Annotated in this window: 54 protein-coding genes, 1 tRNA gene and 1 rRNA gene (1 of these 56 running past the window's edge); 25 read left to right on the top strand and 31 right to left on the bottom strand. The window is 63.9% G+C overall.

The window, feature by feature from the left end; all coding sequences use genetic code 11:
* From BM341_RS07985 to BM341_RS08005, 5 genes are all read right to left on the bottom strand, one after another.
* Positions 1-636, bottom strand: partial view of an MFS transporter gene (locus BM341_RS07985; protein WP_089794675.1) — the 5' end (the start) only. 789 nt of this gene lie to the left of the window's left edge; the window shows 636 of its 1,425 coding nt (coding positions 1-636); it begins with the start codon at positions 634-636; its stop codon lies off the left edge, out of view.
* Positions 637-705: 69 nt separating this feature from the next.
* Positions 706-1,092 carry a hypothetical protein gene (locus tag BM341_RS07990; protein ID WP_089794677.1) on the bottom strand — a complete coding sequence of 129 codons (387 nt, stop codon included), beginning with the start codon at positions 1,090-1,092 and terminating at the stop codon, positions 706-708.
* Positions 1,093-1,162: 70 nt separating this feature from the next.
* Positions 1,163-2,707: a lysine--tRNA ligase gene (lysS, locus tag BM341_RS07995; protein WP_089794679.1), complete on the bottom strand. Its 1,545-nt coding sequence runs from the start codon at positions 2,705-2,707 to the stop codon at positions 1,163-1,165.
* A gap of 41 nt (positions 2,708-2,748) precedes the next feature.
* Positions 2,749-3,847, bottom strand: a protein-coding gene (gene prfB / locus BM341_RS08000) for a peptide chain release factor 2 (protein ID WP_139232986.1) whose coding sequence is annotated in 2 segments (ribosomal slippage) — positions 2,749-3,771 and positions 3,773-3,847 — 1,098 coding nt in all. Because the reading frame shifts where the segments join, the coding sequence is not laid out codon by codon here.
* A gap of 186 nt (positions 3,848-4,033) precedes the next feature.
* On the bottom strand, positions 4,034-5,374 hold the full coding sequence (locus BM341_RS08005; RefSeq protein WP_089794807.1) for an OmpP1/FadL family transporter: 1,341 nt from the start codon (positions 5,372-5,374) through the stop codon (positions 4,034-4,036).
* Between the two features lie 274 nt (positions 5,375-5,648).
* Here BM341_RS08005 and BM341_RS08010 point away from each other — a divergent pair, with 274 nt between their 5' ends.
* The 3 genes from BM341_RS08010 (at position 5,649) to BM341_RS08020 (ending at position 9,203) form a co-directional block, all read left to right on the top strand.
* Complete coding sequence (locus BM341_RS08010) at positions 5,649-6,086, top strand: MerR family transcriptional regulator (RefSeq protein WP_089794680.1); 438 nt, start codon at positions 5,649-5,651, stop codon at positions 6,084-6,086.
* Positions 6,083-8,653, top strand: coding sequence for a heavy metal translocating P-type ATPase (locus BM341_RS08015; RefSeq protein WP_089794682.1), 2,571 nt, complete (start codon positions 6,083-6,085; stop codon positions 8,651-8,653). Before BM341_RS08010 ends, BM341_RS08015 begins: the two co-directional genes overlap by 4 nt.
* A 118-nt stretch (positions 8,654-8,771) precedes the next feature.
* On the top strand, positions 8,772-9,203 hold the full coding sequence (locus BM341_RS08020) for a VOC family protein (RefSeq protein ID WP_089794684.1): 432 nt from the start codon (positions 8,772-8,774) through the stop codon (positions 9,201-9,203).
* Here the strand turns inward: BM341_RS08020 and BM341_RS08025 are convergent.
* From BM341_RS08025 to ffh, 11 genes are all read right to left on the bottom strand, one after another.
* On the bottom strand, positions 9,200-9,817 hold the full coding sequence (locus BM341_RS08025) for a YitT family protein (protein WP_089794686.1): 618 nt from the start codon (positions 9,815-9,817) through the stop codon (positions 9,200-9,202). The two genes, BM341_RS08020 and BM341_RS08025, sit on opposite strands and share 4 nt — an antisense overlap.
* Positions 9,818-9,839: 22 nt before the next feature.
* Positions 9,840-11,654, bottom strand: coding sequence for a single-stranded-DNA-specific exonuclease RecJ (locus tag BM341_RS08030; protein ID WP_089794688.1), 1,815 nt, complete (start codon positions 11,652-11,654; stop codon positions 9,840-9,842).
* A 4-nt stretch (positions 11,655-11,658) separates the two neighbouring features.
* On the bottom strand, positions 11,659-13,047 hold the full coding sequence (gene thrC / locus BM341_RS08035; RefSeq protein WP_089794690.1) for a threonine synthase: 1,389 nt from the start codon (positions 13,045-13,047) through the stop codon (positions 11,659-11,661).
* 3 nt (positions 13,048-13,050) lie between these two features.
* The gene (locus BM341_RS08040) at positions 13,051-14,367 is read right to left on the bottom strand and encodes a homoserine dehydrogenase (RefSeq protein ID WP_089794692.1); all 1,317 of its coding nucleotides are present in this window, start codon (positions 14,365-14,367) and stop codon (positions 13,051-13,053) included.
* A gap of 111 nt (positions 14,368-14,478) precedes the next feature.
* The gene (locus BM341_RS08045; RefSeq protein WP_089794694.1) at positions 14,479-15,210 is read right to left on the bottom strand and encodes a DsbC family protein; all 732 of its coding nucleotides are present in this window, start codon (positions 15,208-15,210) and stop codon (positions 14,479-14,481) included.
* A gap of 3 nt (positions 15,211-15,213) precedes the next feature.
* Positions 15,214-16,116: a site-specific tyrosine recombinase XerD gene (gene xerD, locus BM341_RS08050; RefSeq protein ID WP_089794696.1), complete on the bottom strand. Its 903-nt coding sequence runs from the start codon at positions 16,114-16,116 to the stop codon at positions 15,214-15,216.
* Between the two features lie 120 nt (positions 16,117-16,236).
* On the bottom strand, positions 16,237-16,593 hold the full coding sequence (rplS, locus tag BM341_RS08055) for a 50S ribosomal protein L19 (protein WP_089794698.1): 357 nt from the start codon (positions 16,591-16,593) through the stop codon (positions 16,237-16,239).
* A gap of 183 nt (positions 16,594-16,776) precedes the next feature.
* Complete coding sequence (gene trmD / locus BM341_RS08060) at positions 16,777-17,538, bottom strand: tRNA (guanosine(37)-N1)-methyltransferase TrmD (RefSeq protein ID WP_089794809.1); 762 nt, start codon at positions 17,536-17,538, stop codon at positions 16,777-16,779.
* A 47-nt stretch (positions 17,539-17,585) separates the two neighbouring features.
* Entirely contained in the window at positions 17,586-18,134 is a 549-nt protein-coding gene (gene rimM, locus BM341_RS08065; RefSeq protein WP_089794699.1) for a ribosome maturation factor RimM, read from the bottom strand.
* A 42-nt stretch (positions 18,135-18,176) separates the two neighbouring features.
* Positions 18,177-18,425, bottom strand: coding sequence for a 30S ribosomal protein S16 (gene rpsP / locus BM341_RS08070; RefSeq protein ID WP_089794701.1), 249 nt, complete (start codon positions 18,423-18,425; stop codon positions 18,177-18,179).
* A 253-nt stretch (positions 18,426-18,678) separates the two neighbouring features.
* Positions 18,679-20,097 carry a signal recognition particle protein gene (gene ffh, locus BM341_RS08075; RefSeq protein WP_089794703.1) on the bottom strand — a complete coding sequence of 473 codons (1,419 nt, stop codon included), beginning with the start codon at positions 20,095-20,097 and terminating at the stop codon, positions 18,679-18,681.
* Between the two features lie 180 nt (positions 20,098-20,277).
* Between ffh and BM341_RS08080 the strand changes: the two genes are divergently transcribed.
* Both BM341_RS08080 and BM341_RS08085 read left to right on the top strand, forming a co-directional pair.
* A complete protein-coding gene (locus BM341_RS08080; protein WP_089794706.1) occupies positions 20,278-21,078 on the top strand; it encodes a cytochrome C assembly family protein in 801 nt (266 codons plus the stop codon).
* A gap of 85 nt (positions 21,079-21,163) precedes the next feature.
* Positions 21,164-22,447, top strand: a complete 1,284-nt coding sequence (locus tag BM341_RS08085; protein ID WP_089794708.1) for an HlyC/CorC family transporter — start codon at positions 21,164-21,166, stop codon at positions 22,445-22,447.
* On the opposite strand, the gene BM341_RS08090 is transcribed toward BM341_RS08085, so the two are convergent.
* Both BM341_RS08090 and BM341_RS08095 read right to left on the bottom strand, forming a co-directional pair.
* Positions 22,444-23,169, bottom strand: coding sequence for a 1-acyl-sn-glycerol-3-phosphate acyltransferase (locus BM341_RS08090; RefSeq protein ID WP_089794710.1), 726 nt, complete (start codon positions 23,167-23,169; stop codon positions 22,444-22,446). The two genes, BM341_RS08085 and BM341_RS08090, sit on opposite strands and share 4 nt — an antisense overlap.
* On the bottom strand, positions 23,169-23,786 hold the full coding sequence (locus BM341_RS08095) for a TetR/AcrR family transcriptional regulator (protein ID WP_089794712.1): 618 nt from the start codon (positions 23,784-23,786) through the stop codon (positions 23,169-23,171). Before BM341_RS08095 ends, BM341_RS08090 begins: the two co-directional genes overlap by 1 nt.
* Before the next feature lie 201 nt (positions 23,787-23,987).
* On the opposite strand from BM341_RS08095, the gene BM341_RS08100 reads away from it, so the two are divergent.
* Positions 23,988-24,662, top strand: a complete 675-nt coding sequence (locus BM341_RS08100; RefSeq protein ID WP_089794714.1) for an SOS response-associated peptidase — start codon at positions 23,988-23,990, stop codon at positions 24,660-24,662.
* 32 nt (positions 24,663-24,694) lie between these two features.
* Positions 24,695-27,550, top strand: coding sequence for an insulinase family protein (locus BM341_RS08105; RefSeq protein WP_089794716.1), 2,856 nt, complete (start codon positions 24,695-24,697; stop codon positions 27,548-27,550).
* A gap of 93 nt (positions 27,551-27,643) precedes the next feature.
* Here the strand turns inward: BM341_RS08105 and sbcB are convergent, their stop codons facing one another.
* From sbcB to minC, 4 genes are all read right to left on the bottom strand, one after another.
* The gene (sbcB, locus tag BM341_RS08110) at positions 27,644-29,131 is read right to left on the bottom strand and encodes an exodeoxyribonuclease I (protein WP_089794718.1); all 1,488 of its coding nucleotides are present in this window, start codon (positions 29,129-29,131) and stop codon (positions 27,644-27,646) included.
* A 70-nt stretch (positions 29,132-29,201) separates the two neighbouring features.
* Positions 29,202-29,453 (bottom strand): cell division topological specificity factor MinE, encoded by a 252-nt coding sequence (gene minE, locus BM341_RS08115; RefSeq protein ID WP_089794720.1) that lies wholly within the window; start codon positions 29,451-29,453, stop codon positions 29,202-29,204.
* Positions 29,450-30,268 carry a septum site-determining protein MinD gene (gene minD / locus BM341_RS08120; protein WP_089794722.1) on the bottom strand — a complete coding sequence of 273 codons (819 nt, stop codon included), beginning with the start codon at positions 30,266-30,268 and terminating at the stop codon, positions 29,450-29,452. The genes minE and minD overlap by 4 nt, the downstream gene beginning before the upstream one ends.
* Positions 30,269-30,329: 61 nt before the next feature.
* Positions 30,330-31,088: a septum site-determining protein MinC gene (minC, locus tag BM341_RS08125; RefSeq protein WP_089794724.1), complete on the bottom strand. Its 759-nt coding sequence runs from the start codon at positions 31,086-31,088 to the stop codon at positions 30,330-30,332.
* A 293-nt stretch (positions 31,089-31,381) separates the two neighbouring features.
* On the opposite strand from minC, the gene BM341_RS08130 reads away from it, so the two are divergent.
* Positions 31,382-34,213 carry a DUF349 domain-containing protein gene (locus BM341_RS08130; protein WP_089794726.1) on the top strand — a complete coding sequence of 944 codons (2,832 nt, stop codon included), beginning with the start codon at positions 31,382-31,384 and terminating at the stop codon, positions 34,211-34,213.
* A gap of 106 nt (positions 34,214-34,319) precedes the next feature.
* On the opposite strand, the gene phbB is transcribed toward BM341_RS08130, so the two are convergent.
* Positions 34,320-35,066 (bottom strand): acetoacetyl-CoA reductase, encoded by a 747-nt coding sequence (phbB, locus tag BM341_RS08135; RefSeq protein WP_089794728.1) that lies wholly within the window; start codon positions 35,064-35,066, stop codon positions 34,320-34,322.
* 188 nt (positions 35,067-35,254) lie between these two features.
* Here phbB and BM341_RS08140 point away from each other — a divergent pair.
* Both BM341_RS08140 and BM341_RS19785 read left to right on the top strand, forming a co-directional pair.
* Positions 35,255-35,331, top strand: a tRNA-Met gene (locus tag BM341_RS08140).
* A gap of 140 nt (positions 35,332-35,471) precedes the next feature.
* Positions 35,472-35,669 carry a transposase gene (locus BM341_RS19785; RefSeq protein WP_139232987.1) on the top strand — a complete coding sequence of 66 codons (198 nt, stop codon included), beginning with the start codon at positions 35,472-35,474 and terminating at the stop codon, positions 35,667-35,669.
* Between the two features lie 456 nt (positions 35,670-36,125).
* Here the strand turns inward: BM341_RS19785 and BM341_RS08150 are convergent, their stop codons facing one another.
* Entirely contained in the window at positions 36,126-36,308 is a 183-nt protein-coding gene (locus tag BM341_RS08150; RefSeq protein WP_175507827.1) for an SOS response-associated peptidase family protein, read from the bottom strand.
* Positions 36,309-36,591: 283 nt separating this feature from the next.
* On the opposite strand from BM341_RS08150, the gene BM341_RS19235 reads away from it, so the two are divergent.
* From BM341_RS19235 to BM341_RS08170, 5 genes are all read left to right on the top strand, one after another.
* On the top strand, positions 36,592-36,747 hold the full coding sequence (locus tag BM341_RS19235; RefSeq protein ID WP_175507828.1) for a hypothetical protein: 156 nt from the start codon (positions 36,592-36,594) through the stop codon (positions 36,745-36,747).
* A gap of 415 nt (positions 36,748-37,162) precedes the next feature.
* Entirely contained in the window at positions 37,163-38,305 is a 1,143-nt protein-coding gene (locus BM341_RS08155; protein WP_245784214.1) for a histone deacetylase family protein, read from the top strand.
* A gap of 75 nt (positions 38,306-38,380) precedes the next feature.
* A complete protein-coding gene (locus BM341_RS08160) occupies positions 38,381-38,830 on the top strand; it encodes a GNAT family N-acetyltransferase (RefSeq protein WP_089794732.1) in 450 nt (149 codons plus the stop codon).
* A gap of 542 nt (positions 38,831-39,372) precedes the next feature.
* Positions 39,373-39,861 (top strand): pyridoxamine 5'-phosphate oxidase family protein, encoded by a 489-nt coding sequence (locus tag BM341_RS08165; protein WP_089794734.1) that lies wholly within the window; start codon positions 39,373-39,375, stop codon positions 39,859-39,861.
* Positions 39,854-40,417, top strand: a complete 564-nt coding sequence (locus BM341_RS08170; protein WP_245784215.1) for a CAP domain-containing protein — start codon at positions 39,854-39,856, stop codon at positions 40,415-40,417. The genes BM341_RS08165 and BM341_RS08170 overlap by 8 nt, the downstream gene beginning before the upstream one ends.
* Positions 40,418-40,498: 81 nt before the next feature.
* Here BM341_RS08170 and BM341_RS08175 read toward each other — a convergent pair whose 3' ends face one another.
* Positions 40,499-41,272 (bottom strand): DUF3750 domain-containing protein, encoded by a 774-nt coding sequence (locus BM341_RS08175; RefSeq protein WP_089794813.1) that lies wholly within the window; start codon positions 41,270-41,272, stop codon positions 40,499-40,501.
* 81 nt (positions 41,273-41,353) lie between these two features.
* Between BM341_RS08175 and BM341_RS08180 the strand changes: the two genes are divergently transcribed.
* A complete protein-coding gene (locus BM341_RS08180; RefSeq protein WP_089794738.1) occupies positions 41,354-42,319 on the top strand; it encodes a tetratricopeptide repeat protein in 966 nt (321 codons plus the stop codon).
* Positions 42,320-42,376: 57 nt separating this feature from the next.
* On the opposite strand, the gene BM341_RS08185 is transcribed toward BM341_RS08180, so the two are convergent.
* Positions 42,377-43,552 carry a MalY/PatB family protein gene (locus tag BM341_RS08185; protein ID WP_089794740.1) on the bottom strand — a complete coding sequence of 392 codons (1,176 nt, stop codon included), beginning with the start codon at positions 43,550-43,552 and terminating at the stop codon, positions 42,377-42,379.
* Positions 43,553-43,594: 42 nt separating this feature from the next.
* On the opposite strand from BM341_RS08185, the gene BM341_RS08190 reads away from it, so the two are divergent.
* The 6 genes from BM341_RS08190 to BM341_RS08215 all read left to right on the top strand — a co-directional run bounded on the left by BM341_RS08190 (position 43,595) and on the right by BM341_RS08215 (position 46,475).
* Positions 43,595-44,029: a hypothetical protein gene (locus tag BM341_RS08190; RefSeq protein ID WP_089794815.1), complete on the top strand. Its 435-nt coding sequence runs from the start codon at positions 43,595-43,597 to the stop codon at positions 44,027-44,029.
* 67 nt (positions 44,030-44,096) lie between these two features.
* Positions 44,097-44,504 carry an acyl-CoA thioesterase gene (locus tag BM341_RS08195; protein WP_089794742.1) on the top strand — a complete coding sequence of 136 codons (408 nt, stop codon included), beginning with the start codon at positions 44,097-44,099 and terminating at the stop codon, positions 44,502-44,504.
* Complete coding sequence (ybaK, locus tag BM341_RS08200) at positions 44,501-44,971, top strand: Cys-tRNA(Pro) deacylase (protein ID WP_089794744.1); 471 nt, start codon at positions 44,501-44,503, stop codon at positions 44,969-44,971. Before BM341_RS08195 ends, ybaK begins: the two co-directional genes overlap by 4 nt.
* 72 nt (positions 44,972-45,043) lie before the next feature.
* Positions 45,044-45,370 carry a hypothetical protein gene (locus BM341_RS08205; RefSeq protein WP_089794817.1) on the top strand — a complete coding sequence of 109 codons (327 nt, stop codon included), beginning with the start codon at positions 45,044-45,046 and terminating at the stop codon, positions 45,368-45,370.
* Positions 45,342-45,863 (top strand): DUF501 domain-containing protein, encoded by a 522-nt coding sequence (locus BM341_RS08210; RefSeq protein ID WP_089794746.1) that lies wholly within the window; start codon positions 45,342-45,344, stop codon positions 45,861-45,863. The genes BM341_RS08205 and BM341_RS08210 overlap by 29 nt, the downstream gene beginning before the upstream one ends.
* 57 nt (positions 45,864-45,920) lie before the next feature.
* Positions 45,921-46,475: an LOG family protein gene (locus BM341_RS08215; RefSeq protein ID WP_089794747.1), complete on the top strand. Its 555-nt coding sequence runs from the start codon at positions 45,921-45,923 to the stop codon at positions 46,473-46,475.
* Positions 46,476-46,497: 22 nt separating this feature from the next.
* On the opposite strand, the gene BM341_RS08220 is transcribed toward BM341_RS08215, so the two are convergent.
* On the bottom strand, positions 46,498-46,998 hold the full coding sequence (locus BM341_RS08220) for a hypothetical protein (RefSeq protein WP_089794749.1): 501 nt from the start codon (positions 46,996-46,998) through the stop codon (positions 46,498-46,500).
* 76 nt (positions 46,999-47,074) lie between these two features.
* Positions 47,075-47,590, bottom strand: a complete 516-nt coding sequence (locus tag BM341_RS08225; RefSeq protein WP_089794750.1) for a tetratricopeptide repeat protein — start codon at positions 47,588-47,590, stop codon at positions 47,075-47,077.
* Between the two features lie 224 nt (positions 47,591-47,814).
* Here BM341_RS08225 and BM341_RS08230 point away from each other — a divergent pair, with 224 nt between their 5' ends.
* Together BM341_RS08230 and yaaA are read left to right on the top strand one after the other, a co-directional pair.
* Positions 47,815-48,846 carry an NADP(H)-dependent aldo-keto reductase gene (locus tag BM341_RS08230; protein ID WP_089794752.1) on the top strand — a complete coding sequence of 344 codons (1,032 nt, stop codon included), beginning with the start codon at positions 47,815-47,817 and terminating at the stop codon, positions 48,844-48,846.
* A 94-nt stretch (positions 48,847-48,940) separates the two neighbouring features.
* Positions 48,941-49,720 carry a peroxide stress protein YaaA gene (gene yaaA / locus BM341_RS08235; protein WP_089794754.1) on the top strand — a complete coding sequence of 260 codons (780 nt, stop codon included), beginning with the start codon at positions 48,941-48,943 and terminating at the stop codon, positions 49,718-49,720.
* A gap of 21 nt (positions 49,721-49,741) precedes the next feature.
* Here the strand turns inward: yaaA and BM341_RS08240 are convergent, their stop codons facing one another.
* Entirely contained in the window at positions 49,742-50,314 is a 573-nt protein-coding gene (locus BM341_RS08240) for an isochorismatase family protein (protein ID WP_089794756.1), read from the bottom strand.
* Between the two features lie 101 nt (positions 50,315-50,415).
* Between BM341_RS08240 and BM341_RS08245 the strand changes: the two genes are divergently transcribed.
* Positions 50,416-51,213, top strand: a complete 798-nt coding sequence (locus BM341_RS08245) for a Tim44 domain-containing protein (protein WP_089794757.1) — start codon at positions 50,416-50,418, stop codon at positions 51,211-51,213.
* A gap of 109 nt (positions 51,214-51,322) precedes the next feature.
* On the opposite strand, the gene BM341_RS08250 is transcribed toward BM341_RS08245, so the two are convergent.
* On the bottom strand, positions 51,323-51,511 hold the full coding sequence (locus tag BM341_RS08250) for a hypothetical protein (RefSeq protein ID WP_089794759.1): 189 nt from the start codon (positions 51,509-51,511) through the stop codon (positions 51,323-51,325).
* Positions 51,512-51,674: 163 nt separating this feature from the next.
* Positions 51,675-51,790 (bottom strand): 5S ribosomal RNA (gene rrf, locus BM341_RS08255).
* Positions 51,791-51,929: the final 139 nt, after the last annotated feature.

Consider the following 51,929-nt stretch of genomic DNA (forward strand, 5'->3'; position numbering starts at 1 on the left):
CAGCGCCCCCCAGCCATCGAAGCCACCTTGCCGCCCGGGCTCTCTCGGCAAGGCGCGCCACGCCAGCATCAGCGCGAAGACCCCCAGCGGCAGATGCAGGACGAACAGCCACGGCCAGCTGGCCACGGAAAGTACCAGGCCACCGATCGTCGGCCCCGCCGCATAGCCTCCGGCGACAACCAGGGCGCTCAGACCCAGGGCCGAGCCCAGCAATCTCGAGGGGAAGATCGAACGATAGAGCGAGGGCCCGATCGACAGCGTGGCCGCCGCGCCGAGCCCTTGAAGGGCTCGGAATGCCAGCAGCATATTCAACTCACGCGACAACGCAGCGCCCAAGGATGCCAGCACGAACAGCGCCAGACCCGCCACGTAGAGACGCCGACGGCTGATCAGCTCGCTGACCGCGGCGAACACCAGCAGGAAGGCGGCGCAGACGATCTGGAAGAGGTTGGTCACCCACACCGAACGCGCCGAGGAGATCGCCAGGTCATCGGCGATCGACGGCAGTGCCAGGTTGATCATGGTGGTGTCCACCACCGCCATCAGGGTGCCGAGAATCAGCGCCAGTACCGCCAGGCGGCGCTGGGGCGCCGGCAGGCCGTCATCGCCAGGGCGTGTCTCGAAGAGTCGGCTCATGTGTCAGGCGTCCATCGTGAAGAAACCGGCCGAAGCCGGTTTCTTAAAGCGGGGCGTTACCGGCGACGGTCAACCCCGGTCGGCTTCCAGCAGCAGCGCATCGTCCACTTCGGATATCTCGAGGGGCGCTTCGTCATCCAGGTCGATGGCCAGGTAGCTGTGCTCGATCTGCAGGAAACGCTGGAAGAGCGACCAGTCCAGGCGCTCTGGCCATTGGCGCTCGTCTTCTTCCCAGGCGCGCAGTTCGGTCTCGAGGATCGCGGCATAGCGCTCGTGGACGAAGGCTTCAAGCGCCTCGGGCGTGTCCATCTCGGGGATCAGGTAGACGGTGCTTTCGCGTTCGACATCGTCCAGGGTCAGATCGTCGTCCCCCATCGTGGGCTCGAGCTGATTGATCCAGTCCACAAAATGCCGGGTCGGTCTGACGCTCAGGGCGGAGCGGTTGAGCAGTTTCATCACGGTCTCCTCGACATCGAAACGCCGATCAGTATGGTCGCTTGGCAGGCCGCTTACCAATTTATTCCGGTTATTCCGGCCGCATGGCGGGGAACAGCAGCACGTCGCGGATCGAGGCGCTATCGGTGAACAGCATCACCAGCCGGTCGATGCCGATCCCTTCGCCAGCCGTGGGCGGCAGGCCGACCTCCAGGGCGCGGATATAATCGGCATCGTAGTACATCGCCTCCAGGTCGCCGGCTTCCTTGTCCGCCGCCTGCGCTCGGAATCGCTCGGCCTGATCCTCGGCATCGTTGAGCTCCGAGAAGCCATTGGCGATCTCGCGGCCGCCGACGAAGAACTCGAACCGCTCGGTGACGAAGGGGTCGCTATCCTGGCGCCGCGCCAGCGGGCTGACCTCGGTAGGGTAGTCGGTGATGAAGGTCGGGGCCTGCAGGCGATGCTCGACGGTCTTCTCGAAGATCTCGATCTGGATCTTGCCGAGCCCCCAGCCGTCCTTGACGTCGATGTCCAGGCGCTCGGCGATCTGGCGCGCGGCGGACGCATCGGCCAGCGCCTCGGCGTGGATGTCCGGATTGTATTTCAGGATGGCGTCGAACACGCTGATCCGCTCGAGCGGCTGACCGAAATCGTAGGCATAGGTTTCCAGCACCTCCCCTTCGGCGTTGCGCACGGTATTGACCACGGTGGTGGTACCGAGCACCTTCTGGGCCACGCTGCGCAGCATCTGCTCGGTGAGGTCCATCAGGTCATGATGGTTGGCATGGGCCTGATAGAACTCGATCATGGTGAACTCGGGGTTGTGCCGAGTGGAGAGGCCTTCGTTGCGGAAGTTACGGTTGATCTCGAAGACCCGCTCGAAGCCGCCCACCACCAGGCGCTTGAGATACAGCTCCGGCGCGATGCGCAGGTACATGTCGATGTCCAGCGCATTGTGGTGGGTGACGAAGGGACGCGCCGTGGCGCCGCCGGGAATCGGCTGCAGCATGGGCGTTTCTACTTCCATGAAGCCGCGATCCTCGAAGAAGCGGCGCATGGCGCTGATCACTCCGGCGCGGGTCTCGAAGACCTTGCGCGAGTCCGGGTTCATGATCAGGTCGACGTAGCGCTGGCGATAGCGGGCCTCCATGTCGGTGAGGCCGTGGAACTTGTCGGGCAGCGGGCGCAGGCTCTTGGTGAGCAGCGTCGCCTCCGCCATCTTCACGTAGAGATCGCCCTTGCCGGACTTATGCACCGGCCCGCGCGCCGCAACGATATCGCCGATATCCCAGCTCTTGATGTCCTCAAGCACCTCGGCCGGCAGGCCCTGCTTGTCGACGTAGAGCTGGATCGTCCCCGACGGATCCTGGATGACGATGAAGGGCCCACGCTTGCGCATGATGCGCCCGGACACGGCGGCCTGGCGGTCACGCGCTTCCAGCTCGGCCTTGTCCATCTCGCCGAGCTCGTCGATCAGCTCGGCGGCCAGGCTGTCGCGGCGAAAGTCGTTGGGAAACGCGCTCTTGCCGGTGGCGACTGCACGCTCGCGGCGCGCCGCGAGCTTTTCGCGACGCTCGGCGATCAGGCGATTCTCGTCGGCCTGGGGGCCGGTCTGGGAAGAGCGTTGGTCGGCCATTGCGCTACCTGTAGCTACCTAAAAAAAGTGATTGATGAGCCCTACAGGCCCTGCTTGAGACTCGCTTCGATGAACTGATCCAGATCGCCATCGAGCACCTTCTCACAGTTGCTCGACTGCACGCCGGTACGCAGATCCTTGATGCGCTGATCGTCCAGCACGTAGGAGCGGATCTGGCTGCCCCAGCCGATATCGGACTTGGAATCCTCGGCCTCCTGCTTGGCGGCGTTGCGCTTCTGCATTTCCAGTTCCCACAGCTTCGCCTTGAGCTGCTTCATGGCGAAGTCGCGGTTGGCGTGCTGGCTGCGCTGGCCCTGGCAGGCGACCACGATGCCGGTCGGCTCGTGGGTGATGCGCACGGCGGAGTCGGTGGTGTTGACGTGCTGGCCGCCGGCACCGCTCGAACGGTAGGTGTCGGTGCGCAGGTCGGACGGGTTGATCTCGACCTCGAAGCTGTCATCGATCTCCGGCGACAGGAACACCGAGGCAAACGACGTGTGCCGACGACCGCCCGAGTCGAAGGGACTCTTGCGTACCAGGCGGTGGACGCCGGTCTCGGTACGCAGCCAACCGAAGGCGTAGTCGCCCTGCACGTGGATGGTGGCCGACTTGATGCCCGCTACATCGCCCGCCGACACCTCGGTGATCTCGGCCTTGAAGCCGTGATGCTCGGCCCAACGCAGGTACATGCGCAGCAGCATGTTGGCCCAGTCCTGGGCCTCGGTACCGCCGGAGCCCGCCTGGATGTCGAGATAGGCGTTGTTCTCGTCCATCTCGCCGGAGAACATGCGTCGGAACTCGAGCGTCTCGAGGCTGGTCTGCAGGCCGTCCAGCTCCTTCTGTACCTCGGCGACGGTGGCCTCGTCGTCCTCCATCTCGGCCAGCTCCAGCAGGTCGGCGCTGTCCGCCAGGCCCTGGCTCAGCCGGTCGAGCGTCTCGACCACGGTCTCCAGTGCCGCCCGCTCCTTGCCGAGCTTCTGCGCATGGTCCGGATCGTTCCAGACATCGGGCGCTTCCAGTTCGCGGGTGACTTCCTCTAGCCGGTCCTTCTTTTCGGCATAGTCAAAGATACCCCCTCAGGACGTCTGTCCGCTCGGCCAGGTCCTTGATGAGGCTATGAATCGGGTTGGTTTCCAACATGGGCTCGCTCGCCTGAAGAGACAGTGGCAAAACGGCCGCCGCGGCGCTGACATCACGGCAGAACCATCGGCGGCACGAAAAAGGCGTCCAGTGTAGCGAATGTGCCGACTCATCGCATCCATCAAGGCGGAGCCAAACGACGAAACCCGGCCGCAGCCGGGTTTCAGCAAGCCCTTGCCGCCGAACTCAGAAGCGGTAATCCACCGAGAGTGCGACGACATCGGCCGAGACCTCATAGGTGCCCGCCAGGTTGCCGCGCGAGGCATTGTCGTTGGTGGGCGTCGCCTGCTGCTCTATGTCGCCGTCATCGCCGAAGACATGCATGTAACCAGCGGTGATTCCCAACTCGGGCGTCGGCATCCAAGTCGCGCCGAGCGTCGCCCACTGACGGTCGGCATCCGGCACCCGTGGCGTCCGGTATTCGGCGCTGGGCACCGGGCTCTCATCGACGCCCAGGCCGGCACGCAGCAGCCACTGCGGGGTCAGGGCGTAGTTAGCGCCCACCGAGAAGGCCCAGGTATTGTCCCAGTTCTCCTCGGTGCGACTCGAAGAGCGCCCATCCTCGAACTCGACCACCAGCTCGTCGAAGCTGCTCCACTCGGTCCACTCGGCATTCGCCATCAGCGCCAGACGATCGGACAGCTGATGGTAGACGCCCAGGTTCAGGTTAGCCGGGGTCGTCAGCTCGGCCTTTCCACCGGTTCCCCCGACAAGACCTGCGTCGATAGCGCCTTCCGAGACGGGATCGGTTCCCCTGACATCGAGCTCGCCATCAAGCGTCAGGTCAATTTTCGAGCGATAACTTATCCCCAGGCGGGTCTGATCGGTAACCTGAAAAAGAGCGCCCAGGGTATAGCCATATCCCCAGTCATCGCCGGTCACCTCACCAATGACATCGTTCTGTCCCGGCGTTGCCAAGGGATTACCTTGAGCTGCCGCTAACGACCCAAAATCTGATGCGTTGGACAGCGTGGCATCGGCATATTGCGCGCGCAAACCCACCGCCAGATTGAGACGATCGCTGGCTCGATAGTTCAGGGTCGGCTGAAAGTCGATAGTCGTCAGCTCGGTCTCGACGGCATGGTAGCGACCGATCCAGTCCTCGTCGTACTTGGTAGAAAGCCCGTAGGGCGCATAGATGGCCAGACCTAGGTCGAACTGCTCGTTCAGTTGAGTCTTGGCGGCAAAGGACGGCACCCAGGCACTTTCTCCCCCTTGGCTGGAGGCATCAGAACCATAGGGCATCCCAAAGACACTGGAAGCACTTCCATCCTGCAACTCGAAATTGGCATCGATATAGGCCAGGCCACCGACAACCTGATTCCCATCGATATTGCCGATGGCCGCCGGGTTGTGCGCCATGAAGCTGGCATCCTCGGCGCCCGCGGCGGCGTTGGAGAAGGCGTTGGCCAGGGTCTTGGCGCTTTGCTCGCGAACCTGGAACCCCGAGGCAGCCGCTTGGGAGGCGACTAGAGCCGTTGAGGCGATAGCGACGGCGATGGAGACTTTATTGAACTTGTTATACATGGCGGCACCCTCTGAGATGACATGCAGCAAGGCGCACCTGGGTGCGCTGTGTATGATCTTGTTTTCGCCCATGGAGGCCCACCAATCAAGGCCAAACGTTCGTTTTAAATCAAATAATATCTAATACTTTTGTCTTGTAACGTCCATAAACCTTATTAATTCAATAGGTTATTAAAATTCCCACGCTCTGGAAGAAATGAGCATGGCGGCGCTTGACCTATGGGTAACCCAAAGGTTTTAGACTACTGTCATCGATTTCATCCAGGATACAACGATGAAGGTCAGCGAACTGGCACGTCTGGCCGGCGTTACCGCCGAAACCGTGCGTCACTACACCCGAGAAGGACTCCTGCACCCCGAACGCGACCCGGAGAACGGCTACCAGCTGTTCGGGCAGGTCGACCTGGAGCGGCTGCGCTTCATCCAGCGCGCCCGCACCCTGGGCTTCGGCGTCGCCGAGATCCGCGACATCCTGGCCCACGCCGACCATGGCGACTCGCCCTGCCCCTTGGTGCGCGACCTGCTGGCCAGCCGACTCCCCGAGATCCGCGCGCGTATCCAGGAACTCGAAGCGCTGGCCTCGCGCATGGAACAGGCCCTCGATGCCTGGGCCGAGATGCCGGACGGCACCCCGGACGGCCACAGCCTGTGCCGATTGATCGAAAGCTTCCCCGAACCATTGGCCGCCGACATCGGCAAGGAGACCTCATGACCATCCGCCACTCGCTCGAGCGCCAGGTCCCGGGCATGAACTGCCAAGGCTGTGTCGCCAATATGCGCAAGGCCATCCAGGCCCGGGACGCGCAGGCCGACGTCACTGGCACCCCCGCCGAGAAGCGCCTGGACGTCGCCACCACCTTGGATGGTGATGCCCTGGACGCGGCATTGCGCGAGGCAGGCTATCCGCCCGGCGCTCCCGGAGAAGACACCGCCCCGACACCGTCCGAGACCACCGAGGCCACCGCCGCTCAGGCCCCACCCGCGACCGCGGTCAGCGACACGCGCGCCACGACGCAGCGATTGTCGATCAGCGGGATGACCTGCGCCAGCTGCGTGAAGAGCGTGCGCGAGGCCCTGGCGCGTACGCCCGGCGTGGTCGGCGCGGAGGTCAACTTCGGCACCCACACCGCCCAGGTGAGCGGCACTGCCGACCCCGATGCCTTGATCCGCGCCGTGCGCGACGTGGGTTACGATGCCAAACCCATCGTCGACATGCGCGAGGCCGAACAGGCTCGTGCCGAGAAGGATGCGAAGGCCTATCGCCAGCGCATCCGGGGCAGCATCCTCTCGCTGACGCTTGCCGTACCGCTGATGGCCAGCATGTTTTTCTTTCATCCTCACCCGATGGGTAGCGGGCGCCTCTACTGGTTGGTGGTCGGCGTGTTGACCCTGGCCGTGATGGCAGGCCCAGGGCGGCATTTCTTCGTCAACGCCTGGAAGAACCTCAAGCACCACCAGGCCAACATGGACACCCTGATCGCCATGGGTACCGGCACTGCCTGGCTCTACTCGATGGCGGTGGTGGCCTTCGCGCCCTGGCTGCCCGAGGTGGCCCGGGGCATTTACTTCGAGGCCTCGGCGATGATCATCGGCCTGGTACTACTCGGCAATGCCTTGGAGCTACGCGCCCGGGGTCGAACCAGCCAGGCCCTCAAGCGTCTGCTCGACCTGCAGAGCCGCACCGCCCGGGTGATCCGCGACGGCGAGGAGCGCGAGGTCGAGGTCGACGAGGTCCGCCAGGAGGACCATATCCGCGTGCGCCCAGGCGAGCGCCTGCCGGTGGACGGCATGGTCACCGAGGGCAGCAGCTATATCGACGAATCGATGCTCACCGGTGAGCCGCTGCCAGTCGCCAAGGGCGAAGGCGACGAGGTCAGCGCCGGCACCGTCAACGGCAAGGGCGGCCTGGTTTATCGTGCCACCCGCGTAGGGGCTGACACCCGCCTGGGACAGATCACCGAACAGGTAGCCAGCGCTCAGAACTCCCGCCCGCCCATCGGTGAACTGGCCGACAAGGTATCGAGCATCTTTGTACCCACGGTGATGATCATCGCCGTGATTACTGCGCTGGCCTGGTTTAACTTTGGTGCCGAGCCGAGGGTGATCCACATGTTGGTCACCGCCACCACGGTGCTGATCATTGCCTGCCCCTGCGCTCTCGGCCTGGCCACGCCGATCTCGACCATGATCGGTGTGGGCAAGGCGGCCGAGCACGGCGTACTGGTGAGAAGCGGCGAGGCCCTGCAGACCGCCAGCAAGCTCACCACCCTGGTGGTGGACAAGACCGGCACCCTGACCGAAGGCAAGCCACGGGTTACCGAGGCCGAGGTCATCGAGGGCGACGAGCAAACGCTACTGGGCCTGGTCACCGCCCTGGAACGTGGCTCCGAGCACCCACTGGCCGCGGCCCTGATGAGCCATGCCGCCGCGCGTGACGCCAAGACCGTCGAGATCACCGATTTCGATACGGTCACCGGCGGCGGGGTCAAGGCAAAAAGCGCCGATGGCCAGTCGCTGCTGCTGGGCAATGCCCGCCTGTTGGAGGAAGCCGGCATCGACCTGGCCACCGGCCGCCGGGTCGCCGCTGAGCTGGAAGAAAAGGCGCGCACCGTGGTGTATCTCGCCGTGGATGGCCGGCTGGCCGCCGTTTTCGGTATCAGCGACCCGCTGCGCCACGACACCATCGAGGCGGTGAAACGCCTGCAGGCCGATGGCCTCAAGGTGGTGATGCTCACTGGCGACAATGCCCACACCGCCGCAGCCATTGCCCGGGAAGTCGGCATCGACGACTTCCGCGCCGGCCTGTTGCCCGAGGACAAGCACGCCGAGATCGAACGCCTGCAACAGGCCGGCGAGGTCGTCGGCATGGTCGGTGATGGCATCAATGATGCGCCGGCCCTGGCCCGGGCTAATGTCGGCTTCGCGATCGGCCAGGGCACCGACGTGGCCATCGAGAGCGCCGGCATCACGCTGGTGCGCGGCTCGCTGCACGGGGTCGCCTCGGCCATCGAGATCAGCCGGGCGACACTTGCCAATATCAAGCAGAACCTGGTGGGGGCCTTCGGCTACAACGCCCTGGGCATCCCCATTGCGGCCGGGGTGCTCTATCCCTTCACCGGCACCCTGCTCTCGCCGATGATCGCCGGGGCCGCCATGTCGCTGTCGTCGATCACCGTGGTGAGCAACGCCAATCGGTTGCGCCTGTTCAAGACGCGCCGCGAAACCGCGCGCGAGCATGACGACATCGCGCCTGAATACGAGAAGGAGGCTGCCGCATGAGCTGGATCGTCAATCTCGCCGGCCTGGCGTTGATCGCCCTGATCGTCTGGTGGTTCTGGGGGCCGACACAGCGCTAGCTTGACTATGCTGAAGGCAACCCCCGGATCGCGAGGCACCCATGACCCACCCCTCTCCGAAACTAAACGGTGTGCTGGAAACCGCGCTCTACGTGGAAGACATGGACCGAGCGCGGCGCTTCTTCGAGGACGCGATGGGCCTGGAACCCTTCACGGCCGACCACCGCTTCACGGCCTATGACACCGGCGCCGGCACGGTGCTGCTGCTGTTCCTGTGCGGCGAAACGCTGGAGACCGTGGTGCTGCCCGACGACATGGGCACCATCCCGCCCCATGACGGCGAAGGCCGAGTGCATCTGGCCTTCGCCATCGCTGCCCGAGACCTCGCGGCCTGGGAAGGACAACTCGCGGATCATGATATCGCCATCGAGGGGCGCACCCACTGGCCGCGAGGCGGGGAAAGCGTGTATTTCCGCGACCCCGACGGACACCTGCTGGAGTTGGCGACACCCGGCGTCTGGCCGAACTATTAAGAGACTCCCATGTATCTCCCCGGCTTATGATTCAACGCAATGATCAAGTTCAGCGCCACCGCGCCCAGCACCGACAGCCCCACTCGCTCCATGGGCAGCACCAGGAGCGCGGCGAGCATGATCAAGCCGTCGATGCCCAGTTGCACATAGCCGGCGCGCAGGCCGTAACGGTCCTGCAGGAAGAGCGCGAGGATATTGATTCCGCCGAGGCTGGTACGGTGACGAAACAGGATCAGCATGCCGATGCCGATCAGGCTGCCGCCCATCAGCGACGCGTAGAGCGGGTGGAGGGAGTCGATAACGATCCAGCGCCCGGTCAGCTCCGAGAACACCGACACCAGGGCGATGGCGGCGAAGGTACGCAGCGTGAACGACCAGCCCATGCGCTTGATGGCCAGGTAATAGAATGGCAGGTTGATGGCGAAGAACCAGACGCCAAACCGCCAGCCGGTGGCATATTGCAGCAGGAAGGCCAGCCCGGCGGTACTGCCGGTCAGCAGCAGGGCCTTGGTATAGAGCGTCACGCCGAGCGCCACGAACAGCGTGCCTACCAGCATGGCCATGACATCCTCATGCGGGCGATGAGGGTCCTTGGGCAGGTCCTGGGGATCCATCGGTGTTCCTTAAATAGGGTGCCTAACAGGCTTCCGCATGCTCGATCATCAATTGCAGGCTCTCCCGCCCCCGCCAGCGATTGCGATTGAGCTTGTAGGCGCAGCGCAGGCGGTCGCCGACACCAAAGGCCGGCAGCTCGCCCGGAGTCAGGGCGCGGAACCAGATCCCGCGTTGGGTCACTGCGCCGGCCGACAGCTCCAGCATCAGATGGGTGCCATCGGCTCCCACCGGGCGTAGCCGTTCGACCAGAAACTCGCCCTCGAACAGCGGCGCATCGAATTCGCGACCGTAAGGGCCGAGCGTGGCGAGTTCCTCGAGGGTCGCGAGACTCAACTGCGCGGGCGTCAATTCGCCATCGGTAAAGACCCGCGGGCAGAGCTCGGTATCGCCGAGCTGCTCGCTCACTGCCTGAAGAAACGCCGCACGAAACCCTTCCAGAAGCTCGACCGGCACCCCCACGCCGGCGGCACCACGGTGACCGCCGAAGCGCGGCAGGGACTCGGGCGCAAGCTCGAAGGTGCGCTGCAGGGCATCGCGCAGATGCAGTCCTTCGATGGAGCGACCCGAACCGGTCAGCATGCCCGGGGCGGCCGCCGGGGTCAGCACCAGTGCCGGTCGGCCGAAGGCCTGGACCAGCCGCGAGGCGACGATGCCCTGCACGCCGGGGTGGCCGCTCTCGAGATAGAGCACGATGGCCGGCTCATCGGCCATCAACGAGGGAATGGCCAGCTGGCGGGCCTCCTCGCTCATGTCTGCCTCGATCGCCTTGCGTGACTGGTTGTCCTGGTCCAGCGTTTCCAGATGCCGATGCGCCACCGCATCGTCTTCGGCGAGCATGAAGTACAGCGCCGCGTAGGGATCGTCGAGGCGCGAGCGGGCATTGATCCGCGGCCCCATCTGGAAGGCCAGGGTCTCGGCGTCGAAGGGCAAGCTATCGGCTCCGAGCCTTGCCGCCATGGCCCGCCAGCAGGCGGCGTCCATGCGGTTGATCAGGCTCAAGCCGTAAGTGACCACCGCTCGGTTGGCGGCGCTGCCGCCGAGCGACACACAGTCGGCCACCGTCCCCAGCGCCACGTAGGAGAGCCAGGGCGAAAGCTTGGGCGTGGCCGCCGCCAGCACGCCCCATTCGATCAACACGCTGCGCGAGAGCGACATGACCAGCCAGGCGACCATGCAGCCGGCGATCGTGGCGTCGGGATAGTCGCAGTCCTTGCGGGTGGGGTTGACGGTAGCATAAGCGGACATCGGCGGCCCCTCCAACGGCAGGGCGTGATGGTCGCTGACCACCACGTCGATGCCTGCGGCCTTGAGATGCGCGATACGTGGCTCGTCCGAGCTGCCACAATCCGCCGTGATCACTAGGCTTGGTCGCGGTGAGAGCGCGAGTGTGCGCTCCACCAACGGCAGGCTGATGCCGTAGCCGTCATGGATGCGGTGGCCGATCAGGCTGTGCAGCCGCGATTCCGGCACGCCGAAAAGCTCGACCAGGGTGCGCCGTATCACCACGTGGGAGGTGATGCCGTCGACGTCGTAGTCGGTCAGGATGCCGATATGCTCGCCGTCGACCACCGCCTGGGCGATGCGCTCTGCCGCGCGGCGCGCGTCACGCAGTCGCTCGGGATGGGTCAGGTGGCGCAGGCTCGGGGTCACCAGCGGCGCGAGCTCCCCTTGATAGCCGGCGAGCCGGCCGGCCAGCACGCGCGCCTGCAGTTCGGAGAGCCCCTCGCTCAGGGCACGCGTGTAGAGCGCCTCATCGCGAGGGCGCGCCTGAAGGCGGGGCTTGAGCCGCTCATGCAGGTCGCTGGGATCGGTCGCTACCTCGTCCAGACCAGACATCACCTTACCGCCGATTTTCGGCCACGAACCGCTGCACGGCAGCGAGTTCCGCCGGCAGCACCGTATAGCGCTCTTCGCGCTCCAGCAGATCCTCCATGTGCGCCGGGAGTGGTACACCGGAGAACCCGGCCTTGACCACCGCCTCGGCGAACTTGGCGGGATGCGCCGTGGCCAGCGTGATCATCGGCGTCCGGGCATCGCTGCGGGCCCGCTCGGCGGCACGGTAGCCGGTGGCCGTATGGGGATCGAGGAGCTCCTTGGTGCGATGGTGCGCCTCGCGGATCACCTCGAGCAGCGTGGCGTCATCCACGCGGTGGCTGGCGAAGCGCTCGCGCAGCTTGGCCAGCGGGGCATCGGCCAGGGCCGCGGGCTCGTTCTGGAAACGCTCGAGCAGGGCGCGCACGGCATCGCCATCACGGTCATAAGCTTCAAAGAGCAGGCGCTCGAAGTTGGACGACACCACGATATCCATCGACGGCGCCAGCGTCGCAACGAGTTCCCGCTTGGAGAAGTCGTTGTCGGCCAGCGTGCGGTGCAGGATGTCGTTGGCGTTGGTGGCAATGATGAACTGCGTTACCGGCAGGCCCATGCGGTGCGCCATGTAACCGGCAAAGAGGTTGCCGAAATTGGCCGAGGGCACGCAGAAGCTGACCGGGCGGTGCGGCGCACCGAGCGCCACGGCGGAGGCCACGTAGTAGACAATCTGGGCCATGATCCGCGCCCAGTTGATGGAATTTACCGCCACCAGGCGGGCGCCGTTCAGGAACGCCTGGTCGGCGAAGCTCGCCTTGACCATCGCCTGGGCGTCGTCGAAGTTGCCCTCGATCGCCACGTTGAAGACGTTGTCGGCAAGCACCGTGGTCATCTGGCGGCGCTGGACTTCGGAAACCCGCTGATAGGGGTGGAGAATGAAGATGTCGAGGTTGTCGCAGTGACGGCAACCCTCGATGGCCGCCGAGCCTGTATCGCCGGACGTGGCGCCCATGATCACCGCACGCTCGCCGCGCTTCCCGAGGAAGTGGTCAAGCAGCCGGCCGAGCAGCTGCAGGGCCACGTCCTTGAAGGCCAGGGTCGGACCGTGGAACAGCTCGAGCAGGAAGTGGTTGGCATCCAACTGGTTGAGCGGCACCACGGCGTCGTGGCTGAAAGTGGCGTAGGCCTCCTCGACGATGCCCCGGAAGGTCGCGTCGTCGATCTCGCCATTGACGTAGGGCTTCATGACCCGGAAGGCGATCTCGGCATAGGACAGGCCAGCCATGGCGGCCAGGTCCTCATGGGAGAGCTGGGGAATCGTCTCCGGGACATAGAGGCCGCCGTCGCTTGCCATGCCAGTGAGCACGACCTCCTCGAAGGACAGCACGGGCGCCTGCCCGCGAGTGCTGATGTAGCGCATGGCCTACTCCTGCTCGTCCAGCGACTCGACGCGGATGCGGGTCACTGGGCCGGCGATGTCGGCCATCGACTCGATCAGGCGAATGGCCTCGTTCATCTGCTTCTCACGCGTACGGTGGGTCAACAGGATGATCGGCACTAACTCGCCCTCGGTCGCCTCCTTCTGGATCAGCGCCTCGATGGAGATGCCCTGCTCGGCGAGGATGGTCGCGACACGCGCCAGCACGCCCGGGCGGTCCACCGCCAGCAGGCGCAGGTAGTAGGCGGTGACGATATCCTCCATGGGCATGATCGGCAGCCTGTTGATCTCGTCGCCGATCCCGCTGAACGCCAGGTAGGGAACCCGATAGTGATGATCGGTGCTGATGTCGCGTGCGACGTCCAGCAGATCCGCCACCACGGCGGAGGCGGTGGGCTCCGCGCCGGCCCCGGCGCCGTAGTAGAGCGTCGGCCCCACGGCATCGCCCATGATGGCAATGGCGTTCTTCACGCCATACACACTGGCCAGCAAGCGCTGCTTGGGGATCAGCGTCGGGTGCACGCGCAGCTCGAGCCCGGCCTCGGTGCGCTTGGAGATACCCAGGTGCTTGATGACATAGCCCAGGTTGTCGGCCTGCTCGATATCCTCTGCCGTGATGCGCGAGATGCCCTCGGTGAAGGCCTTGTTGAACTGCAGCGGCACGCCGTAGGCGATGGATGCCAGGATGGTAAGTTTGTGGGCGGCATCGATACCCTCGACATCGAAGGTCGGGTCGGCCTCGGCATACCCCAGTGCCTGCGCCTCGGCGAGCACGTCCTCAAAGGCGCGCTTGTCCTCGCGCATGTGGGTAAGGATGTAGTTGCCGGTGCCATTGATGATGCCGGCGACCCACTCGATGCGGTTGGCGCCCAGGCCTTCGCGCAGCGACTTGATGACCGGGATGCCACCGGCAACCGCCGCCTCGAAGGCGACAATGACCCCCTGCTCGTGAGCCGCCTTGAAGATCTCGTTGCCGTGTACAGCGATCATCGCCTTGTTGGCGGTGACCACGTGCTTGCCGTTGGCAATGGCGGTCAGGACCAGTTCGCGGGACAGGTCATAGCCACCGATCAGCTCGACCAGCACATCGACATCAGGATTGGTGGCTACCTCGAAGACATCCGTAGTGGCCTTGATACCAGTGAGGTCACACTCGGGATTGAGACTGCGGTAGGCGACCTGTTCGATGACGATCGGTCGCCCCGCCCGCCGGGCGATGTCGTCGGCGTTGCGTGTCAGCACGTTGAAGGTGCCGCCGCCGACGGTCCCCAGGCCACAGATTCCCACTCTCACCGGTTTCAATGTCATTCCCCTTGTTTTCTAACATGTTTGCTGACGTGTGTTCTGGCGCGTGTCATCGCATGATGGTCCCCTGGCCGGAGCCCCGCTGCCGACGCTCGTTGGCGGCGGCAATTACTCGTTCAGGCCGAGCATTTCGACCAGGCGCTCCGCCGGCACGTAGCCAGGCACCAGACGCCCGTCGGGCAGAACGATCGCCGGCGTGCCCTGGACGCCAAGCGCCAAACCTAGATGATACTGTTCCTCGACCGGATTGTCGCAGCTTCCGCCACTCTCGAGACGCTCCTCGCGCTTGGCGGCACTCATCGCCTCGCTCGGATTGTCAGAGCACCAGACCTGTTGCATTACCCGAGCCCCCTCGCCCTTCATGCCCGTTCGCGGGAAGGCCAGATAATGCACCTCGACCCCCATTTCGTTGAGCTTGGGGACTTCTTCATGCAACTGGCGGCAATAGGGGCAGGTAGTGTCGGTGAAGACCGTCACCGTGGCGCGGCTCTCGCCGTCACCCCGAAAGACCACTCGGTCCTGCTCCGCCACTTGAGCCAGGCGGGCGGCGCGTTCGCCGTTGCGGCCCTGCTCGGTGAGGTTGACCAGGCCGTCCCCGCCATTCTCGTAGAGATCGCCGACCAGGAAATGATCACCCGCGGCGTCACTGTAGAAGGTTTCGCCATTTTCCAGACGCACCTCGAAGATACCCGCCATGGGCGTCTCGCGAACGCTTACCACCGGCATGGGCTGACCGCTGACCTCGAGAGTGTCGGCCAGGTGCTCGGCGGGGTCGGCCTGCGCGATCATCGGCAGGGTCAGGGAAGCGGCCAGCAGGCCCGCGAAGAAACGTGGTGTCATGATTCAACCTCGAGGATGATGATCGGCGTGCAGGGCTTCCAGTCGTACCTGCGCGACATGGGTGTAGATCTGGGTGGTCGAGAGATCGCTGTGACCGAGCAGCAGCTGTACGACACGCAAGTTGGCCCCATGATTCAATAAGTGGGTGGCGAAGGCGTGTCGCAGCGTGTGCGGCGACAGTGGCCTGTCGATGCCGGCGGTACGGGCATGCGCCTTGATACGGTGCCAGAAGGTCTGGCGCGTCATGGCCCGGTCGGCGCGCCCGGGAAACAGCGCCGGATGGGTAATGTCCTGCATCAGGGCCCCGCGAGCGCTGCGCAGATAGCGCTGCAGCCAGACGACCGCCTCCTCGCCCAGCGGCACCAGGCGGTCCTTGTCGCCCTTGCCGCGCACTCGCACCACGCCCTGGCGCAGGTTCACGGCATCGGTCGTCAGCCCGACCAGCTCCGAGACCCGCAAGCCCGCGCCGTAGAGCACCTCGAGCATGGCGCGATCGCGCATGCCCAGCGCCGATGACACGTCCGGCGCCTCGAGAAGACATTCTACCTCGGCCTCCTCGAGCGTATCGGGCAGCGATGGGCGTACCCGCGGCAGGCAAACGTCGACGAGCGGGTCATGACCAATCATCTCTTCGCCCAGCGCCCAACGATAGAAGCGTCGCAGGCTCGACAGCAAGCGGGCATTGCTGCGCAGCTGGTAGCCGGCCTCGCGGCGTTCGTCGAACCAGTCGGGCAAGGTGTTGCCGCCCGGCGTGCGCCAGTCGCGGCCGAGGCTCTCCAGCCGGGCCATCCAGGTCTGCAGGTCGTGCCGGTACGCGCTGAGGGTATTGTCGCTCACTCCCTGCTCGAGCCAAAGGCCGTCGAGAAAGGCATCGATCACCTCTCCCGTTGTCTCGCCTGTCGCCATTGTTACTCTCCTGAGGGCCCGCCTGACGACAAAACCCCGCCCCGCAGAGCGGTGACGGGGTTTCTGGGGCGGCACTCAGGTCTCAGCCATGAGCGCCGCTGACCGACGAAGGCTCTCGCCTCAGGCCAGCTTTTCCTTGATGCGTGCGGAACGACCGCTGCGCTCGCGGAGGTAGTACAGCTTGGCCTGGCGCACGTCACCGCGGCGCTTGACCGCGATGGAATCGACCAGCGGGCTGTAGGTCTGGAAGGTCCGCTCGACGCCAACCCCGTGGGAAATCTTGCGCACGGTAAAGGCGGAGTTCAACCCGCGGTTGCGCTTGCCGATCACCACGCCTTCGAAGGCCTGCAGGCGCTCGCGGTTGCCTTCCTTGACCTTGACCTGCACGACCACGGTGTCACCCGGGGCGAAGGCTGGCACTTCCTTGTTCATCTGCTCGGCTTCGAGCGCCTGGATCACCTTGTTCTTGCTACTCATGACATTACTCCTCGATAACATGACTGGCCGGCTGTCGCGTGTTGCCGGCCAATCGTGACCCCGGCGCCCGAGTCGCGACTCGAGAGCGCGGGAGCTGATGGGTGACACAGGTCCACGCCTCTTCAGTGGCTCGACGTGTCCTGCACCTCCGCCCTGACCTTTCTGGTGGACAGAGCGTATTACTTACCTGGTGGACAGAGCGTGCTCTTCGATGAACTCCTCGAGCAGCTGTTGCTGCTCGCGATCCAATGACCGCGTGTCGAGCAGATCCGGCCGTCGTTGCCAGGTACGCCCGAGCGACTGCTTCAGTCGCCAGCGCCGGATGGCGCCATGATGGCCGCTGAGCAGCACATCCGGCACACGCCGCCCGTCGATTTCCTCCGGACGGGTGTAATGCGGACAATCCAGCAGCCCGTCATTGAAGGAGTCCTCGACGGCGGAATCCCGATGCCCGAGCACGCCGGGCACCCGCCTTGCCGCCGCATCGATCAGCACCATGGCCGGCAGCTCACCGCCGCTGAGCACATAGTCGCCGATCGACCACTCCTCATCGATGTCGGCTTCTACCACGCGTTCATCGATGCCTTCGTAGCGCCCCGCCACCACGACCAGCGGGGGGCCGGACACCAAATGCTGCACGCCCGCCTGGTCGAGCCGACGCCCCTGGGGCGACAGGTAGATCACCTTCGGCCGCTGACCGGTGACCTGCTCGGCCCGCTCGCGGGCAGCGTGGATCGCCGAGCGCAAGGTATCGACCTTCATCAACATGCCGGGGCCGCCTCCGTAGGGACGGTCATCCACGCTGCGATGACGGTCAGTGGCGTAGTCGCGCGGGTTCCAGAATTCCAGCGCGATACGCCCCGTCTCAACCGCCCTCCCCGTGACGCCATGGCGAGTGATAGCCTCGAACATCTCGGGAAACAGCGACACGATGCCGATCCACAGGTCCTGCTCGCCCCGTCCCGACGGCACGTCCGCGGCCGAACCAAGGCTCAAAATTCAGGGTCCCAGTCGACGGTCATCACGCCAGCGTCGAGATCCACGCTCAGGATCACGTCATCCGGCAGGAAGGGCAGCAAGCGCTCACGGTCATCGACAGTCGTATCCGCGTTGCCCTTCACGACCATGACATCGTTGGCGCCGGTCTCGAAGAGATGATCGATACGCCCCAACACCACTCCTTCGCGGGTGGTCACGGTCAGGCCTTCCAGCTGATACCAGTAATAATCGTTGCCGGAGAGCTCGGGCAGTCGGGCCTTGGGCAGCAGGATTTCGGCGCCCGCCAGGGTTTCTGCCGCCTCGCGGCTGTCGACGCCCTTGAGCTGCGCCACCAGGCCCTTGCCCTGCCGACGGCCTTGTACCAGCGGATGGCAAACCAGACGCCCGCCCAGTCTCAGGACCCAGTCGTCATACTCGAGAATGCCGTCCATGGGGCTGGTGTACGAATACACCTTCAGCCAGCCTTTCACCCCGTAGGGGCTAGTCAGCTTACCCAGCACCACATGATCGTCGCGCGGCTGTGCTTGCGCATGTTCGCTCATCGACGACACCCTGATGGCTCTTCAGTCGCACAAGTCAGGCGCTCAGGCCTGCTTGCGGGCTTCCTTGACCAGTTCGTTGACGCGGTCAGAAAGCTGCGCGCCCTGGCCCTGCCAATGAGTAACGCGCTCCAGATCGACGCGCAGACGCTCTTCCTGGCCGCGCGCGACCGGATTGAAGAAGCCCAGACGCTCGATGAAACGACCATCACGGGAGTTGCGGGAATCAGTCACGGTCAAGTGATAGAAGGGACGCTTCTTGGCGCCAGCACGTGCCAGACGAATGGTAACCATGCGTAGTCTGTCCTTCGGTTGAGATTGCGGTTGACTCTGCTGGGCCGCGGCGGCTCGCCGCTGGCCTCCAGCAATGCTATTCCTGGCTGCTCGGGAAGCGGGCCGTTAGACCCGGCTTCGGGCATTGGGTCACGACGGCAGCCGCAAGCACTCGCGGTCCTGCCAGTGAAGACGCGATAGTCTACGGAAAACCAGCCCGCTTGGAAAGCGTTTCCCATGATATGGCCAGGACAACGCCTTCCCATCACCCGGCTCAGCGCCTGGGGAAGCCGCCCGGCCCGCCCATGCCGCCGGGACCGCCCATGCCTCCCGGACCACCGGGACCACCGCCGCCCATCATGCCCGACATGCCGCGCATCATCTTCTGCATGCCGCCCTTCTTGCCGGCCTTCTTCATCATCTTCTGCATCTGCTTGTGTTGCTTGAGCAGACGATTGAGGTCGGGGACCTGCAGACCGGCGCCGGCGGCGATGCGTCGCTTGCGCGAGCCGTTGATGATCTCGGGACGGCGGCGCTCCTTGGGCGTCATGGAGTTGATCAAGGCTTCAAGCTTGCCCATTTCCTTCTCGGGGCCGGGACCCTGGGCCATTTCCGCCATCTGGCCCATCCCCGGCAGCTTGCCGAGCAGACCACCCATGCCCCCCATCTTTTTCAATTGCTGCAGCTGGTCGCGAAAGTCTTCGAGGTCGAACCCGTCACCCTTCTTGACCTTCTTGGCCAGTTGCTCGGCCTTCTTCTTGTCGACGGTGCGCTCTGCTTCCTCGATCAGCGACAGCACATCGCCCATGCCGAGGATGCGTGAAGCGACGCGGTCCGGATGGAAGGGCTCGAGGGCATCGACCTTCTCGCCGACGCCCATGAAGCGGATCGGCTTGCCGGTGATGTAGCGCACCGACAGCGCCGCGCCGCCGCGGGCATCGCCATCCGCCTTGGTGAGGATGACACCGGTCAGCGGCAGCGCGTCGGCGAAGGCCTTGGCGGTATTGGCGGCGTCCTGGCCGGTCATGGCGTCGACGACGAACAGCGTCTCCTGCGGCGCGGCGGCCTTATGCAGCGCCTGGATCTCGGCCATCATCGCCTCGTCAATGGCCAGGCGACCGGCAGTATCCACGATCACCACGTCATGGAACTGGATCCGAGCGTGCTTGATCGCCGCCTCGGCGATGGCGACCGGTTGCTGATCGCTGCGCGACGGAAAGAAATCGACGCCCACTTCCTCGGCCAAGGTCTCGAGCTGGTCGATGGCCGCCGGACGATAGACGTCGGCAGACACCACCAGCACCTTCTTCTTCTCGCGCTCACGCAGGTAGCGCGCCAGCTTGGCCACCGAGGTGGTCTTGCCCGCGCCCTGCAGGCCGGCCATCAGCACCACGGCAGGCGTGCCCTTGAGGCTTAGCCCCTCGTTGGCCTCGCCCATGATCGCCTCGAGTTCCTGCTGGACGATCTTGACGAACTGCTGCCCCGGGGAAAGGCTTTGCGACACCTCCTGCCCCACGGCGCGCTCACGCACGCGGTCGACGAACGCCTTGACCACCGGCAGGGCGACATCCGCCTCGAGCAAGGCCCGGCGGACCTCGCGCAGCGTGTCCTTGACATTGTCCTCGGTCAGACGCGCCTGACCCTTGATCGACTTGAGCGTCTGCGATAAACGCTCACTGAGATTCTGAAACATTGGCCTCTCCAGAGACGACGGCCCGAATATGACGGACGATTATACGCGCTGCAGCCGCGAGTCTCCATGTATCCGGCGGGTTGATGGCTGCGGCCTGTGCGCGACCCGACCGATTGGGTATAGTGGCGACACCCTTTTCCTTATCCTCTGGCGCGCACAAAGGCGCATGGACAGCAATCGATGCAGGCGCTTCTCCTGGCCCTTATGGCCTCCTTGCTCTATCTCGCCGCCGCCGCCTGGCAAGCCCTGACCCTGGCGCGCCGGGTCGCGCCTCGTCCGCTGCTGGTGCGCGGCCTGGGCGTGCTGGGGCTGCTGTGCCATCTTCCGCTGGCCGCCGGCCTGTTTCACGACGGGCAGGCCGTGCTGCCGGGGCTCTCCACCAGCGCGATCCTGATTGGCGCCGTGGTGGTCGTGCTGCTGCTTGCGGCCAGCCTGTTCAAGCCGGTGCTCAATGCTGCTGCCGGGATCTTTCCGCTGGCCGGTGCGGCGCTGCTGCTCGCGGTGGGACTGCCCAGCCCCGAGCGCACCACGGACATGACGCCGGGGATCGCCCTGCATGCGCTCAGCTCGGCGCTGGCTTTCGCCGTGCTCGCCATCGCCGCCGTCCAGGCAGTGTTGCTGGGCGTACAGAACCACGCCTTGCGCCATCATCATATTCGCGGCGTGGTCCAGTCACTGCCGCCGTTGACGACCATGGAACGGTTGCTGTTCGAATTTATCTGGGCCGGCATGGCACTTTTGACCCTGTCGATCGCCAGCGGCTTTCTGTTTCTGGACAGCATGTTCGCCCAGCACCTGGCCCACAAGACGATTCTGTCGCTTGCCGCCTGGGTGATCTTCGCCGTTCTGCTCTTCAGTCATCATCGCCTGGGCTGGCGCGGCATGCGCGCGGTGCACTGGACCTTGGGCGGCTGCGCCGTGCTGCTGCTCGCCTACTTCGGCAGCAAGTTCGTGCTCGAGATCGTGCTGAACCGGGCATGAGCCGCGCCCCTCGCCGGGCCCGCTTGACACTGCCCGACCGACCCCCTACAAATCGAGCCTGACCCGCCATTGAGGACCCTTCGACTTGAGCGACGACTTCCCCCTGGGATTGCTGTTCGGCCTGCTGCTCCTGCTCATCTGCCTATCCGCTTTCTTCTCCAGTTCCGAAACCGGCATGATGTCGATCAACCGCTATCGTCTGAGTCATCAAGCCAATAGCGGAGAGTCACGCGCCCAGCGAGTGGTCCGGTTATTGGCACGCCCCGACCGCCTGATCGGTGTGATCCTGATCGGCAACAACTTCGTCAACAACCTAGCGGCCTCGATTGCCACGATCATCGCCATTCATTATTTCGGCGAAGTCACCGGCCCGGCGGTTGCCACGATCCTCCTGACGATCACCATCCTGATCTTCTCCGAAGTCACGCCCAAGACCTATGCCGCGATCAGGCCCGAGCGAATCGCCTACCCGGCTTCGCTGGCGCTCGAGCCCCTGCTAAAGCTGCTGTACCCGCTGGTATGGCTGGTCAACATTATCTCCAACGGCCTGCTGCGATTGGTCGGCGTCAAGAACATCGACGGCGGTGCCGACAACCTGACCCGCGACGAACTGCGCACCGTGGTCCACGAGGCCGGCACGCTGATTCCCCGCCGTCACCAGGCGATGCTGCTGTCGATCCTCGATCTGGAGAATGTCACCGTCAATGACATCATGGTGCCGCGGCATGAGGTGGCGGGCATCGACCTGGACCACGATCTGGAGGACATCCTGGCGCAGATACGCACCAGCCAACATACCCGGGTGCCGGTCTTCAAGGGCGACATCAACAACATCATCGGCATGCTGCATCTGCGTAACGCGGCGCGCTTCCTGTCCCGCGGCGAAGTGACCAAGGCCGCCATCGTGCAGGAGGCCCGCGAGCCCTATTTCATCCCCGAGTCGACGCCACTGCACACGCAGCTGCTCAACTTCCAGAAGCAGAAGCGCCGCATCGGCATCGTGGTCGATGAATACGGCGACGTCGAAGGTCTGGTGACCCTGGAGGACATCCTCGAGGAGATTGTCGGTGAGTTCACCACCGACGTGGCCGGGCAGGATCAGGAAATCCACATCCAGGACGATGGCAGTCATGTCATCGACGGCACCGCCAATATCCGCGAGATCAACAAGGCGCTGGGATGGCTGTTGCCCACCGACGGCCCCAAGACCCTCAACGGCTTGATACTCGAACATCTGGAATCCTTCCCGGATGGCGCCGCCTGCCTGCAGGTGAGCAACGTGCGCATGGAAATTCTCGAAGTGCGCGACAATCTGATCACTGCCGCGCGCTGCTGGCAGGCACCTCGCCGGACGAGCCGAACACGCTAACGTCGGCGCGCCTTGCCAAGCGGCTCACGGCTCGCGATCCAGTCGTCGGACTCTGCCTTGAGGGCGCGTACCCTGGCCTCGACGCGGGTTCGGCTGACTTCGTGGGGGGCCATGGGCTCGCCGAAGGTGAGGGCCACCTTGGCGCGAAAGCGACTCGGCGGCTTGCTTAGCGCCTTGCCCTGACAGTGTGAGGTCCAGGACCCCCAGAGTCCCGAGAGGCCGGCCGGAATCACCGGCACCGGGTCTTTCGCCAGGATCAGCTCCAGTCCCCGGCGAAACGGCTGAACCTCGCCATCCGGTGTCAGTCGACCCTCGGGGAAGAGCATCACCACCTCCCCCTCCGCCAACGCCCGACTGACTTCTTGAAGTGCCCGGCGCACGTTGCCGGGGTCGCGTCGCTCCGATTCCACGGGAATCGCCCCCACCAACCGGAACATCCAGTTCAACCAGGGCGAGTCGAAGATTGGCTTGTCCATCAGGAAGCGCAACGGCCGGCGGCTGGCACCCCCGACCACCAGGGCGTCCATGAAGCTGACGTGGTTGCAGACCACGATCGCCGCTCCATGATCGGGAATATGCCGGCGGCCACGCAAGCGCAGACGGTACATCACGTGGATCAGCGCGAAGACCAGGCGTCGCATAGCGTCGCGCGGATGCCGCCTGAACCACCAGACCGCCACCAGCAGCAGCAGGGCGGTCGCCGCCAGAATAGACAACAGCATCACGTGGGGTCTTGGCGAGTCTTCAGCCCAGCCAGAAGGGTCGCCAGCAGTTGATCGAGAAGCTCGCCGACCTCCAGCTGCTGGCCCTGCCAGTACCCCAGGCGCTCGTTGAGGCCCAATTGTACCAGGCCGTGAACGCTCCCCCAGAGGGTGCGGCCCAGGCGCCTGGCTTCGAGATCATCCAGCGCGGGTTGGTATTCCTTAAGCGTGGCTTCGACGCGCAGGAACAACGCTTCGATCATGTCGTTCTGACGCTGGTCGAGCTCGCCTTCCTGCGCCAGGGGAAAGTCGAACAGCAACTGCCAGCGGTAAGGCGCCTGGTGCGCGAACTCCCAATAAGCATGCGCCAGCGAGGTAAGCCGCTGCTCCGGGGTCGCCTTGCTGGTAAGCGGTTCAACGACGCTGCGCAGGCGCGCCAGGGTCTCGATATTGACGTGCTGCAACAGGTTGCTGAAGCTGCCATAGAGCTTGAGCAAGGTGCTGGGCGCACAACCGACCTCTCGTGCCAAGGCACGCAACGACAGCGAATGCACGGGATTGTTCTGCAGCCAGGCATCACAGGTGACCATGACCTGGGCATGTAACGCCTCGGGCGCATGCTGTCTAGGACGGGCCATCGAATTCCTCGCAAGGTGGTAAAAGCAAGCCATCGGCTCGCGCCGCGGCATGCCCTCTAGGATAGCGCACATCGAACACTGTTTTCGACAGATTATCGTGTGACTTTTACCGACGTTCGCGCCGCAAGACCGCGGCCATTGCCGGCTTTCCTCACGCCGGGGACTTGGATACCCTGTCGCTCCACCACTCGAGGAGGGCCCATGGCCGGCCGACTCTATATCCCACCCCTCGACCTGTCTCGACTGCTGCCCGAGCTCGCTCGCGATACGACGCCTGTCACCAGTCCCAACCTGGCGCCGCGTCGCTTTCTCTCGGCGATTCGCCTGGAGGCTGGCCGGCTCACACTATCGCCACTCTTCTGGGGCCTGACCCCGCCCTGGCTGGAGGTGCTCGACCACGCCCCGCATTGCGCACGGGCGGAATCGCTGGACACTCGGCCGATGTTTCGCGAGGCCTTCCGGGGCCGACGCTGCCTGGTGCCGGTCGGGGGCATTTATGCCTGGAAGACGCTGCCGCGCGCCAAGCAGCCCTTTCTCGTCACCCGCGTCGACCGTGGCCCCTTGCTGCTGGCCGCCCTGTGGTGCCGCTTTCATACCAGCCTGGCCGAACACACCGACTCGCTGGCGCTGATCACGGTGCCGACCACTACCCTGCTCCACTCGCTCACCGACCGCCTCCCTGCCATTGTCGAGCCTCACGACGCGCGACAATGGCTGAGCCCCGAGACTGACCCGGCGGCAGCGAAAACCTTGTTGACGCGCGCCCCCAGGGAACTGTTGGGCGCTTTTCCGGTATCAAGACATGTCAATGATCCCGCGCACCAGGACGCAAGCTGTGCCCGCCCCATCGGCCCCATGCTTCGCGCCGACTCATGAACCGCTGCGGCCCCCTCGACTCAGGAGAGACGATGCCTATCGCCCCCCACTACGCTATTGCTCGACGGACCCGAGCGTTGCTCGGCCTGTTGGCCCTGTCTGCCATTCTGCTCGGCCCGGTCGCCGCGGATGACGCCCCCGAGGCCGTCGATGAGGTTGTCACGCCCAAGGTCAGCCCTCATGACAGCCGCGATTACCGTGTCCTGACGCTGGAAAACGGTCTTGAAGTGCTACTGGTCAGCGACCCTGACGCCGACAAGGCTGCCGCCTCGATGAACGTCGACGTAGGCAGTGCTCAGGATCCCGAGGATCTGGCCGGCCTGGCACATTTTCTCGAGCACATGCTGTTTCTAGGCACCGAAGCCTATCCCGAGCCGGACGCCTACCAGGGCTATATCTCGCGCCACGCGGGCAGCCATAACGCCTTCACCGCGCCCCAGGACACCAACTACTTTTTCGACATCGAACCCGACGCCCTGCCGGGTGCCCTGGATCGCTTCAGTCGCTTTTTCATCGACCCGCTGTTCAACGCGGATCGCCTGGAAAGCGAGCGCAACGTCGTCCATTCGGAGTACCTGGCGCGCATCCGCGACGACGGGCGCCGCGAGAACGACGTGCTCGACCAGCTGCTCAATCCCCGACACCCGATGACCGGCTTCTCGGTGGGCAGCCGCGAGACCCTGGCCGACCGCCCCGCCGGCGAACCACCCCTGCGTGAGCGTGTGATCGATTTCTACGAGCAGTACTACGATGCCAACGTCATGCATCTGGCAGTGATCGCGCCCCAGCCGCTGGATGAGCTCGAGGCCATGGTCGTCGAGGACTTCGCCCCGGTTGACGACAACGACCTCGAACGGCCGGTGATCGAGACGCCGCTGGTGACCGCCGACAGCCTGCCGACGGCCGTGGAGATACAGTCGATTCGCGATAGTCGCCAGCTGCGCTTCATGTTCCCGGTTCCCGACCCGATCCAGCAGTATCGCCACAAGCCCGCCGACCTGCTGGCTCACCTGCTGGGCCATGAGGGCGAGGGCAGCCTGCTGGCCGTGCTGCGTGACGCCGGCCTGGCCGACGGCCTGTCCGCCGGGATCTCTCGCAACGACGGCCGCCATGCACTTTTTACCGTGAGCATCAGCCTTACCCCCGATGGCGCCGAGCGCCTCGACGAGATCGAGGCCACCCTGTTCGCCGCCATCGAGAAAATCCGCGACACTGGCCTGGAAGAATGGCGCTACAAGGAGCAGGCCCGGCTCGCCGAGCAGGATTTCCGCTTCCAGCAGCACGGCTCGCCGCTGGACGGTGCGATGCGCCTGGCCATGAATCTGTCACGCTTCCCGGTGCAGGACGTTCAGTATGCCCCCTACCGGATGGACGGCTTCGACCGGCAGGCAACCGAGCGTTATCTCGATGCCCTGCGACCGGAAAACCGGCTGCGACTCTACAGCGGCCCCGATGTCGAAGGGGAGGAGATATCCCCCTGGTTCGACACGCCCTGGCGCAAGGTCAGCGTTTCCACGAGTCTAGACACCGAGCCATTGGCTGGCCTTGCCTTGCCAGAACCCAACCCCTACATCGCCGAGGATCTCGAACTGCTCGACGAACAGGACGAGCGACCCAAGCGCCTGCTCGACGAGCCAGGCTTCGACCTTTGGCACATGGCCGAGGCGAGCTTCGATACGCCCAAGGTGGAATGGCGGTTCAGCCTGCAACACCCCGACGTCTCGGCGACCGCGCGCGACGCGGTGCTCGCCCGGCTGTTGGCCGGCTGGCTGACCGACAGTCTCAATGAGACCCTCTACCCGGCGCGCCTCGCCGGTCACCATTTCGATGCTTATGCCCATGCCCGCGGGGTCACGCTGTCATTCTCGGGCTGGCGCGACCGCCAGGACCAGCTGATGAAGCGGGTGCTGGAGCAATTGCAACAGGGCGACATCGATCCGGCCACCTTCGAGCGGGTGAAGTATCGCCTCCAACGCGAATGGCGCAATGCACCTCAGGCCGCGCTGCATCAACAGGCCCAGCGCACCCTGGCCGAAGCACTGGTGCGCCCGCAATGGCCCACCAATGCCCTGCTGGAGGCGAGCCGCGAGCTCGACCTCGACGCCTTGCGCGACTTCCGCGATGACTTCCTGGCCGAGCTGCGCCTTGAAGCCATGGCGGTCGGCAATCTGGATGCCGAACTGGCGACCCGCGAAGGCCAACTGGTCGCCGACGCACTTTCGCCCAGCCTCGCGGAGGCGCAGATTCCCGACCTGGTCCCGCTGCGCGCCGAGTCTGACCTTCCCGAGCTGGTCCCCGACACGACGCGCAACGAGTCGGTGGTACTGCGCTACCTGCAGGGCCCGGATCGTTCACTGGAAAGCCGGGCACGCCTGGCGGTGCTCGGTCAATTGATCGACACCCCCTTCTATCAGCAATTGCGCACCGAGGAGCAGCTCGGCTATGTGGTCAACGCCGGATATTCGCCGCTGCTCGACGCTCCCGGCATTGGCCTGCTGGTGCAGTCACCGGAGACGCAGAGCGAGGCCATCCAGGCGCGCATCGACGCCTTCCTGGCCGATTTCGCCAGCCGTCTGGTAACGCTCGACGATGAGAGCCTTGCGCCCTATCGCCAGGCGGTACACGACAGCCTGGTGCGTCGCGACACCAGTCTCTCGGGCAAGGCCAATCGCCTATGGCGGGCCATGTCGTTCGGCGACACCGACTTTGACGAGCGCGAGAGACTGGCTGAAGAGGCGCTGGCCGTGGCCGCGGATGACCTCCGGGCGCTATGGCCTGAACTACGCGAAGAGGCTGTGGCCAGCGTCACCTTTGACCCGGGCGATGAGCCCAGCGACGTGGTCGAGCTGACCCGCCATCTCGACCCGCTGCCCGAACCCGACGCCTGAAAAACTCGAAAAGAGCAGACACATCGCTCGCAACGACGGAGCCCGGCCAATTGGCCGGGCTCCGTCATGTTACCCCCTGACTATCGGCAGCGCTCAGTCGAAGGCCTGGGCCGGCATGATCGCCTCCACATGCATCACCAGCTCCTCGAGGATCTGCCGCTCCTGGTCATCAAGCGTCACTTGATTGAGCCTTTCGATCTCGCGGGCGAAGGCCTTGAGGGTCAGGCTCGAGAGGGCGGGATCGTTCATCCGCGCCCAGCGGAAACTCTCCCACCGGGCCAACTCATCGCCTTCCAGGGTGTAGGGGTAGCTGCGCGCCCGATAGCGAAACAGCATCTCCTCGAGTCGCGGGTCCTGGAAGGCGAAGCTGGCACCGACCAGATCCCAGGGCGCGGTCTCGCGCACGCGCTGCATCTGCTGGCGGTCCGCCGGTGAGAAGAAGCCGCCTGCATAGAGCATCAGGTCCGGATCGCTCGGCCCCTCCAGCGGCGGCGCGGCGAACACCTCGGCGACGCGGGCGGCGACCTCGGGACGCGCGGCGAGCTGTTTCCAGTGCTCGCGACAGGCCACGACGTCTAGCCCCAGTCGCGCCACGATCTCGCCATACTCGCCCTGATGTGGGCCTTCCACGTCCTTGAGGGCACCGGCCGGAAACAGCACCGGACACTTGTTGATGTGAATCACCTTGAGCGGGATGCGCTCGGCGCCCTCGGCTAGATCGTCGTTGCTGACGAAAACTCGCTGGCGGATCTGCTCGGCATCCAGATCGAACAGCGGGGCGGGGTCCATCGAGAGATCGTAGACGATCACCCCGTTTGGGTTAGTGGGATGCTCGGCCAGAGGCACCACCAGGGCGCTACAGCCGCGACTGGCCGGGTAACGGCGTGAGATGTGCAGCACCGGCTTTCGCCCCTGCACGTCGAGCAGCTTCGCCACCTGCCGCTTTGAACGCAGCCCCAGCAGATGATCGAAGAGCCGCGCATTGCGGCTCTTCAGCAGGCGCGCCAGGGCAATGGTCGCCCGCACATCGGCGAGTGCATCGTGAGCGCCTTCATGGGCAATGCCGTTAGCGGCGGTCAGCGCTTCCAGCTTGAAGCTAGGCGAGCCGTCATCACGGGTCGGCCATTCGATCCCCTCCGGGCGCAGGGCATGGAAGGCGCGCACCACGTCGATCAGGTCCCAGCGTGAGTTGCCGTTCTGCCACTCGCGAGCATAGGGGTCGAGCAGGTTACGATAGAAAAGATGCCGCGTCACTTCGTCATCGAAGCGCAGGCTGTTATAGCCCAGGGCGCAGGTCCCGGGTTCGTTCATCAGCGCCTCGACACGACCGGCGAACTCTGCCTCGGGCAGGCCGCGACGGCGTGCCTGTTGCGGCGTGATACCGGTGATCAAGCAGGCCTGGGGGTGGGGCAGGAAATCATCGGCCGGCTGGCAGAACCACTCCACCGAATCGCCGATCTCATTGAAATCAGCGTCGGTGCGAATGGCAGCGAACTGGGAAGGACGATCGCGACGCGGATCGGCACCGAAGGTCTCGTAATCGTGCCAAAGGAAGGTCGTCGGGACGGCAGGCGGCGCCATGGGCGAGTCTCTCCGGTACTGTCATGGGCGAGAGCCACAGCCTAGCACAGCACTGCCTGCCGCTCAGCCGTCAGGCACGGGGCAGCGTGACGTTGAGCTCCAGCACCGAACAGTTGTCCTCGCTGTCGAGGCTGATATTGATGGCATCGTCATCGACCTGAACATACCGGCGAATCACCTCCAGCAGCTCCTTCTCCAGCATCGGCATGTAGTCGGGCTGGCCACGCTGGGTGCGCTGGTGAGCGACGATGATCTGGAGCCGCTCCTTGGCAACCGACGCCGACTTCTTGCGCTCTCTCTTGAGGAACTCGAGCAACTTCACCGGCGACCTCCTCCGAACATTCGGCTCAACAGGCTTCTCTTCTCGTACAGGTGGAAACGTAGAGGCACTTCCTCACCGATCAGACGCGCCACGGTATCGGTATAGGCTTGCCCGGCGTCGCTGTCGGCATCGTGGGTCACCGGCACCCCTTGGTTCGAGGCCCGCAATACCGCCTCGGACTCGGGTATCAAACCAATCAAATTGATCGCCAGGATCTCGCGAATGTCATCGAGGTTGAGCATGTCGCCCGAGTCGACCCGCGCCGGGTTGTAGCGAGTGACCAGCAGGTGCTCCTTGATCGCCTCCTCACCGCGCTCGGCGCGCCGCGTCTTGGAGGCCAGCAGGCCGAGGATGCGGTCGGAGTCGCGCACCGAAGAGACTTCGGGATTGGTGACCACGATTGCCTCGTCGGCAAAGTACATGGCGAGCTGAGCGCCCCGCTCGATACCCGCCGGCGAGTCGCAGAGGATGTAGTCGAAATCCTTGCTCAGAGTATCGAGGACCTTCTCCACACCTTCCAGGTTCAGCGCGTCCTTGTCCCGGGTCTGAGAGGCCGGGAGGATATGCAGGTTGTCGACCCGCTTGTCACGAATCAGCGCCTGATTGAGACCCGCTTCGCCCTGGATGACATTGACGAGGTCATAGACCACACGCCGCTCGCACCCCATAATCAGGTCGAGGTTGCGCAGCCCCACGTCGAAGTCAATGACCACGGTCTTGTTGCCACGCAGCGCCAGTCCGGTCGCGATGGCTGCTGCGCTGGTCGTCTTGCCGACCCCGCCCTTGCCGGAGGTCACCACAATGATCTTGGCCAAGTTGTGCTTCCTGTCAGTCAATAAAAAATGTTGGGCTAGCCGGATCAGGCACCCGTCTTGCTCAGGTTAGCGGCACGATGCCCAGCTGGTCATCCTGCAGGCGTACCTGTACGGCGGTCCCCAACAGGCGAGGATCGACATCCTCGAGCCGCTTGTAGTTGCCGGCCACGGAAAGCAACTCGGCATTCAGTTCACGACAGAAGATAACGGCCAGGGGATCACCGTGAATCCCCGCCAAGGCTCGCCCACGCAGAGCGCCGTAGACATGGACACTACCGGCGGCCAGCACCTCGGCCCCGGCATTGACGGCGCCGATCACGATCAAGTCTCCCGACGGAGCCGTGACCTGTTGGCCGGAGCGCACCGTACCTCGGTAGATACGCCCACCACCCACCGCACCTGCCGTCGGCTCGGGTGCTGCCACCTCAACCTCTGCTGCCTCGGGCTCGACGGGCGCGACGGGCGCGACGCTTTCCAGCGGCCGGGCACGGGCCGCTTCCTGCGGAGGAAACCAGCCAAGCCCCAGCGCCCAGGCCGACTGCTTGACCGGGTCGGGCCCCCCGCGCACTGCCACCGGCAGGAGCTTGTGCGCGCGACACACCGCGCAGATACGCTCCAGCGCCAGATGCGGCTCGTCGAGTTTCTCGACATTAAGCACGACCGGGGTATGCTGAAAAAAGGCGGGCGATTGGCTAATCTTGCCGGCGAGCTGATCACGGATACGCTCGGGGTCGGCGCTGGTCAGCTCCATAACCGTCATCGGCAGCATGCCGCCCTTGAAGGTGAACGCCATGCCGCCCCTTTCCATGTTGAGACTCATTGCCGAACTCCACGTCGGATAATATTCGGGATATTAGCTCAAAGCTAAGCGAGTGAATCGCTCCCTGCAACCGATCATATTCTCTCGGGGGAGGGCTTGTCAGTGTCTCCAATCAGCCACACTCGCGTCGCAGTTGGCCTTTTCCCCAGGCGCGACGCGTGCTTAGATAGCCTATGGTACCCGAGGCTTGCCTCTTTGCCGATCATCGCACCCAATAGCATTGTCTAAAACAGTTATCGACAACAATAGTCTCGCACATCCCGTTGCGGGATCAGCCCATGTCAGGATGGCCAATGTCTGGACTTTTTCGCCGCCTCTTTGCCCCACGCTGGCAGCACCCCGATCCAGCGGTTCGTCGCCAGGCCGTCGAACGGCTCGACGTCGCTCATCCTGAACAGCATCAGGCGCTCGAGCACCTCGCCCGGGACGATGACGCCAGCGTGCGCACTACTGCCCTTGCCCGCCTCAACGACCCGGCGGCACTCTTGCAGCTGCTCGAAGACGGGGCGGTATCACATGAACTGACGCAGCGACTGGTGACACTCGTGTCCGGCCGTGAGGGTCCGCACGACCTGGACAGCCGTATCGCCATCGTGGAACGCCTCGACGAACAAATGCTGCTCGCCGAGATCGCCATGAAGGGCGACAACCAGCAGCTACGCCTGGCTGCCCTGGCAAGGATAGAGGGCGAAGACGCCCTGATCCATCAGGCCTGCGACAATGGCATCGCCGCCGTTCGCCATGCCGCCGCCGCCCGGGTAGAGAGCGAGGCCGGCCTGGCCCGGCTCGCCCAGTCCGCGCGCCGCGACCGTCAAGTGATGCGCCAGGCGCGCGAGCGGCTCAATCGCCTACGCGCCGACGCCGCCTCCCTGGCCGCCGCCAGGGCCAGACGCGATGCGCTGATCGAGACGCTGGAGCGACACGCCAAGGCCCCCTGGGAGCCGCTCTATGCGGGGCGCTTTCGCCATCTGATGCGCGAATGGGAGGCCTTGGGCGATGTGCCGGATGCCGAACTCGAAAGGCGCTACCAGGATGCCTGTCTGCGCTGTCGCAAGGTCATCGGCGATCATGAGGCCCAACAACGCTCGCGTGACGCCGACCATCTGAGGCGGGAAGGAGCCAATCAATCTCGTGAAGCGCTGATCGATGCGTTCGAGGAGAGCCTGGACGCGCTGCATCGCAGCGATTACATCACCGATCAGGACATCGCCAGCCTGCGCGCGCAGAAGCACCTTCTGGCCAACCGCTGGCAGCAACTCTCCGATCAGCATCTAGCCAACGAGGCGCTGGGCCAGCGCTATGATGCGGCCCGCCAGGCCTTCGATCGCATTGCCCAGGCCCGGATTCGTCTCGACGAACGCGCCGACGCCATTGAGCAGGCGCTGCAGGATGGCGATGACGACCGCCTCAAGGCCCTTATCGAGGCCTGCTGCTGGCCTAAGGATTTACCCCCCACGCCCTTGCTGGCAAATGCCTGCAAGCGACTCGCGGCCAGCACGAAGGACACAGCCGACGAACAAGCCAGCGCCCTGGCACGTTTCTCTGAAGACCTGTTACAACTCGAGCGCCTGCTCGAGAGTGGCTCGTTCAAGGGCGCCAGCCGCCTGCATCAGGGGCTACGCCATCAGGCCGAGGCTCTTCAACAAGTCCGCGGTCTGCCCAGGTCACGCCTTGCCGCCGAGTTGGCCACGCTCAAACGCCTGGGGGCCCGACTGGCCGAGTTGCGAGACTGGCGCGGTTTCGTCGCCGGACCCAAACGTGACCAGCTGTGCTTGGCTATTACCGAGCTTGCGGAAGATCCCACGCTTGGTGATGCCGAGCTTGACCGTCGGCATCGTCAACTCGTCAAGGAATGGAAGTCATTGGGCGACGCCGCCGCCAACCGTGAGCAGGCGGCTCGCTTCCGTGCCGCCTCGGAGAAGATCCATGAGCGTCTGGGCCCTTGGCGTGAACGTATCGAGAACGAACGACAAAAGCACCTCGCGGATCGAGAAGCCCTTTGCGAGAAACTCGAGACGCTGCTTGCCCAGCCCGCCGAAGAAGCCGATCCAGACGCCCTTCGCCAGATTCGCGATCGCGCCAGGGAACAATGGCGGCGTAGTGCCCCCGTCCCCCGCGAGCATGCCGAGGCCATCGGCCGGCGTTTCGCGCGCATTCGCCATGAGTTGCAGACGCTAATTGACCGCCGAGCGCGCGAGATCGCCGATGTGAAGCGCGGGCTGATCGAACAGACCCGCCAGCTGGCCGAGCACCCCATGCCAGCCGCACGCCGCGCCGAACAGGCCAAGGCGCTTCAACAGCGTTGGCGGGCGCTTGGCCGTGCACCCCGCGGAGAGGAGCAAGCCCTATGGCGCGAATTCCGCGGCATCTGCGATACGATTTTTGCTAATCGCGAGGCCGAACGGGGCGATCAGTTGCGCCGCGACCAGGAACGTCTCGACGCCATGCAGGCACTGATCGATCGCCTCGACAACTGGCAGCCCACCGAGAGCCGGGAAGCGACAGTTCTCGAACAGGCGATCCGGGAGGCCGCCGCGCTGGAGCCATTGCCTAGCGGACGTCGCACTGAAGGTATGCGCCGCCGTTGGTCGGGAATCGTCAGGGCCCGGCGCGAGCGGCTGGCCCGCCTGGGTGTGGTCGATGAAGTCAACCGCTGGCGCCTTGTTCAGCCATTGCTGGCGGCCCATCTGGAGGCAGACGCCGCCTGCCTGGCGGGAGACAGCGTTGCCGATATCCAACCGCCGGAAACGCTGGCGCTGGGCGATGACATGTTCAGCGCCCATGCGCGTCGCAACGCTGCGCGCCACGAGCTGATCGACCAGACGCAGGTCGAGGAACGCCTCGCTCGCTTGCGGGTGCACCTCTCATTACTCGCTGTCGGCCGCGTCAGTCAGCGCGACGATCCATTGCGTCTGGCAATTCAGGTCGAGCGTCTCAACGACAATCTTGGCCGCGAATCTTCACGCGCCGAAGAATTGCATGGCGTATTGCTGGAGCTCCTTGCTACCGGGCCGGTTCCCCCCTCGCTCTGGGCGCGAGAAGTCGGTGAGCTCGATCATATGTTGGAAAACCTGGCTCGCCTGCCGCCTCCCTGGCCCGGCGCTCCCCTGCCCAAAAGCTTGTGACAAGTACGCAGAGCCTCGATGATGTTTATCGTGGCCCCGCAATGTAGTGTGGCGCCTCGAGCGCTGCCGGGATCGCCGGCAGCGCTCGAGACTGTCAGGCGAACGATCAGCCCATGAACTGACCGCCGTTGATATCGACGTTGGCGCCAGTAATGAACCCCGACTGCTTGTCGGCCAGGAACGTGACCAGGCGAGCGATCTCTTCTGGCGTGCCATAACGCTTGACCGGAATGGTCTCGCGAATCGCTTCCCTTACTTTCTCGGGAATGTTGTTGATCATGTCGGTGGCGATATAGCCGGGCGATACCGTGTTCACGGTAATCCCCTTGGTGGCCGTCTCCTGCGCCAGCGACATGGTCAGGCCATGCATGCCCGCCTTGGCGGCGGCATAGTTGACCTGCCCAAACTGGCCTTTACGGCCATTGATAGAGGAGATGTTGATGATGCGGCCGTAGCCGTTCTCGAGCATGCCCTCGATCACGCTTCGGCAGGTGTTGAACACGCTGTTGAGGTTGGTGTCGATGACCTCGTGCCACTGTTCAGGGGTCATCTTCTTCATGGTGCCGTCGCGGGTGATGCCGGCACAGTTCACCAGCACGCTGACGGGGCCGTGAGCCTCGCTGATCTCCTTCACCCCAGCGACGCAGGCATCGTAATCGGTGAGGTCAATACCGGATAGCACGATATTGTCGTAGCCATCGGCTTTCTGGGCTTCCAGCCATTTCTTGGCTTTTTCGGGGTTGTGATACCCCGCGACCACCTGGTAGCCATCGGCAGCCAGCGAGCGGCAGATTGCGGATCCGATACCTCCGGTACCTCCGGTGACCCATGCGACGGGTGCTTGGTTGGTCATTGACTACCTCCCTGATTCGAATGACACATGTTCGCCCGAATGACATCGGGACAAACCAGTGTTGTTGTATAGATTGTCGAATTCGCGACAACCGTCTCCAGTATGGACCACGAAATGCGTTACGGACGAGCGTTTGAACTCTCCTCTTGACCCAAAACGCGGAGCCTGTACAATATGTCTCACGTTGATGCGGGGTGGAGCAGTCTGGTAGCTCGTCGGGCTCATAACCCGAAGGTCATCGGTTCAAATCCGGTCCCCGCTACCAATATTTTGAGAGGTAGATCAGTATTTTACTGGTCTGCCTCTTTTTCGTTGCCTGCTCGAAAATCCGGATGTGACACCGCTGTGATACTGCCCTTATCCGCCAACGTAGTTGTCACCTAAACGGATTAAGAGGTGATCAACGTGCGTTACCCCGCAGAGCGTAAGGAAGCCATCCTCAAGAAGATGGCACCGCCCATGAGCATGACCATCCCGGAACTGGCCGAGCAGGAAGGCATCACAGCGACAACCCTCTACCATTGGCGGAAACAGGCCAGATCGGCAGAGACCTGGCGGGATGCCTGCATGAACGCCAAGGCTGATGCAGTACAGCAAGGATAAGCAGCTTCGTCAGGCGCACAAGGAGGAACAGAAGCGGCTCCGCAAGCTAGAGTGAGAACTGCGCCGCAAGGACAAGGCATTGGCCGAAACGGCGGCACTGCTGACTCTGTCAAAAAACCGGTTAGGCTTGGCACCTGCGCTCGCCGAGGTGGGCCACGCGGTGAAGTGAACTAGCTAACGCCAAGGCGCGATAGGAACAAGAGAGCCAGGAAAAAGAAAGCCCAGCCTTCACAGGCTGGGCTTTTACCTTTTCTTCCGTGTTTGCTCATCACAGACATCCTGTCCGTGCATCCCTGTGAACATCGAGCGATCCGTGCTCGGTCTTCCCTGTATGAGCCCTCCGTGGCTCTATGTGTTCAACCTAGCAGCTTTCAAAAAATTCACAATTAATGCACATTAATTACTCGTGTAGGAAATTGCCGATATAAAGCATGAGACATTAGCCATACCAAAAACTCACGTCGGATTGATCAGCGCCGCATTTTCATCATTTCCGGGACGGTTCACCCGCGTGCTCACCGACCAGTGAGTGATCCGTTTCGCATCGAGGTGACGCACCATCTGACGGATCGTCTCGCGGTCGGCCAGGTGCGGGTCGAGCCATGGCTCAAGGCTATCGGCATCCAGGACCAACGGCATCCAGGACCAACGGCATGCGCGAGTGGAACTCCCTTTGGACTGCCGCCAATGCCTGAGCGGCCGGGCGCAAGTTCCGACCTGTGTCATCAGGTCCAGCCTCCTTGCAGGTTGCCTGTGTCAGGGTAGCAAGGCCTGACCTCAAGAAGTCATTGGACTGTTGCCTTACCAACACACCCCAGCGAAGGCGCAGAGCGTCCCTCACACTCTGGTCCTTGCGAGGTTGCACTGCAGCAGAACGGGGATCTCCCGCTCCACCGCATTCAGGACCCCGGAGGTTCTCACCATGACCAACGCATTTGACAGCAAGCAGATCACCGATCAACTCGAATCCATGTTCTTCGCGCCGGCTCGCGCCTACGCTGAGCTGTCCGTGGACTACACCGAGACGCTGGCAAGGATTACTTCGACACCAGCCTGGCGCAGCTGCGCAACCTCATGAACGTCAAGGATGCCGCGAGCAAGACCAAGCAGGCGACTGACACCACCGATACCAGCGCCAAGGCTGCCAAGCCTGCCTGGTTCAGGCGCCGGCCAGGCCGGTGCACTGGCAGGGTAAACCCAAGGGCCGCCGATCGATGATCGTCGGCCCTTGTTGTGGGGAAACAGTTTGTTGGTGAACGCAAACGGGTAGTGAAAATAAATGACTCGATTACGCGCGTGGTTCAGCCAGCTTCAAAAGCCGGTAGGGTATCGTCGGCATTCTCGCGCTCCGAACAGCAGGCCCCGTAAAACGATGGGCTGGATGACACCTGCTGAAGAGCTCGATGAACGTCTATCTTTGGCACTATAAGCCAAGGCACTATAAACCAATGTTGCGACGTCCCCTTGACCCTTAGCAACGTGGAGCCTTCACAGTGGCCGAACAGAATAGCGTAATCGCCTTCTATGACGAACGAATGCTGGCCCATGAACCGGATATCGAGGTGCCCTTCCTGCCGGGGCGCATGGACAAGCGAATCCGCTCACTTCTGTCGGGGCTGGGGGTGCCCTGGACGTATCCCGAACACCCCGCCCGGCTCACCGCCATCCGGCACCTGCTGGAACTCGAACCGGTCCCCGGCGTGACCTTCGAGACCGGCAGGCCGGCAACTCGCGAGCAGCTAGGGCGCGTCCACACCAGCTCCTACCTGGACAGCATTTACCAGCTGCGCGGAGAGAGCGCCTGGCTGGACGAGGATACCACGGCCGTATCACCCGGCAGCGTCGATGCCGCCGAAGTGGCCGCCGGCACGGCGATCGCCGCCGTCGAGGCAGTGGTAGAGGGGCGAGCCGAGAGTAGCTTCGCGCTGGTAAGACCCCCCGGCCACCACGCCGAACCGGTGCGCGCCCGCGGCTTCTGCCTGTTCAACAACGTGGCGGTGGCTGCCGCCCATGCCCAGGCGGCGCTGGGCTGCCAGCGGGTCATGATCGTCGATTGGGATGCCCACCACGGGAACGGCACCCAGGACATCTTCTGGGCGGATCCGGATGTGCTGTTCTTCGATATCCACCGTGCCGCTCCCTTCTATCCCGGCACCGGGAGCCTCGCGGAGGTCGGGGTGGGGCTCGGGGATGGCGCCATCGTCAATGTTCCCCTACCTGCCGACGCCGACGACGCCGCCTATCTCAAGGCTTTCCGCGAGATCCTGGTACCGGCGGCCCAGTCGTTCCGCCCCGATCTTATCCTGGTCTCGACAGGATTCGACCCCCATACCCATGACCTGGCGCTAAATGTCTCCTATGACGGCTTTGCCGCCATGACTGGTATCCTCCAGCGCCTGGCACGCCAGCAGTGCGGGGGAAGGCTGGTCTTCGTGCTGGAAGGCGGCTACAACCTGATATCGCTGTCGCACGGCGTCAGGTCGGTGCTCCAGGTGCTGGCCGGCGACGAGCCACCGGAACCCGGCCTGCGCGGCCTTGCCGAGGTGGAGGCCGCGCAGGCCTTCCATCGCGGTGCCTTCGTTACCGAACCGGAAGCGTCGGCTGTTCCCCCCGACGCCGGACAGGAGGGGCGATAAGGTCCGATGCCGAGGCATGGCGTCCAGGCTGGCTGCTCGGGCGGTGGGTGATGTTCCCATAGGGAGGAGAATGTGATGGGCGTAACGCTGAAGAACATCACCCGCGAGAACTTCGAGGCCGTCATTGCGCTGGAGGTAGCGACATCACAGCGTGACTATGTCGCTGACAATCTGTACTCCATTGCCGAATCGAGCTTCCATCCGACCTATCAGTCTCGCGCCATCTATTGCGACGGGGAGGCGGTCGGCTTTCTCATGTACGAATCCTTCCACCACCATGACCGGCCGCCTGCCTACAACATCTTCCGTCTCATGGTCGATCGACGCCATCAGGGGAGAGGCATCGGGCACAGGGCCATGCAGTGCGTGCTGGACGAGATTAGAGCACAGGGCCCCTTTGAGAGGATCGCGATCTGCTATGTGCCCACCAACCAGGTCGCCCGGGACTTCTACGCCGGTCTCGGCTTCCAGGAGACGGCGCTAAGCGAGGAAACCGGCGAGGTCATCGCCGAGATCCGGGGGTGACGAGGGACGCATCCTGCACACCCGGTCTCCGAGGTCCTCCTCGAGCATTGGGCGCGAGACCGGGGTCTTGGCAGCATCGCGCGCGGCGGTGGCCTGCCGCTTTGTTCTTGAGGGGCCATCCCCAAAGCCACAGCTCCCCATCACCAGCGGCGCCTGGTCATCGGCGCGGCGCACCGCCGAGATGGGAAAGTACTATGACAGCACAAACCAGCGTGGCCTACTCGCAATGAGGGTGTCGGCACTAAATCTACCCACCTTATTCCCTGGCAGATATCAGGTCTCGGGTCATCAACCACGCGGGCCCCGACATGAATATGTAGTTATTCGTAATTAACCGCGCAAGGTATTGCCATCTCGCATTTTTTGGTCGAGAGCGAGCTCTGATTTGCTAGCGAATTCGACGTCACCGGGAATCCCGGCCCGCCGACCGATAATGCGTTTGCTGAGGTTAACGAGGATAGCTAGGCTGTTTCTGTCATGTTCGATTCATTGATGACGCCATTTCCTATTCGCTCCAACGTTTTCGACAGGAGGTTGAAGTCATGTCCAGTCCTGAGCACAAGCAGAAGATATGGCAGATGATCAAGGGCATAAAAGTCGGCATGCTGGTTACGCTGGACGACGATATACCTCGTGCCCGGCCGATGCATCTGGTTCAGGATGAGTATGACGGTACCCTATGGTTCTTCACTCGCCGCAGTGCCGAGAAGGTCGTTGAAGCCGCCAGCGATCACGACGTCTGCCTCAGCTTTTCCGATCAGGAAAAAGGCGTGTACGTGTCGCTCTCGGGAAAGGCCAACCTCACCGATGACCGCGAGTTGATCGAGAAATACTGGAACCCCTTCATCGCGGCCTGGTTCCCGGGTGGCAAGGATGACCCAGATGTCGCGTTGCTGGAAATCAAGGTGCAGATGGGTGAACACTGGAAGGCCAAGGAGAGCAAGGCGTTCCAGCTCTATGAGTTTGCCAAGGCCAACGTCAAGAAGGACGCCACCCCAGATCTGGGCGAAAATGAAAAGTTCGGTGGCTGACCTCGTGCTGACACGTCCTCCTACCGTCTGGGTGCTGGCAGGCCTGTTGATGCTCATGGCTTCAAATGGGTCATGGGCCGCTGAGGAAACGCCGGGCGGCGACCCCAACAGCCAAGGCGAGTGCGAACTCACCGATCGTAAGCGCGAGATGCTGTCGCGGATCAACGAGGCGCGCAGCCAGGCCCGGCAATGCGGCAACCAACATTTTGCGGCGGTGGAACCGCTGACCTGGAACTGCACGCTCGAAGCGGCTGCCGAGGCGCATTCCAAGGACATGGCCGAGAACGACTACTTTAGCCATACCGGCCCGGATGGCGTGGGGATACAGCAGCGCGTCAGCAACAGAGGCTACGTGTGGCGAGCGGTGGGCGAGAATATCGCTGCTGGCCAGGCGTCAGCCGCCGCTGTGGTCGAGGGCTGGCTGGAGAGCCCGGGGCATTGCGGCAATATCATGAATGACGCCTTCACCGAGATGGGCATGGCCAAGGCCGAAACCGACGATTCGGGATCAACGTATCCCTCCTATTGGACACAGGTACTGGCCCAGCCACGCTAAGTTGCCCGAGGCACTCAAGGCCCACGGCCAGGAGGGCGAGAACCTGAAGAGCGATGATGCAGGACACAGCCTATGTTCGGCTTAGTCCTGCATTTCCAGCCCCGAAATTATCGGCGCCACGCCCAGCCGGCCGATACCCGGCAATTTCAGCGCCGGGCGTTGCACATCGATGCCCAGCGACAGGCCCAGGAGATTGACTTCCAGGCCCTCGCCACAACCCAGCGTCAGGCCCAACACCCCGCCCAGCGACGCCGTTAAACCACGCCCACCGGGCGCCTGCGCCAGGACGCCACCGAAGAGATAATCCTTACCCACGGCGGTCACCGGCAGCACGGCCTCGAAGCCGTCTACTTCGCGCAACACCCATGCCGTGAAGCTGTTGCTGTTGGGCCCCGGCCAGGCACGATACTGCGAAGGCGCGGGATAGGCCGCGATCGCCACCTCAATCTCATCGATCAATGCCGCGGCTGCATCGCCGCGATAGTCGGCGAGCAGGACCGGGGCATTGCCATACCAGGTCCGATCCGGCGTTGCTGTGGTCTGGGAGACCATGGCGGGTCGGCGCCAGCTCAGCACATGATGCAGGCGGTAGACCTCGGCATCGGCACGCCGAGTGGCAATCCAAGTATGTACGCCGAACGCACCCCGCCAGCCCCAGGTGCGCGCCGCATAGACCTGAACCACCGCCCTGGCACCCTCCTCGATGCCGGGAGCCAGGCCTGCCGGCTTTCGGTCTGCCGATGCCCAGTGACCGCTGCCTTCCACGCGCTCGGTAGCGAGCATCCACAATGGCCCCGCCAGCAGCAGCGCGACCAACACCCCCAGACTCGCCAGCAGACGCAGGATTTGTCCCATCGAGGCCATGCCTCCCCTTGAAGTTGCGGACAATCACCCGCATCTGTGCAATGAATTCACTCTGACTCAAGGCCACAGACCATGTCCATCGTCGACCCCCGTACCGGCGAGCCGCTGACCGCCGACACCACCCCCGGCGATAACTCCAGCGCTAGCCCCGCTTCGAGCCAAGGCCTGGGCCAAGGCGAAGGTCCAGAAAACGCCGATCTGATCCTCGACGTCGACCGCAGCAATATCCAGCAATTGCTCGAGACCTCCATGCAGGTCCCGGTCCTACTCGACTGCTATCGCCCCGGCGATGACAGCTGCCAACGCCTGACGCCCATGCTCGAGAAGTTGACGCGCGAGTATGGCGGCACCTTCCTGCTGGCCAAGCTCGACATCGACGCCGACCCGGAGATTGCCGCCCAGTTGGGCGTGCGTTCGGTCCCGGACGTCAAGCTGGTCAGTCAGGGTGGGCTGGTCGATCATTTTCAGGGTGCCCTGCCTGAACAGCAGGTTCGCGAGTGGCTGGGCCGCTATTTCCCGGCCCCAGAAGATATTCCGGCCAGCCCCGAGGAACAGGCCGCCGAGGCCTTGGCCGCCGGCGATGTCGCTACAGCCCGTACCCTCTACGAGCAGCTGGTGCAGGAAAATCCCCAGCATACGCCTTACCAGGTCGAACTGGCGCGCGCCCTTGTCGCCGACGGCAAGGCCGAGGATGCCTTGGTAATTCTCGATAACCTGCCACCGGAAGAACGCGACGCTGCCCCGGCCCGTGGCGTGCGTGCCCGCATCCAGTTCGGGGAACAGGCCCCCACGGCGGAAGAGCTCGCGGCCCTTGAAGGGCGTGACGACAGCGAAGCCCACTACCTGCGCGCCCTGCGCCAGGTCGCCGACGGTGACTACGAGGCCGGTCTGGAGGCGCTGCTGGCGCTGATGAAGCGCGATCGCCAGTATGGCGAGGACGCCGCTCGCCGCACCCTGCTGCAAGTCTTCGACGCTCTGGGCGCCGATCACCCGCTAACGGTCACCTACCGTCGTCGCCTCTTCGCCCTCCTTTACTGAGGGGCGTTACAAAGCGGTTTTGCTGAGCAGCATTCGCTGCACGGGCTGACGACAGGCTCAGCCCTTCAAGGCACCATCGAGACGGTCCAACGCCGCCTCGAGCTGGGTTGCCGTAGTGCCGAAGTTGAGGCGAGCGAAACCGGGACAGCCGAAATCCGCGCCGTCGGAGAGCGCCACGCCGGTACGCTCAAGCAACGCTTTGGCCGGCGAGCGCGCCCCTTCGAGCCCAACGGCCTCACGTAGGTCCAGCCAGGCCAGATAGGTCGATTCGGGGGCGTTCATGGCCGCGCCCGGCCAATGCGCCACCCGCGACACCAGCCGTTGGCGATGGCCTCGCAGTACCTCGAGCAAGGCCCGGCGCCACGGGTCCCCTTGGGCATAGGCGGCCTCCGCGGCGACCAACCCCAGCACATTGGCGTCCGGCTGCAAACCCTTGGCCATGCGGGCAAAGCGGCGTCGCAGGCCGTCGTCGGGAATCACTGCGCAGGCTGTGGTCAACCCCGCCAGGTTGAAGGTCTTTGACGGCGCCCACAGGGTTAGGGTGCGCGCCGCTAGTTCGGGGAAAGCCGACGCCAGCGGTGTGTGGTGGGCGCCCTCGTCGAGCAGCAGGTCGCAATGCAGCTCATCCGAGATCACCAGCAGGTTATGGTGCTGGACCAGCGAGGCGAGGCCAGCAAGCTCCTCTCGCGACCAGACTCTGCCGGTGGGATTGTGCGGCTGGCACCACAGCAACAGGCGGGTCTCGGGCGTGATCGCCGCCTCCAAAGCCTCGAGATCCAGCCGCCATGGGTCGCCGGGGCGATCAGGCGCACGCATCGCCGCTTGTTGGGCAAGCCGCCCGGTCCGCTCGGCGACGCGCAGGAACGGCGGGTAGATGGGCGTCACGGTAAGCACGCCGTCGCCCGGCTCGGTCAACGCCAGACTCGCCAGATGCAGCGCCGGCACCACCCCTGGCAGCCAGAGCTGCCACTCGGGCTCGATGGTCCAATCGTAGTGTTCGACGCTCCAGTCGCAAAGCGTCTCGCGAAGCGAGTCGGGCACCCCGCCGTAACCGAAGACCCCGTGGTCGACCCTCGCCCTGAGGGCCTCGATCACTTCGGGGGGCGAGACAAAATCCATGTCAGCGACCCACAGCGGCAGCACGTCATCGCCGTGACGATGCCATTTTTGTGAGGGCCAGCGCCCGCCGGAGGGGTGGCGGCGCTCCACAGGCGTGGCAAAATCGTAGTCCATGCAAGCTCCCCGACTCAGGAAAGTTATCCGATGAACGAGACCATGCCGCATGGCGGCTTCTATGCCAAGGTGCGCCGCGGCCTGCCGGGGTTGATCGGCCAATGGCGACGACTCGGCCAGGGCGACGAGGATCGCCTGGCGCTGCTGCTCGCCGAGACCGCTCGGGTGGCAAAGCTCGGCGAGCCCGAGGCCACCCCGGATGGCGAGACGCTGGTCGACTGGAGTGCCCCGGACGCCAGTGACATCATTCCGCTCTGGGCCGCCCGCACGGCTACCTTTCTACTCGTCCAGATGCCCGCCCGCCCGGTGCCGCATAACGACGACGAGGCCTGCGCCTGGGCCTACTGCTGGCTGCGCAATCGCGCGTTCGACGATTGTGCCGCCGCCGAACGTGCCCTGCCCGACCACCTGCGCGAGCCGCTGGCCGCGGCCCTCAAGGCCGCCTGGACGGATCGCCAAGGCCTGCGTCTGGTATAACATCGTGATACGCGTCGGTCGGCACAACCCTTTTGCTGCCGGCATCTACTACAAGGAACCCGCACTGATGTTTGTCCGCACTATCGAGCCCGCCTTTTATGACACCGACGCGCTGGGCCACGTCAACAATACAAGGTTGCCCGCCTGGTTCGAGCTGGCGCGCAATGATCTCTTCCGGCTGTTTACGCCCGACCTCGACCCGCGCAAGTGGCGCCTGATCATGGCGCGAATGGAGGTCGATTACCGCGCCGAGCTGCAATATGGCCAGGAAATCGAGATCCGCACCTATCTCTCGCGCCTGGGCAACAGCTCCTTCACCGTCACCCAGGAAGCGCGGCAGGACGGTCAACTGACCAACCTCGGCCATACGGTGTTGGTGCATTTCGATCACGAGGCCAAGCGCGCCGTCCCGATCGAAGGCGATTTGCGCGACGCGCTTACGGCCCACCTGCAGCTCGCGCCAGAGGAGGCATGACGCCTGCGGTCAAGGCGCTCGAGGCGGCCGGCATCCCTTTCTCGCTGGCAACCTACGATCACGACCCGCACACCCCGGCCTACGGCGAGGAAGCCGCGCGCCTGCTGGGGTTGTCGCTCGATGAAGTTTTCAAGACTCTGGTGGCCAGGCTCGATGATGACCGCCTGGTGGTCGCCGTCGTCCCCGTCTCCGCCCAGCTCGACCTCAAGGCCCTGGCGCGGGCCGCCGGCGCGCGCAAGGCCGCGATGGCCGAGCCGAATGAGGCCGAGCGCGCTACCGGCTATGTACTGGGCGGCATCAGCCCGCTGGGCCAGAAGAAGCGCTTGGCCAGCTTCCTCGATGCCAGCGCTGAGGCGCTGGCCGCCATCCACGTCAGCGGCGGACGCCGTGGCCTGGAAATACGTCTAGCGCCACACGACCTCATGCGCCTCACCGAGGCGCAGTTGGCCGAGTTGGCGCGCCGCTGAGCCGAACGTAGATGACCGCTGTCTGAGCGTCATCTCCCGGCATCGCCGGGCCACTCACCACAGGAGCCGGTCATGGCCATTCGCTACGATCTCTGGCTGGACCCCGACAACATCGCTCGTCATCGCGCCGTGGAAGCCGACCTGATGCGCTACTTCATGGAGCGCTTCGCCGACTATCCTCACATCCGCTTGTTTGGCGCCGATCCTTACGATTATGATGCGCCGTTCAATCGCCTCTATGACGTCCTGATGGCACGGGCGGGCGAGTATTGCGAGCGCGAATGGCGCTATGTCCCCAGCCCCGAGCAGCTCAATCGCGCGTTCTTTCTGGCTGTCAGCCAATCCAACAAGTTTGTACGAGACTCCGACGATGGTGATCCGCACCGATCAGACCCCTGACGAACGCCAACTGGCCATCATCGCCGCGCAGCTAGGCCGCTCGCCGCGCGGCATCGACGCTGTCTCGGCCACCGACAGCCAAGGCACGCCGCTGGTGTTGCGCATGGCCCCCATCGTCGATGGCAAGCCCTTCCCGACGCTCTACTGGCTGAGCTCGGAGCGCCTGAAGGTTGAAATCTCGCATATCGAGGCCGCCGGCATGATCAAGCAGCTCGAGACCCGCCTGCAGGAGGACGTCGATTTCCTCAGCGCCTATCACGCCAGCCACCGCGACTATGTCGAGGCGCGCTGGCGGCAGATGAGCGCGGCACAGCAGGCCGACGTGCGACGGCTGGGTTACGAGACCGTGCTCAGGGAGCGTGGCATCGGCGGTATCGGCAACTGGGATCAGGTACGTTGCCTCCACACGCAATATGCCCACCACCTCTGTGGCAACAATGTCATCGGTCAATGGCTGGATGCCGAATATGGCATCGCCGACTGCGTGTCGTGAAAGCCCCGCTGCCCTGCCTTGGCTGCTAGGATAGGACACCTTGCCAAGGAGGAGAGCATGTCGAGATTCTGCGTCTATCTGGGCTCACGCGACGGTCGTGATTCGTACTTCGCCGAGGCCGCTCGGCGGCTGGGCACCGAACTCGCCCGTCGCGGCCATGGCCTGGTCTACGGGGGGGCTCGCGTCGGCCTGATGGGCACGCTGGCCGATGCCGTCATGGCGGGAGGTGGCGAGGCGATCGGCGTCATGCCCGATCATCTCGTCGAACGCGAACAGGCGCACAGAGCGCTCACCGAGTTGATCCGGGTGCGCAACATGCACGAACGCAAGGCGCGCATGGCGGCGCATGCCGATGCGTTCATCATGTTGCCGGGGGGAATCGGCACCCTCGAGGAGTTTTTCGAGACCTGGACCTGGCATTACCTGGGCCTGCACGACAAGCCCATCGGCGTGCTCGATACCGAGGGTTTCTATGCCCCATTGCTGGCCTTTCTCGACAATACCGTGGAGCACGGTTTTCTCAACGGCCGTACGCGCGCCGAGTTGATCGATGCCTGCGAGCCAGCGTCATTGCTGGACGCGCTCGAGGCCCGACTATCGGCTCGTGACTAAGACGAAGCATGGCGGAAGTGAATCAATTGGCGCGGGTCAGCTCACGGGTACGCTGAAAGGTAAGCTGTAACAGTCGGGCATCGTCGCCGGCTCGATGGCGATGGATGCCGCGCTCGAGGATCATCGCCTCCTTGATGGTGCTCCACAGTGCTTGCTGGTCTTCGCTCAGGAGCTTGCGCAGCGCCTCGAGCCGAAACGATGGCAGCATGCCGGCATGATGAAACAGCAGCGATAGCCAGGTGTTGTCATAGCCCCAGCTATCGCTGTAGGCAATGCCGATCTCACCGAGTTCGTCGTTTAGCCAGCGGGCGACCTGGCGCACCGGAAAGCCTTCCCTGACCAGCCGATCGCGGCTGATGCCGTGCAGCAACTCGGCCTTGGGATCCCAGTGGGTCCATTCCTCGAGCGGCTGCACGAGAAAGGCGCAAATACTGCCATCGGGCCTTGCCAGGCCGACTTCGATGGGGTAGCTGCCACGCCCAAACCCGGACGCCTCGATATCGAGCAGTGTCGGTAGCGTCACGGAAAGGCGAATCCTCGGGATGGATGGCGGGTCGATGGCGAACCCGCCTCAGCGTGTCGGCCGGCTGCCCCGGCCGCTAGTGTCGCGTTTCCACCTGACCGCTGTCCAGCGGATCGGTCAGGCCGGCATGGGTGTCGGACAGGTGCTGCCAATGCTCGCCACGCATGGCATCGGTTGGCAACCCGAGTTCGCCTTGTCGGTACGCTACTGCCAGACGCGCGGCGGCCAGAGGATGGCCGGCTTCCCCGGCACGGGCGTACCAGGTAACCGCATGGTCATCACGCTGCGGATAAAGCGCACAGCCGTGTTCGTAGATCTGTCCGGCCTGGTACTGGGCGCGGGGGTTTCCAGCGTGTGCCGCTTCGAGCACGTAGCGAGCGCCGCGCGCCTTGTCCTGGGCGCTGACGCCACGATGAAAGAGCATATGCCCGTAGATCGACAGCGCCGCCGGATGGCCAGCATCGGCGCAGCGCTGGAACAGGTGCATGGTCAATCTCTGGGTGCGCGGCGAACGAGGAAGCCAGCGGGTATGAAATAGCTGTTCCGCCAGACGGTACTCGAGCCGGGTGAACAGTGAGGATGCCTCGGACATGGCAAGCAACCCTGATCCTGTATTACCGGATATGACGGCACACACCACCCTGTGAGTGCTTTATCCGCATGCGATAGAACTGCCCTGTCGGCCTCCGCCGGGGCAACGGGTCGCAAGCATACGCCCGCCCAGACACCGACTCAACCCCCGTATTTGCCGCCCTGGTCGTCCTGCCGCTACCATGCCGACTTCCACTCCAGCGAGCCTTCAAGAGGAAGTGACGAATGCAGATGCGACCGCTTGGCAATACCGGCATCGAGGTCAGCCGCCTGTGCCTCGGCACCATGACCTACGGCGAGCAGAACAGCGAAGCTCAGGCCCATGAACAGCTCGACCGTGCCGTCGCCTTCGGCATCAACTTCATTGACACCGCCGAGATGTATCCCGTCCCACCCAAGGGCGAGACCCAGGGTCGAACGGAAGCCTATATCGGCAGCTGGCTGACGCGTCGCGGCCGCCGCGATGATCTCATCATCGCTACCAAGGCGGCAGGCCCGGGGCTCGACCATATTCGTGGCGGCCCTCGCCTAACCCGTGAGCATCTTCATCAGGCCATCGACGCCAGCCTCGCTCGCCTACAGACCGATCATGTCGATCTCTACCAGCTTCATTGGCCGGATCGCCGCACCAACTTCTTCGGCAAGCTCGGCTACGTTCACGACGATCAGGAAGACACCACCGCGCTCGAGGAAACGCTGTCGGCACTCAAGGAACTGGTCGACGCGGGCAAGGTGCGTGCCATCGGGCTTTCCAATGACACGCCCTGGGGCGTGATGCGCGCCTTGCATCTTGCTGAAACCCTGGGGCTGCCGAGGGTGGCATCGGTTCAGAACCCTTATAACTTGCTCAACCGCAGCTTCGAGGTCGGCCTGGCTGAAATCGCCCATCGCGAGAACGTCGGGCTGCTGGCTTACTCGCCGCTGGCCTTCGGCATGCTCTCCGGCAAGTACCTGGAGGGCGCCCGCCCCCCCGGCGCCCGGTTGACTCTCTTCGAGCGCTTCCAGCGCTACACCAACCCGCTAGCCGAACAGGCGACCCGCGACTACGTGACGATCGCGCGTGAGCACGGGCTCGACCCGGCGCAAATGGCGCTGGCCTACGTCAATTCGCGCAGTTTTCTGACCAGTAACATTATCGGCGCCACCTCCATGGCGCAGTTGGAAGATAACCTTGCCAGTGAGTCGCTCACGCTCAACCAGCCGGTGCTGGAGGCCATCGAAGCCGTTCACCAGCGTATTCCCAATCCCGCTCCCTGACAGCGTAAGCGGCCACGGGCTATCAAGCCGATAGCCCGTGGCGGGTGAGCATCTTGGTATAATCGATCCCCTATTTCTCTTACAGGAGCGCCGCATGCTGAGCGTGATCTCGCCCGCCAAGAAGCTCGACTTCGAGACGCCGGCCACCCTGGCCCTGCACACCCAACCCGACCATCTCGACCGAAGCCGCGAACTGATCGAGATCCTGCGTGGCTATTCTCCGCAGCGACTCAGCGAACTGATGGGCATCAGCGACAAGCTGGCCGGCCTCAATGCGGCGCGCTATGCCGAGTGGCATACTCCTTTCACCCCCGACAACGCCAAGCCTGCCGCCCAGGCCTTCCGGGGCGATGTCTATGTCGGACTCGAAGCCGAGACCTTCAGTGACACCGAGAACGCCTTCGCTCAGGAGCATCTGCGTATTCTTTCCGGGCTCTATGGCTTGCTGCGGCCGCTGGATCTGATCCAGCCCTACCGCCTGGAGATGGGTACCCGTCTTGAAACTCCCGCCGGTCGTGACCTCTACGCCTTCTGGCGGGAGACCCTCACCGCCGAGCTCGACAAGGCGATCGCGGCAAGCGGTAGCCGCGTGCTCGTCAATCTTGCCTCCCACGAGTATTTCAAGGCGATCGATGCTCAGGCGCTCGAGGCCAGAGTCATCACGCCGGTCTTCAAGGACGAGAAGAACGGCAAGCTCAAGATCATCAGCTTCTATGCCAAGAAAGCCCGAGGCCTGATGGCGGCCTGGACGATCCGGCAAGGCGTGAATGACTCCGAAGCCCTGAAGGATTTCGATGTGGCCGGCTACCGCTTTAATGCAGCGTTATCGGACGCTGGCACCTTGGTCTTCACTCGGGCGGAAGCCGCCAAATGACAGCTTGCCAAGGCGCAAGGCTCAGAAGATCAGCGTTCGGCCGGCACGTGGCCTGAGAAAGCGACGATGGGCCTGCTTGAAACGCGCATTGTCGCAACGATGCAGCCACTCATATGCCACCATGTCGGCGCTCACCGGGACTGCCCCGGCCTGCACCATACGCTCCTTGGCCAGGACGGCTTCAGCGGCACGCCGACTGGCCGTGGCCTCGACCAGCCAGTAGACTTCGTAACCCGCTTCCAGCAGGCCTAGCCCCGTCTGCATGACACAGATATGCGCTTCTGTACCACACAGTACGATCTGACGTTTCCCGCTCTCGGCCAAGGCGCTGGCGAAGGCCGGCTCGGCGTGAGCATCGAAGTGTACTTTTTGCCATAACCGGCATCCGGGCAGAGCCTCTAGCAGATGCGGCTCGCTCCCTCCCAGGCCTTCAGGGTACTGCTCGGTGATCCATACGGGCACCTCGAGCTCGCCGGCCAGGCCGCCCAGCCAGGCGGCTTCAGTTGTGGCCTGCTCGCCATGCTCAATCACTCGCATCAGGCCCGCTTGCATGTCGACTATCAGCAGCAGGCTCCGTTCTAGCATCAGGCGCATCACAGCCCCTTGTATTTATCTCGTGGACAACCGGCATTGTCGCTAGAATAGTGGCCTTAGAGCGTTACTCATACAATAGCTTCTCCAGGGGAGATCACGCGATGCGTCACCTTTTTGTCATGCTGATCGTTGGTTTGCTGGGCTTTGGCCTGGCCGTTGACGACGCCGAGGCACGCCGCTTTGGGGGCGGCAAGAGCTTCGGGACTCAGTCGCGCTCGGCCGAACAGCCTGCCAACCAGGCAGCGGTCAACCGCAATGCCCAGACACGTCCCGCGGGCACCTCACGGATGGGCGGTATGCTCGGTGGCATGCTGGCAGGCGGGCTTATCGCGGCCCTCTTCTTCGGCGGCGCCTTCGATGAACTGCGTCTGATGGATATCCTGCTGGTCGCCGGTATCGCTTTTCTGCTTTTCCGGCTGCTGGCCCGCCGCTCTGCGGTCGCGGCAGGGTCGGCGTCGACCGGTCAACCGAAAACCTTTCAGGCTGACACCTCCGGGATAACGTCAGGCGCCGCCTTTGCGACCGAACCCGACTGGTTCGATCGTGAACGCTTCCTGAGCGGCGCCAAGGAGCATTTCATGACCCTGCAGCGAGCCTGGGACAACCATGATCTCAGTGGTATTCAGGAATACGTCACCCCTGAACTCTACAACCTGCTGCGCGAGGAAAGGGCCAGCCAGCCCGCCAATAATCGCACCGAGATAGTCCGCCTCTTCGCCGAGCTAGGTGACGTACGCGAGGTCGCTCAGCAAGCCGAGGCGACGGTCATCTTTCATGGCATCCTCAATGAGAACGACGAGGAAAACGAGTTCAATGAAACCTGGCATCTGATTCGCGAGCTACGCGACGGCGCGCCTTGGTATGTTCAAGGCATCGAACAGAACTCGCCTAGCGCCTAGTCCTATTCGGGCTGATTCTGCAGGGAATGCAGCATCCAGAGACAGCGAGGCCCGGAGCAGTCTGCCCGGGCCTCGCTGGTTTTGGGGCCACGCCTAAGATGATACGCGATCAGTCCTCGGCGGCCTCCTCCATCTCCTCACCCATTTCGTCCATTTCCTCGCCGGTATCTTCCATGGACTCGTCGATGTTTTCACCGGCCTCTTCGGCAGGGCCCTCGTCTTCGCAAGCCACCAAGCCAACGCCCAGCATACCGATCAACAAGGCCAGACCCAGCTTGCGCATCATTTCGTTCTTCATCGTTATCTCCTCCTGAGATTGAGGTGTCCATTAGGGGCATACAGAAGAACATTAGCTCCTGACTAGCCTCCTTTCCACTCGGACCTGCATGTCATATCGGCCCATTTCCTTCCATGCACACGCAGACCCCCGCGCCTTGTGGGCGCGGGGGTCGGGATAGGGTGCCTGACGATGACCTACTCTCGCATGGGGAGACCCCACACTACCATCGGCGCTGAGCGGTTTCACTGCTGAGTTCGGCAAGGGATCAGGTGGTTCCCGCACGCTGTGGTCGTCAGGCGAAAAGCGGTGAATCATGCTGGCGTGATACGCCGGGCGTTCCGGCGCGCGGGTCGCAGACCCCTTGGGTGTTATATGGTCAAGCCTCACGGGCCATTAGTACACGTTAGCTCAACGCCTTGCGGCGCGTCCACACCGT

The sequence above is a fragment of the Halomonas korlensis genome (assembly GCF_900116705.1).
Classification (GTDB): Bacteria; Pseudomonadota; Gammaproteobacteria; order Pseudomonadales; family Halomonadaceae; genus Halomonas; species Halomonas korlensis.

Coding starts and splice junctions, on each gene's coding strand:
- xerD (WP_089794696.1), bottom strand. CDS start 16,116: ATGGCGACAGGCGAGACAACGGGAGAGGTGATCGATGCCTTTCTCGAC.
- BM341_RS08025 (WP_089794686.1), bottom strand. CDS start 9,817: ATGGATCCCCAGGACCTGCCCAAGGACCCTCATCGCCCGCATGAGGAT.
- BM341_RS08150 (WP_175507827.1), bottom strand. CDS start 36,308: ATGCCGTTGGTCCTGGATGCCGATAGCCTTGAGCCATGGCTCGACCCG.
- ffh (WP_089794703.1), bottom strand. CDS start 20,097: ATGTTTCAGAATCTCAGTGAGCGTTTATCGCAGACGCTCAAGTCGATC.
- BM341_RS08005 (WP_089794807.1), bottom strand. CDS start 5,374: ATGTATAACAAGTTCAATAAAGTCTCCATCGCCGTCGCTATCGCCTCA.
- rimM (WP_089794699.1), bottom strand. CDS start 18,134: ATGAGCGAACATGCGCAAGCACAGCCGCGCGACGATCATGTGGTGCTG.
- BM341_RS08205 (WP_089794817.1), top strand. CDS start 45,044: ATGGCCATTCGCTACGATCTCTGGCTGGACCCCGACAACATCGCTCGT.
- phbB (WP_089794728.1), bottom strand. CDS start 35,066: ATGACCAACCAAGCACCCGTCGCATGGGTCACCGGAGGTACCGGAGGT.
- BM341_RS08195 (WP_089794742.1), top strand. CDS start 44,097: ATGTTTGTCCGCACTATCGAGCCCGCCTTTTATGACACCGACGCGCTG.
- BM341_RS08020 (WP_089794684.1), top strand. CDS start 8,772: ATGACCCACCCCTCTCCGAAACTAAACGGTGTGCTGGAAACCGCGCTC.
- BM341_RS08225 (WP_089794750.1), bottom strand. CDS start 47,590: ATGTCCGAGGCATCCTCACTGTTCACCCGGCTCGAGTACCGTCTGGCG.
- BM341_RS08230 (WP_089794752.1), top strand. CDS start 47,815: ATGCAGATGCGACCGCTTGGCAATACCGGCATCGAGGTCAGCCGCCTG.
- sbcB (WP_089794718.1), bottom strand. CDS start 29,131: ATGGCGCCGCCTGCCGTCCCGACGACCTTCCTTTGGCACGATTACGAG.
- BM341_RS08175 (WP_089794813.1), bottom strand. CDS start 41,272: ATGGGACAAATCCTGCGTCTGCTGGCGAGTCTGGGGGTGTTGGTCGCG.
- BM341_RS08210 (WP_089794746.1), top strand. CDS start 45,342: ATGGTGATCCGCACCGATCAGACCCCTGACGAACGCCAACTGGCCATC.
- lysS (WP_089794679.1), bottom strand. CDS start 2,707: ATGGCCGACCAACGCTCTTCCCAGACCGGCCCCCAGGCCGACGAGAAT.
- BM341_RS19235 (WP_175507828.1), top strand. CDS start 36,592: ATGACCAACGCATTTGACAGCAAGCAGATCACCGATCAACTCGAATCC.
- BM341_RS08180 (WP_089794738.1), top strand. CDS start 41,354: ATGTCCATCGTCGACCCCCGTACCGGCGAGCCGCTGACCGCCGACACC.
- BM341_RS08030 (WP_089794688.1), bottom strand. CDS start 11,654: ATGTCTGGTCTGGACGAGGTAGCGACCGATCCCAGCGACCTGCATGAG.
- BM341_RS08185 (WP_089794740.1), bottom strand. CDS start 43,552: ATGGACTACGATTTTGCCACGCCTGTGGAGCGCCGCCACCCCTCCGGC.
- BM341_RS08160 (WP_089794732.1), top strand. CDS start 38,381: ATGGGCGTAACGCTGAAGAACATCACCCGCGAGAACTTCGAGGCCGTC.
- BM341_RS08190 (WP_089794815.1), top strand. CDS start 43,595: ATGCCGCATGGCGGCTTCTATGCCAAGGTGCGCCGCGGCCTGCCGGGG.
- rpsP (WP_089794701.1), bottom strand. CDS start 18,425: ATGGTTACCATTCGTCTGGCACGTGCTGGCGCCAAGAAGCGTCCCTTC.
- BM341_RS08250 (WP_089794759.1), bottom strand. CDS start 51,511: ATGAAGAACGAAATGATGCGCAAGCTGGGTCTGGCCTTGTTGATCGGT.
- BM341_RS08240 (WP_089794756.1), bottom strand. CDS start 50,314: ATGCGCCTGATGCTAGAACGGAGCCTGCTGCTGATAGTCGACATGCAA.
- BM341_RS08015 (WP_089794682.1), top strand. CDS start 6,083: ATGACCATCCGCCACTCGCTCGAGCGCCAGGTCCCGGGCATGAACTGC.
- yaaA (WP_089794754.1), top strand. CDS start 48,941: ATGCTGAGCGTGATCTCGCCCGCCAAGAAGCTCGACTTCGAGACGCCG.
- BM341_RS08095 (WP_089794712.1), bottom strand. CDS start 23,786: ATGGCCCGTCCTAGACAGCATGCGCCCGAGGCGTTACATGCCCAGGTC.
- BM341_RS08080 (WP_089794706.1), top strand. CDS start 20,278: ATGCAGGCGCTTCTCCTGGCCCTTATGGCCTCCTTGCTCTATCTCGCC.
- BM341_RS08215 (WP_089794747.1), top strand. CDS start 45,921: ATGTCGAGATTCTGCGTCTATCTGGGCTCACGCGACGGTCGTGATTCG.
- BM341_RS08165 (WP_089794734.1), top strand. CDS start 39,373: ATGTCCAGTCCTGAGCACAAGCAGAAGATATGGCAGATGATCAAGGGC.
- BM341_RS08105 (WP_089794716.1), top strand. CDS start 24,695: ATGCCTATCGCCCCCCACTACGCTATTGCTCGACGGACCCGAGCGTTG.
- BM341_RS08100 (WP_089794714.1), top strand. CDS start 23,988: ATGGCCGGCCGACTCTATATCCCACCCCTCGACCTGTCTCGACTGCTG.
- rplS (WP_089794698.1), bottom strand. CDS start 16,593: ATGAGTAGCAAGAACAAGGTGATCCAGGCGCTCGAAGCCGAGCAGATG.
- BM341_RS08090 (WP_089794710.1), bottom strand. CDS start 23,169: ATGCTGTTGTCTATTCTGGCGGCGACCGCCCTGCTGCTGCTGGTGGCG.
- BM341_RS08045 (WP_089794694.1), bottom strand. CDS start 15,210: ATGACACCACGTTTCTTCGCGGGCCTGCTGGCCGCTTCCCTGACCCTG.
- ybaK (WP_089794744.1), top strand. CDS start 44,501: ATGACGCCTGCGGTCAAGGCGCTCGAGGCGGCCGGCATCCCTTTCTCG.
- thrC (WP_089794690.1), bottom strand. CDS start 13,047: ATGCGCTACATCAGCACTCGCGGGCAGGCGCCCGTGCTGTCCTTCGAG.
- BM341_RS08010 (WP_089794680.1), top strand. CDS start 5,649: ATGAAGGTCAGCGAACTGGCACGTCTGGCCGGCGTTACCGCCGAAACC.
- BM341_RS07990 (WP_089794677.1), bottom strand. CDS start 1,092: ATGAAACTGCTCAACCGCTCCGCCCTGAGCGTCAGACCGACCCGGCAT.
- BM341_RS08245 (WP_089794757.1), top strand. CDS start 50,416: ATGCGTCACCTTTTTGTCATGCTGATCGTTGGTTTGCTGGGCTTTGGC.
- BM341_RS08130 (WP_089794726.1), top strand. CDS start 31,382: ATGTCTGGACTTTTTCGCCGCCTCTTTGCCCCACGCTGGCAGCACCCC.
- minC (WP_089794724.1), bottom strand. CDS start 31,088: ATGAGTCTCAACATGGAAAGGGGCGGCATGGCGTTCACCTTCAAGGGC.